Genomic DNA, 57,372 nt, shown 5'->3' with positions numbered 1-57,372 from the left:
ACTTGCCGGAAAACCGGGCGGTTTCGGTCCGGATTGTAAGGCAGGGTCGGGCAATCTATCTGGTCATGAAGCCCTGAGTCGATAACCACATTTCAAGTAAAATTGGGCCCCCGGCGTGTCAGGACACGTTCGGGGGCTTTGGTTTTCAAGCCTTAGTTTGTCCGTTTTGGGTGAGCACTATAAAAGCCATTCGATGCTTTGTGCCCGCCAAGTCGACCCGGAATTTCTGTCATTAACGATTAAGCCGCTTTTTAAACAAAAGCGAACATTCGGATGGCCTCAGAGATCCCCGGCTCTTTCTGCCTTGGTTGGGCGCTTGGTTATTTCTCAAGAACCCGGCAAACGATCAAATGGACTAACTGTTCCAGCTCTTCGATCGCCAATAATGTGGGTGTAGATTTCAGTCGTCCGAATATCGCTGTGGCCGAGGATTTCCTGGACCGTTCGGATATCACTTCCCGATCTCAGTAGCTCGGTGGCAAAAGCGTGGCGAAAAGTATGCGCCGAGGAGTCTTCGACATCTTGTAGTGCAGATTTTCGATCTCCCTTTTCAGCACATTCTTGTAAAGGAAAATTATGGCGCAGAGTGCCTGGTTTTGGGTGGCGGGGCTGACCCCTCGATTTACGGCGAGATCATTCAGGAAACGCTCAATTTCGCGATTACCCATCACCTCAGGGTGCTTCTTGTCATTGAACAGAATGAACTGGCGGACCCAGTAGAGATAGGTTTTCTCTGTTCGATAGCTGTACTGCTTCGTCCTGATTTCTGTGCGAACCGATTGCAGAAACGGGAATTTGACACAGTCGCCCCTCAGTGGCTGAGTGCTGTATATGTATACAGTTATAATGAAAAAGCCTCGGGAATGCCAAAAATTCTGCGGTTTGATTTGCATAAGGCCGCACACTTTTCACAGAGCACCCTAGTAGCCCATTGATTTAGAGACGGAAATTTTTGGCCTTTTGGATTTCACTTGCAGAAACGTGCAACAATAACTTGCTTGCAAACTTTTCACAGAAGCAAGACAGGAAAAGCGCTTGGGAGCCGGATGGTAAGGGTTTGAAAAGTCGAGATTATCCGGGCCGTGACTCAGTTTTGGGCGGGGTGGTGGCGTTGCGGTTTAATAAGAATTCAAACCAATAAGCTGTTAGCATTACGAAAAGGAGGTTGAGTGCCTACAAATTTTTTTAAAACAGTAAACACGTATGGAGCAATGCTGAATAAACTTGCGACCGCCAACTTCTTTGTTGGGATAATTGCGTTTTACTTTATTACTACTCAATCTTTCTCTTTAAATGAAATCGCATCTCGCTTCTCTCTCGATGTCTCGGTTTCAGGTTTCAAAATACCCGTAGGATTTCTGGTTCCGCCGCTGGTAATGGCAGTTTTATTTCGGATTATAAAGTTACATGACAGAATCTCTGACGTTTTTCGGCTTCGTGCGTTTTATGACTGGGAGTATGTTCTAAAACCAATAAAGGATGCTGTCGAGTCTGATCTAGACAAGAAGGTTGTAATGTCAAATCGAGGTCGTTTGATGTCCAAAGTTTTCTATAAATACGCTTCGAGTCGAGATGACAATCCCGTTGTTGATAAACACTTAATAGAAATGGTTCTAGATCAGCTGACTTGGTACTGGATGATTATTGAATCCTCATTCATCGTGTTTGGTGTGTTCTGCATTCTTTTGTATCTGGAAGCTTTTGAACACGCCTTGGTTGTTTTCTACTTTGGACTTGGGCTTGTCGTCTTTTCGAAGGTACTTCAAGGATCATGTTCAAAATACACAATTCAAGAGGTGGAAGTGATTCTAGATTCTGCTCCTAGAAAAAGAGAGATAAAGGAACAGTTTGATGCACTACAAAATTAAAGGACATAGCATAAAAAGCCATAATGCTGCGAAGCCACATACTCAAGGCTCAAGCCAAGTTATAGAAGAACTAAAAGAGATAGTAGTGACTGGGCAAATACTAGACTTTGGTTGTGGGAAATTGCGCTATAGCGACTTGCTTTTTGGATTATCTCAAAATATTGTCTTTGTTGATTCAAGAGTTCAGCTAGAGCGAATGCAGGTAATAAAAGGCATTCGCTGTTCTGTTCAAGAGTATGTGGCGAAGAATTACCCTTTAAGCAGGTGTGTAGCGATTGAAGATATTCAAGAAGTTAAAGATCAGTTTGACTTTATTTTCTGCTCCAACGTACTTTCCGCTATCCCTTGTGAAGAAACGCTAAATGCTACGATGTCAATTATTTACCGCCTGCTATCTGATTCTGGGAAAGCCTTAATTGTAAACCAGCATCGTAGTAGCTATTTTAAAAAATTCGAAACGGGTATGCCACACCTTCATGGCTACTTGTACAAAGGCAGACGAGGGTCTTCATATTACGGAATTATAGATAGGCCCACTATAGAAAACCTTTCTAGAAAGCATGGATTTTCTACCGAAGCTTTTGTAAGAGGGGATCGAACCTTCGCTTACTTAACCAAAAATGCTAACAAGGCCAGGCAAATGGACGCAGCATAGCTGCGCCTCTGCTGGCGGCGTTATGTTTCTCTCAGAGCAGGCTCAAGTCCAAGGTGATCGACAAAAGGGATAAAGTCGCGATCTAGAAACAGCAGTGGTAGCTCTTTCTCTATGCAGAAGGTCGCGATGATGACGTCGGCAGTTTTTCGGATTGTGATGCCCTTTTTGCGGAGTGCCCGATAATTGTCCGCGCAAACAAGTGCCATGTCTTTGCCAAACATTTCATACTGTTCCAGCGAGAGCAGGCTCTGTTTGGTCTGACGATAGTGTTTGTCGTTGCGGATGCCTTGCAGGATTTCCAGAAATATGAGGTCGCCGATAGCGACGGATCCTTGGACTATTGAGGCATCCAACAGGTCAGTCTGCGGGTTCTTGACTCCGTTGAAATAGTCGATCCAGACGCTGGTATCCACCAGTATCATCCGGCGCTCCGCATTTCATCCAGGTCGCCTTCCCACTTAATTTTGCCACGCAGCTTTCGAATTTCCTGCTGCTTGCTAAGCTGGACCAAAAGTTTCAGGCCTTGCTCAACGGCCTCTTTTTTGGTTTCGTAGCCGGAAGCTTTGAGGGCTTCGGCCATCAGTTGGTCGTCAATGACGATGTTCGTTCTCATATGGCACCTATGTGTATAAATATCTAGCTCTATACACAATCTAGCACTTTGGGGGAAACATAACAATCGGCTGCACAGCGACCGATTTTCCGCCGCTACACGGCTCCAAACCGGCGCGTGAGCCGGGCGTTACCCCTAGTCTGAATATTCGCTTCGCGAACGTCCACATACCCGGCAAGACTCAACAAAAGCGAACACTCCCCCCGCTGCAATATGAGCCAATTTCCCACTGCTCTGAAAAACCTACGCCCAGTCTGTCTCGATATCAATAATTTGAGCCACACCCCAGATGTCGGCCATGAAATCGCAGATGCTGCTCGATAAAGCTCGAGATAAAGAAGTAGCTGTGGTCGTAGCCCTCCCGGAAATTGAGCTCCAGCGGGTAATTGCTGGTGCTGGCTGCGGCCTCAAGCGCCTCTGGCCGAAGTTGATCAGTCAGAAAGTTGTCCGCGTCCCCCTGGTCGACCAGTGCCGGTACGAACTGTGTTGCATCCCGCATCAGCAGGCTGGCGTCGTATTCGGCCCAACGCGAGCTGTCTTTGCCCAGGTAGGCAGTAAAGGCCTTTTTGCCCCATGGGCAGTTTACCGGGTTGCTGATCGGGCTGAAGGCCGACACGGACTGGTACCGCGCCGGGTTGCGCAGAGCCAGAACCAGGGCGCCATGACCACCCATTGAATGGCCCGCAATCGAGCGTTGATTCGTTACCGGGAAAACAGATTCGATCAGTGCAGGCAGCTCATTCAGAACATAGTCGTACATGCGGTAGTGGGGATGCCATGGGCTTTCGGTCGCGTTCACATAGAAGCCCGCTCCCTGGCCAAGATCGTAGCTTTCATCGTCGACAACGTGATCGCCCCGGGGGCTGGTATCCGGTGCCACGATGGCCATGCCCAGTTCTGCAGCCGCGCGATGGGCGCCGGCTTTCTGCATGAAGTTTTCGTCTGTGCAGGTGAGGCCGGAAAGCCAGTAAAGCACCGGCACTTTCTGTCCGTTGGCAACCTGCGGTGGCAGGTAGATGGCGAAGCGCATAGCGCAGCCAAGGCTTTCAGACGGATGGCTGTACTGTTTGTGCCAGCCACCAAAACTTTTGTTACTGCTCAGGTTTTCAAGGGTCATTGGACACTCCGTTGCGGGGCGGCCCGCCGAAGTGGCGGGCCGCCCTCACCATCACTTGTCGAAATGGATAACGCTGCGAATGCTCTTGCCTTCGTGCATCAACTCAAAGGCTTCGTTGATGTCATCGAGGCCCATGGTGTGGGTGATGAAATCATTCAGCTTGAACTCCCCTTGCAGGTAGCGTTCAACAATGCCGGGTAGCTCGGAACGGCCTTTGACCCCACCGAAGGCGGATCCTCTCCAGACGCGACCGGTAACGAGCTGGAACGGGCGGGTGGAAATTTCCTGGCCTGCCCCGGCGACGCCAATAATGACCGACTCGCCCCATCCCTTGTGGCAACATTCCAGTGCGGACCGCATGACATCGACGTTGCCGATGCATTCGAAGGAATAGTCCACGCCACCGTCAGTCAGTTCAACGATCACTTCCTGAATCGGCTTGTCATAGTCTTTGGGATTGATGCAGTCGGTTGCGCCAAGCAGTCGTGCCAGGTCGAATTTGCTGTCATTGATATCGATGCCAATGATTCGGCTCGCCTTGGCCATGGTCGCGCCAATAATCGCAGACAGGCCGATCCCACCGAGCCCGAAGATGGCCACCGTAGCGCCTTCTTCCACTTTGGCGGTGTTCATGACCGCGCCCATGCCGGTGGTTACGCCGCAGCCCAGCAGGCACACCTCTTCCAGCGGGGCTTCCTTGTTGACCTTTGCCAGCGAAATCTCCGGCAGAACGGTGTACTCGGAGAAGGTCGAGCAGCCCATGTAGTGATAGATGGGCTGGCCGTCCTTGTAGAAGCGGCTGGTGCCATCGGGCATCAGCCCCTTGCCCTGGGTTTCGCGGATTTTTCCGCACAGGTTGGTTTTGCCGGACAGGCAGAATTTGCACTCGCCACATTCGGGGGTATACAGGGGAATAACGTGATCGCCGACGGCAACACTGGTAACGCCTTCACCAATCGCCTCTACAATGCCGCCGCCTTCATGGCCAAGGATGGCTGGAAAGTTGCCCTCGGGATCCTCACCCGAGAGGGTGAATGCATCGGTGTGGCATACACCGGTTGCGATCACTTTTACCCGTACTTCCCCTGCTTTCGGGGGCATCACGTCCACCTCTTCAACCGACAGTGGCTGACCCGGGCCCCAGGCAATTGCTGCTTTTGATTTGATCATCTCAGCCATAATGTTCTCCATTGGTCATTCAGGAAGGGCGGGACGCCCAAACGAAGGCCATATTGTATTTATGGCCCTCTGATTGATAATCGCTGTTTTTATCAAATCACCTTTACGTGTGTGCAATAATCGGGTGGTGCAAAGCAAAAAGGGAAAACCATGTATCGCTGGGAAGGGGTAAACGAGTTTGTGGCGGTTGCTGAAACCGAGAGTTTCACGCGTGCCGCGAAGCGACTGGACGTGTCGACGGCACAGGTCAGCCGCCAGGTCAGTGCCCTGGAGGCCCGCTTAGCCACCCGGTTGTTCTACCGCACCACACGCCGGGTGTCGGTAACCGAGGCCGGACAGATCTTTTACCAGCACTGCCGGCAGGTACTAGACGCCCTGGAGCAGGCGGAACGCTCTATTACCAACATGCAGCTGGTCCCGCGAGGAAGACTAAGGCTGACTGCCCCGGTGACCTATGGAGAGAAATCCATTGCGCCGCTGGTCAATGACTTCGTTTTGCGATACCCCGAACTCGACGTGGACATGAAGCTTACCAACCAGACACTGGATCTGGTCGCTGAGGGGTACGATCTTGCCGTGCGCATGGGAAAGCTGCAGGATTCGACCTTGATGGCCCGGCGTCTCGCATCCCGAACCCTATACGTGTGTGCCTCGCCGGATTATCTCGCCACGCACGGCACGCCTCACTCGTTGTCCGAACTGGCGAACCACAACTGCCTGCTGGGAAACCTGGATTACTGGCGCTTCCAGGAATTGGGCCAGCCGCGCAACGTGCGGGTAACGGGGAACATCCGTTGCGACAGTGGCAGGGCCCTGCTTGATGCCGCCCTCAAGGGGATTGGCATTGTTCAGCTTCCGGATTACTACGTTCAGAGCGCACTGGATTCCAGGCTGTTGATTCCGGTGCTGACCCGTTATCAGGAAGACGATGACGGTATCTGGGCGGTGTATCCCCATAACCGTCATCTGTCGCCGAAGATAAGGCTGCTGCTGGATTTTCTTTCGGAATCCCTGAAACCTGGCGGTTCTCCGCCGGACGCAGCAAACGCGGATTATTAAGCAATGAACCGATAGGATTGTGTATTCAAAGAACGGCGCTTTGCGACTGTAGCTCCCGTCTGTACCTCCTCAAGCCAGCCTGAATTCCAAAGAGTGTCAGGAGCACCGACCAAGCTGTCGGCCACACCTCAGCGCCAACGGCCGGCCAAACTGTGGGTTCAAGAACACTTTTGTTATACTCGCCGGATTCGACAATAAACCGGGTCATGGAATGGGCCGAACACGATGATGACCAAAAAGGATCTTCCCCTCCGTCAGTTGCTGAAGCTGCGCAATTCCTGGATCGCCTGGGTGGTATTCCTGGTGTCTGTGGTTGCGACGGTATTGCTTTGGCAGGTCTCCATCCGGCTGGTTGAAGATCGCACCGAGGCCCGATTCCGCACTCAGTCCCTGCAGCTTAAGACCGCGATTGAAGAACGCTTGCTCAATTACGAACAGGTTCTTGCCGGCAGTGCCGGTCTGTTTGCTGTCACCGGTAAAGTCACACGCGATCAGTGGAAAGAGTACGTCGACAACGTCGATATCAATCGTTATTACCCTGGCATTGAGGGTATCGGCTACGTGGAGCGTATTGGTGTCCGCGAAATGGCCGATCACATTGCCTCGGTTCGGGCGGAGGGGCTTTACAATTATCTGGTCAAGCCCCTGGGTACCGGGCCCTACTACTATCCCATGGTTTATCTGGAGCCGGGCACCGAGCGTAATCGCAAGGCGCTGGGTTATGACGCTTTCAGTGACCCCATCCACCGTACTGCCATGGAACAGGCCAGGGATGACGCTATCCCGACGGTCACGGGCAAGGTTGTGCTGGTGCAGGAGTCTGTCGCCGAGGATCAGGCCGGTTTTCTGATGTACTACCCGGTGTTCCAGGGCGGCGAGATTCCGGAGATCCGGGCCGAGCGCCGCATGATGCTGGCCGGGTACGTGTTCAGTGCCTTCCGGATGAACAACCTGATCGACGGTATTGTTGGCCTGATATCGCCATTTCTGGATGTGCGCATTTACGACAGCGGGGTGGTGGCACGAGATACCCTGATGTATGGCTCCAATCTCGGTTCGCTGGACAACGAATTTAGCTTTGAAATGAGCCAGACGATCAGACACGGTGGCCGGGAATGGCTGCTGCAGACCCGTTCCACACCAGCCTTTGATTATCTCGCCGCCGACCCACGCCCCCCCATTGTTCTCGGCTCTGGTCTGGCCATCAGTTTGCTGCTCTGGTTGTTCGTGCTGGCCCTGATTCGTTCCCGGCTGATTGCCCAGGTCAGCGCCGGCCGTTATCGCGCCATCACTGAGGGCGCAGCGAACGTCACCCTGGTCATGGATCGTCGTGGGCGCCCGCTCTATGCCAGCCCGTCCAGTCGTGACATCCTGGGATTCGATCCGGACAAGGTGGAAGCCCTGGAATTCGAGAAGCTGGTGCACATGGATGACTGGTCGCACCTGCAAAGAGGTTTTGAGGAGTCCATGGCCTCACCGGGCAAACAGATGCCGGTGGTGCGTGCCCGGGTGCGCGATGCCGATGGCCAGTGGCGTGATATGGAGGGCACCTTCACCGCGATGCTCTCGGTGCCTGGCGTCAACGGTGTGGTTCTGAGCCTTCGGGATCTTACCCAGCTCAAGGCAGCTCAGTCCGAACTGCACCGACTGGCGTTCTACGATCCACTGACAGGGCTCGCTAACCGGCAGCTGTTCCGGGATCGGTTGAATCACGTGGTTCGTCGCAGTCGCCGAAGTGGCGAGGCGGCAGCCCTGATGTTCCTTGATCTGGACGGTTTCAAGCGGATCAACGATACCCTGGGGCACGATGCCGGTGACGAACTTCTGCGTCAGGTCGCGCAATGGCTGGAAGGCTGTGTCCGTGAGGAAGATTCCGTGGCCCGGCTCGGTGGCGACGAATTTGTGGTGTTGTTGTCCCGGATCAGTGGCTCCGAAGCCGCCGGCAAAGTGGCGGAAAACATTTTGCGGCGCCTGTGCCAGCGCATTCGACTGAACGACCATGAGGTAGGTGTGACCGTCAGCATCGGTATCACCATGATCCCTCACGATAGCGAAGATGCCGGGGCGTTGATGAAATATGCCGACCTGGCTATGTACCGCGCCAAGGAACTGGGGCGCAACACGTATCAGTTCTTCACGCCGGCCATGAACATCCAGGCCGCTCGCCGTCTGCTACAACAGGAAGAGCTAGCCACGGCACTCGATGGCGACCGGTTCGTGCTGCATTACCAGCCAAAAGTGGATCTGGCCACTCAGCGGGTGATAGGTGTGGAGGCTTTCCTGCGCTGGCATCATCCGGAAAAAGGCCTGGTCTCGGCCCAGCAGTTCATCACTCTGGCGGAAGAAACCGGGTTGATTATCCGCCTCGGCGAGCTGGCGCTGCGGCAAGCCTGTATCCAGGTCCAGGCACTTGAGCGGGCCGGGTTCGAGTCGCTGAAGATGGCCGTGAACTTCTCGGTGCGACAGCTGACCGATTCCGGCTTTCTGGACATGATCCGGCGGGTAATTACCGAGACGGGCGTTTCTCCCGAGCGGCTGGAGCTGGAAATGCCGGCGGAGTTGCTCAATGAAGATCCGAGAATGCTGCGGGAATTGCTGGTGTCGCTGAACGATCTGGGCGTGTGCCTGATTCTGGATGATTTCGGTACCGGCTCCTGCTCACTGGTGGCGCTGCAGCAGTTGCCGCTGGATGTGATCAAGATAGATCATCGCTTCATTCGCGACATTCCCTACAACGTCAGTGCCACCGATGTGGCGTCGGCGGTGATCGCCCTGGCTCACAAACTGCACCTGACGGTGGTGGCGGAAGGGGTGGAAACGCTGCAGCAGCTGACGTTCCTGAAATCCGCCGGTTGCGCCCAGTGCCAGGGCAATCTGTTCAGCTATCCGCTGGACGAAGATGCCCTGATCGGATTCCTGATCCGGCAGTACGAGAAGCCGCTTATTTCCTGATCATGGCAATGGCGGCCTGTAACCGGTAAAATCACGCCGTTCCCGGATCCCGGTAGCGGCCCCTCCGGGCTCAATCCTACGTCTTATATGAGTAATCATTGTCTGTGACTGAACTGAGCCGAATCCGTAACTTTTCCATTATTGCCCACATCGACCACGGTAAATCCACGCTGGCGGATCGTTTTATCCAGATCTGCGGTGGCCTGACAGACCGTGAAATGGCCGAACAGGTCCTGGACTCCATGGATCTGGAGCGGGAACGCGGGATCACCATCAAGGCCCAGAGCGTCACGCTCAACTACAAGGCAAAGGATGGGGAAACCTACAAACTGAATTTCATCGATACCCCGGGCCACGTGGATTTCTCCTACGAGGTGTCCCGCTCACTGTACGCCTGTGAAGGGGCGCTGCTGGTAGTGGATGCCGGTCAGGGTGTGGAAGCTCAGTCGGTGGCCAACTGCTACACCGCTATCGAACAAGGCCTTGAAGTGGTGCCGGTCCTGAACAAGATGGATCTGCCCCAGGCCGAGCCCGAGCGGGTTGCGGCGGAAATTGAAGACATTATCGGCATTGACGCTTCCGATGCCGTGCGCTGCAGTGCCAAAAGCGGACTGGGTGTTGAGGATGTCCTCGAGGATCTGATCAAAAAGATTCCGCCCCCCAAGGGTGATCGCAGCGCGCCGTTGCAGGCACTGATTATTGATTCCTGGTTTGATAACTACTTGGGCGTGGTGTCACTGGTTCGGGTGACCGAAGGTGTACTGCGTAAAGGCGACAAGATCGTTATCAAGTCCACCAAGAAAGCCTGGAACGCCGACAAGGTTGGTGTCTTCAATCCCAAGCCGACCGACACCGATGTGCTTGAAGCCGGTGACGTCGGTTTTGTTGTTGCGGGGATCAAAGACATCCACGGTGCGCCGGTGGGTGACACCATCGTGCACCAGAAGTTTGCGGAAGAAACCCCGATGCTGCCGGGGTTCAAGAAGGTGAAACCCCAGGTTTACGCCGGTCTGTTCCCGGTCAGCGCCGACGATTATGACGATTTCCGGGATGCCCTGGAAAAGCTCACCCTCAACGACGCCTCGCTGTTCTTTGAGCCCGAGAACTCGGATGCTCTGGGCTTCGGTTTCCGCTGTGGTTTCCTGGGCATGCTGCACATGGAGATCATCCAGGAGCGGCTGGAGCGAGAGTACGACCTGGATCTGATTACCACGGCGCCGACGGTAATCTATGAAGTGGTCACCAAGCAGGGTGAGACTCTGTCGGTGGACAACCCCTCAAGGCTTCCGGATATTGGTTCCATCGAAGAAATGCGTGAGCCCATTGTCGAGGCCAACATCCTGGTACCCCAGGAGCACCTCGGTAATGTCATTGCCCTGTGTGAAGAAAAGCGCGGTGTGCAGAAGAACATGCACTTCATGTCCACACAGGTACAGCTCACCTACGAGCTGCCGATGGCGGAAGTGGTGATGGACTTCTTTGACCGGATCAAATCGGCCAGCCGTGGCTTTGCATCACTGGATTACCACTTTGTCCGTTTCCAGAGTGCCAACCTGGTTCGCCTGGATGTGCTGATCAACGGGGATCGTGTCGACGCCCTGGCGCTGATTGTGCACCGGGATCTGTCCCACCGCAAAGGGCGCCAGTTGATCGAGAAGATGAAAGAGCTGATCCCGCGTCAGATGTTTGATATTGCCATTCAGGCTGCCATTGGTACCCAGGTGGTCTCCCGGGTAACGGTCAAGGCCCTGCGCAAGAACGTAACGGCGAAGTGTTACGGTGGCGACGTCAGCCGTAAAAAGAAACTGCTTCAGAAGCAGAAGGAAGGTAAAAAACGCATGAAGCAGCTGGGTAATGTCGAGGTGCCTCAGGAAGCGTTTCTTGCTGTATTGAAAGTGGATAACTAAAAAGGCACCTGGATGGACATTGATTTTCCACTGGTACTGGTGGTTCTGACTTTCGTGACCGGAGCGGTCTGGCTGGCGGACATCGCGTTCCTGAGAAAGCGTCGGCTTGCCGGCGCAGAGCAGGGTGGCCAGGTAGACGAATCAGCCGATGAGTTCGAGGACCGGGAACCCTGGCTGGTGGATATCAGCCGCTCATTTTTCCCCGTGCTGGCGGTAGTCCTGGTGCTTCGGTCGTTCCTGATCGAGCCGTTCCAGATCCCCTCAGGCTCCATGTTGCCGACCCTCGAAGTGGGGGATTTTATCCTGGTCAACAAGTACGCCTATGGCCTGCGCCTGCCGGTGGCCGGTACCAAGATTGTTGAGATCGGCGATCCGGAGCGGGGTGATGTCATGGTGTTCCGCTATCCTGAGGATGGCACCACCAATTACATCAAGCGGGTTGTCGGCCTGCCGGGCGATCATATTCGTTACCGCAACAAGCAACTGTTCATCAATGATGAGCCGGTTCCCCGGGATTTCGTTGCGCGCTTGCCCCCCATGGAACGCTGGCGGGAACAGTTGGGTGAGGTTGAACATGATCTGTACCTGACCATGGGGCGGGTGAGCGGTTCCGGTGAGGGAGAATGGGTTGTTCCTGAAGGCCATTACTTTGTCATGGGCGATAATCGCGACAACAGTAACGACAGCCGTTTCTGGGGCACGGTGCCGGATGAGATGGTGGTGGGCAAGGCCTTTGCTATCTGGATGCACTGGAAATCACTGACAAGTCTGCCATCTTTTGATCGGGTGGGTGGCATCCAATAATTCTGATGGTTCCGGAGTATAAGACGATGAGAAGACACTATCCCGCAGGCCTGAACACGCAGCAGGGCGGCGCTTTGACGATGATGATCATGGCTCTGTTCTTTGGTGGCCTGCTGACTCTGGCGATCAAGATCGGGCCGGCCTACCTGGATGACTTTACCATCCAGGAAGCTCTGGAAAGCCTGGATGGTACCGACGGCCTGTCACAGATGGGTCCGGCGCAGGTGCGCAGCCTGATTAACAAGCGCCTGAGTGTGAATAACGTTGACGGTTTTGATCCAAAGAACATCTCCGTTGAAAAAAATGGCGAACTGGTCGTGATCAAGGTGGATTACGAGGTTCGCAATAACATCTTCCGGAACGTGGACACCGTTGTGCACTTCCAGCACGAGTATGAGTTTCAGGGCCAGTGAGTTCACAACCAGACCTAGACCAACTTCAGCGCCGCATTGGCTACCAGTTCAAGGAGCCGGAGCGGCTTCTGCTGGCGCTGACCCATCGCAGTTTTGGCAACCAGAATAACGAACGTCTTGAATTTCTGGGCGATTCTATCGTGAACATGGTGATCGCCGAGTATCTGTATCTTCATTTCGAGAAGGCCCGGGAAGGGCAGTTGAGCCGGCTTCGGGCCCGTATGGTCAAGGGGGTTACCCTCGCGGAGATCGGTCGTGAATTTCAGTTGGGCCAGTATCTGAGGCTCGGTTCGGGAGAGCTGAAAAGTGGTGGCTTCCGCCGTGAGTCCATTCTCGCCGATGCCGTGGAATCCATTATCGGGGCCATTTATCTGGACAGCGACTTTCATACCTGTCGGGCTCAGGTGTTACGCTGGTTTGAACAGCGCTTGGCAAACCTGGATATTCAGGACACACAGAAAGATCCGAAAACCCGGTTGCAGGAGTACCTGCAGTCCAGGCAATTTCCGTTGCCGCGCTATGAAGTGATTTCCGTTGACGGCGAGGCCCACAACCAGACTTTCCATGTTTCCTGCGCCTTGCCCTCGCTGGACCGTAAAACCACCGGCACTGGCAGTAGTCGACGTGTTGCTGAACAGCAGGCCGCCCGAAATGCACTCAAGCAACTGGGTGTGGAGAATTCCTGATGACTGATATTACCCGCCCGGAAAACCCGGAAAGCCGCTGTGGTTTCGTCGCCATTGTCGGCCGGCCGAATGTGGGCAAGTCTACACTGCTCAATCACATTCTTGGCCAGAAGCTGAGCATCACCTCACGGAAGCCACAGACCACCAGGCATCAGGTGCTCGGTATCAAGACAGAGGGCCCGGTACAGGCCATTTATGTCGATACACCGGGCATGCATGAGGATGAGCCCCGTGCCCTGAACCGCTATATGAACAAGGCGGCCGCGTCCGCCCTTATCGACGTGGATGTGGTGGTCTTCGTGGTGGATCAGCTGGCGTGGACCAGCGCCGATGAGATGGTGCTGGAGAAGCTCAAGCGGGTGAAGTGCCCGGTTATCCTGGCGGTCAACAAAGTCGACAAGCTGGAGAAGCGGGAGCTGTTGTTGCCCCATCTGGAGGCTCTGTCCAAAAAGCGGGACTTTGCCGAGATCATTCCTCTTTCGGCACTGAAAGAGACCAATCTGGAGCCGCTGGAATCGGCTGTTGGCCGCTTCCTGCCCGAAAGTGTCCACTTCTACCCCGATGATCAGATCACAGACCGCAGTGAACGCTTTATGGCGGCCGAAATGGTCAGGGAGAAAATCACTCGTCAACTGGGCGCTGAACTGCCGTATTCCGTGGCAGTGGAGATTGAAGAGTTCAAGCACCAGGGCAATACCCTGCATGTTTCGGCACTGATTCTGGTCGAACGGGAAGGCCAGAAGAAAATCATCATTGGCGATAAGGGTGAGCGCCTGCGTAGTATCGGTCAGGAAGCCCGGGTTGATATGGAGCGGATGTTCGGATCCAAGGTGATGCTCCGGCTCTGGGTCAAGGTCAAGCGAGGCTGGGCTGACAGCGACAGGGCTCTGAAAAGCCTGGGCATGAGCGATTTCTGAGGCCGCCATGAAGGGCGCGGTGCAGCAAGAGCCCGCTTATGTGGTCCATCGGCGACCCTGGCGCGAAACCGCCTTGCTGGTGGATCTGTTTACTCTGAATCACGGCCGCATGAGTGTGGTTGCCCGAGGCGCCAACAGCACTAAGAGCCCGCTCAAGGCCCAGCTTCAGCCATTCCAGCCGTTATTAGTGGACTGGACCGGCAAAAGTGAGCTGAAAACCCTGGTGCAGCTGGAAGTGCGCAGTGCGCCAGCGGTCAGCCAACCCCGCGCGTTGTACAGTGGTTTCTACATTAATGAACTGGTTCAGCGGGTGTTACCGGTGGCCGATCCCTCCCCCGCGTTGTTTGCCAGCTACATTGAAACGCTGCAGGCCCTGGCGGATCTGTCTTCACAGGACGATGTGGAGCCGTTGCTGAGGCGTTTTGAGCGCGCATTTGCTGCCTCGCTGGGCTACGATTTTGCCTGGGACGAAACCACGGATACAGGTATGCCTGTACAGGCAGGCGAGCTCTATGGCTACGATCCGGGCCAGGGCATCGTTTCCAATCTCGCGCCGGAGTTGCCATTGCGCCAATTGCCGGGTGAGGCATTGCTGGCACTGGCGGCCGGCGATTTCATGAGTGAAGCACCCCGTAAAACCGCCAAGCGCGTCATGCGGGTGCTGGTGGATTACCTTTTGCAGGGCCGGCCGCTGCACAGCCGTTCCCTGTTCAGTCATTCGAATCCGTCATCTGGGAGAGAATCATGAATACCCGAGTCCTGCTTGGAGTGAATATTGATCATGTGGCCACCTTGCGTCAGGCCCGGGGCACCCGTTACCCGGACCCCGTGCAGGCGGCGTTGGTGGCGGAAGAAGCCGGTGCTGATGGCATCACCATTCACCCCCGTGAGGATCGCCGGCATATCCAGGACCGGGATGTGCTGCTGTTGCGGGAAGTACTGCAGACCAAAATGAATCTGGAAATGGCGGTGACCGACGCCATGCTGGCGTTCGCCGAGCAGGTGCGCCCGGAATGTGTCTGCCTGGTGCCGGAAAAACGCGAGGAGCTCACCACCGAAGGTGGACTGGATGTGGATGGCCAGGAAGAGCGCGTGGCCAAGGCCTGTGATCGTCTGGCAAAAATCGGCGCCGAGGTTTCGTTGTTTATCGATCCGGACCCGGTACAGATCGACGCGGCGGTGCGCTGCGGTGCGCCGGTGGTTGAGTTGCATACCGGTGAATATGCCGAGGCCGGGGAACCCGAAGCGGTGGAAGCCTCATTCAAAGTGCTTGCCGATGCCGTGGCCTATGCCCGCAAGAAGGGGCTGATTGTGAATGCGGGCCATGGTCTGCATTACCACAACACCGAGCGGGTGGCCGCTATCCCGGGTATCAATGAACTGAACATCGGCCATGCGATCATCGCCCGTGCCGTCTTTACCGGCCTGAAAGATGCGGTCCGGGACATGAAGGCGATTCTTGACCGGGCCAGGGCCTGATCAACAGTCAGGTGGTTTCCGGCTGGCGCTGCTGTTCCCGGAACAGTTGCTGCCAGTCGGTCTGCTCACTCCAGATCTGCAGCCGCTCCATGGCCGAAATCAGTTGATCTTTTAACAGCTCTCGATCCGGAGCCTCGCACTTCAGGGCGGTCTCGAACCGGTTGGCGGCTGTGCGCAGTTCGGGAACGCCGCAGTAGCGGGTGGCCCCGTGAAGCTTATGCACGCACTCAAGCAGGGGCTCGTTGCCACCGGTCTGCCAAAGCGCCTGAATCCGGTCGATATCGGTGTGTAACTGCTCCAGCAACATACTGAACAGCTCCTCCGCCAGATCGGCCTTGCCCGCCGCCAGTTGAATGCTCTCCTCTACACTGACGCAGTCCTGCTGCATCCGGCGATTTGACGGCCGCAGTGTCCGGCGGGTATCCCGTACTTCGGAAATCCGGAAGCGGTCGGCGCTATTGGTGCAGTCGTAGCCGGTGTATTCGCGAATCAGTTCCACCAGTTGGCTGCTGCTGATCGGCTTGGGCATATAGCCGTCGAAGCCTTGTTGCGCCAGCCGTTCCTGTTCGTCCGCCAGAGCGTGGGCGGTCAGGGCAATAATGGGGGTGTGATGTGAGCCGCTGTCCAGATCACGGATGCGGGCCGTGGTTTCCACGCCGTCCATCCCCGGCATCTGCAGGTCCATGAACACCAGGTCAAACGCCTTCTGACGCACCTTGGTCAATGCCTCGAATCCGCTGGAGGCGCCTTCGGCTTCCAGGCGGCAGTCATTGAGCAAGGTCATTACCAGTTTCAGGTTGGCTTCGTTATCGTCCACCGCCAGAATGCGGGGCGTGCCTGAGCCGCTGTTCTGCCTCAATGGTAGCGCGGCTTCCGGCGCGCTTCGGTTGCCCGACTGAATGCCATGGATCAGCAGCAGCAGTTCATCGTAGAGGGCGTCCCGGCAGACCGGTTTGGTCAGGTGGCCGCTGGCCAGGCCCGACAGCGGCGTGTCGTGGGTTTCCAGAGTGGGCGTCAGCAACAGGGTGCGGCAGTCGCGTTCCACTTCCAGGGAACGCACCAGGTTGCAGTACTGGCTGGAGTTGAGCAGGTGGCGGGTAATGCCGATGATGGCGCCGGCGTAGCCTTCCTGCCTCCGTTGCGCCTCTTCTATCTGTTCCTGCAGTGCTCCGGGTGAGGCAACCCGTTCAACGGCCACGCCCCAGTCCCTTAACAGGTGCTCCACCGCCAGCCCGGTGGTCTTCTGGTGTTCGAGATAGATGATCTTTTCACCCCGGAGCGCCTCTTTGGGGCTGGAGCTGTCGCCGGTTGAGGACAGTTCCGGCGTCAGGGTAAACCAGAACGTGGAACCTTTGCCCAGCTCACTTTCCAGGCCGATCTTGCCGCCCATTTCTTCCACCAGCCGTTTGGAGATGGCCAGCCCCAGACCGGTACCGCCATACTGCCGGGCAGTGGAGGCATCGGCCTGGCTGAAGGCGTTAAACAGTGACTGCTGCTGGGCACGTGACAGACCAACGCCGGAATCGGTGATGCTCAGGCGCAGAGTAACCCGGTTATGCTCGGTATCTTCGTCTTCCAGACTCGCCCGTAATACCACTTCGCCGGTCTGGGTGAACTTGATGGCATTGTTCACCAGGTTGGTGATCACCTGCTTGACTCGCAGCGGATCCCCCATGATGTTGTCCGGTACATCGTTGTAGACCAGTGGCACCAGGTCCAGGTTTTTAGCGTGGGCCGCCGGTGCCAGCATGACCATCACCTCCTCAACGATATCCCGGAGCTGGAAAGGCACGCGGTCCAGTATCAGTTTGCCGGCTTCGATCTTGGAGAAATCCAGAATGTCGTTAATGATGGTCAGCAGGATTTCCGAGGATTTGCGGATGGTGTTCAGGTGGTCGCGCTGCTGGCGGGGCAGTGGGCTTTTCAGCAACAGCTCGGTGAAGCCGATGATGCCGTTCAGCGGCGTCCGGATTTCATGGGACATGTTGGCCAGGAACTCGGATTTGATCCGGCTCGCTTCCAGTGCTTCCTTGCGGGCAAAGTCCAGTTCGATATTCTGGATTTCAATGGTCTCCAGGGTCTCCCGCAGGTCTTCGGTGGCCTGGTCAATGTTCTGTTGCATTTCGGCCTGGGCCTTACTCAATTCCGAGGCCATATCATTGAGCCCCGACTCCAGCTGTTCGAACTCCGGGCCGGCACTGGTGTAAACCCGGGTGTCGAGCTTGCCTTCCTTGAGTTTGGCTACGGCTTCGTTGAGCTGGAATACCGGGTCGGTGAAGGCACGGCTCAGCCGCAGCGCGATGGCAAGACTGAGCAGGACACCACCGATCACCAGCAGCAGCGAGATCAGCAGCGCCTTGTAGGTTTCCTTTTCCGTGCGCACGTGGGACATCTCTACGGCAACCCAGCCCAGCGGGGCCTGGCGTTCCGCCGCAGACTGGCGGGCGTCCGGGTCCAGCATGGTCTCGATCATCAGATCCTGAAGGTGAACCGGCGTGACAAAACGAGTGCTGCTATCGTGGGTCAACCGGATCGGCTGGTTGGGTTCCAGCGGTGCCATCGCCACGGTTTCAGCGCTGCCTGGGCCAGTATGAAGCATGCGCTGGCCATCGCTGCCATAGAAGGTGATGGAGCGAACATCCTGTTCTTCAAGAAGGGCGTTGGAGAGGCTGCTCAGCAGGCTGCGATTGGCCGTGAACAGGCCGTATTCAGAGCCTGCGGCAAGCTGTCGGGACAGGGACTCACCGCGATCCTTCAGCAGGTTCTCAATGTTGTTCACCCAGCTGTAGGTAAAGAATAGCCCTAACAACAGCGTGGTGAGCAGGGTGGGAACCAGAGTTACCACCAGTACTTTCTTGCGAATGCCCCAACGTCGCATACCGAGTTCCTGTAAAATTACCTTGTCCGCCGGCAGGGAGCGCCTGCTGGTGGATACTTCCTTGTCAGCATAGCTGAACGGCAATGATATAACCGTGGCCGTTATCCCGGAAACAGACAGTTATAGCCGCAGGTCATGGATATAGCGACAAGCTGTATTGGGACAAGGCGGCCATAACGCGTATGATTCGAATCCGAAAGTGTATCACAGGGTATCAATATGATTTTCCCCACCATTGAAGATTATGTCGGCCATACACCCCTGGTGCGTCTGCAGCGTCTGCCGGGAGACACCAGTAACGTCATCCTGGCAAAACTGGAGGGGAACAACCCGGCAGGTTCGGTGAAAGACCGGCCGGCTTTGAGCATGATCCAGGAGGCTGAACGCCGGGGAGAGATCAAGCCCGGGGACACCCTGATTGAAGCCACCTCCGGCAATACCGGTATCGCGCTGGCCATGGCCGCGGCCATCAAGGGCTATCGAATGGTGCTGATCATGCCTGATAACCTGAGTGAGGAACGACGCGCCTCCATGCGTGCATACGGCGCCCAGGTGGTGAACGTTTCCCGTGAGCAGGGCATGGAAGGCGCCCGGGATCTGGCCATTCGAATGGAGGCCGAAGGTAAGGGCAAGGTTCTGGACCAGTTCAGCAATGCCGATAACCCTTCGGCCCACTATCACACCACGGGCCCGGAAATCTGGGAGCAGACCGCCGGGCGGGTTACGCACTTTGTCAGCTCCATGGGCACCACCGGTACCATCATGGGCGTGTCCCGTTACCTGAAAGAGCGCAATCCCGATATCCGTATTATCGGCCTGCAGCCAGAGGATGGGGCTTCGATTCCGGGTATTCGCCGCTGGCCGGAGGCTTACCTGCCGAAAATCTACGATGCCAGCCGGGTCGACCAGGTTCTGGATATTGGCCAGCAGGAAGCCGAGGACACCATGCGGGCACTGGCCGAGCGAGAGGGCATTTTCTGTGGTGTGTCCTCCGGCGGTGCCATTGCAGCGGCCCTGAAATTGTCCCGTGAGGTTGAAAACGCCGTGATCGTGGCCATTATCTGTGACCGCGGAGACCGTTACCTCTCCACCGGTGTGTTTCCCGGCGCCTGAGTGGCCCCCAATCAAGAGAATTCTATATGAGTAAGCGTCGCCGCAAGGTTCTGCCCAAGGAGCCCGTGCGTTGTGAAATCGAGACCCTGAGCCACGATGGCCGGGGCATTGCCCGCGCTGATGGCAAAACCCAGTTTGTTGACGGAGCCCTGCCGGGCGAAACCGTGATGGCCAAAATGGTCAGCACCCGCAGCCGGTTTGATGAGCTGCGCACAACCGAAGTGCTGGAAGCAGCCCCTGACCGCCAGCAGCCACCCTGTGAGTTTGCCGATCTTTGCGGTGGTTGCAGTCTTCAGCACATGAGCGCCGATGCCCAGATACGGTTCAAGGAAAATACCCTGCGCGAGCATTTTGCCCACTTTGGGGGCATTGAACCGGAGCAGTGGGTGGCTCCGATGCGTTCTCCGGATAGCCTCGGCTATCGTCGCAAGGCGCGGCTGGGCGTACGTTATGTGAAGGCCCGGGAGTCGGTGCTGGTTGGTTTCCGGGAGAAGCGCAATAGCTTTCTGACCGATATTGACCGCTGCGTGGTACTGGATCCCCGGATCGGTGAGCGAATCGAGCCTCTTCGGGAGTTGCTACATGGCATGGCGGCATTTGACCGGATTGCCCAGGTAGAAGTGGCCTGTGGCGATGATACGGCTGCCATGGTGTTCCGGAACATGGATGACCTGGTGCCGGACGACCGGGAAAAGCTGATCGCCTTTGGTCAGGCCCATGACTTGCATATCTATCTGCAGCCCAAGGGCCCGGACACCGTGCACCGGATCTGGCCGGAATCGGGCGGGCGGGACGATGAACGCCTGACCTATCGTATGGATGAGTTTGACCTCACCATGGCCTTCCATCCCATGGACTTTACCCAGGTGAACGCCGGCATCAACCGCAATATGGTACACCGTGCGGTCGAGTGGCTGGACGTCCAGCCCGGAGAGCGGGTACTGGATCTGTTCTGCGGCCTGGGCAACTTTACGCTGCCACTGGCCCGCAAGGGCGGGCAGGTTGTGGGTGTGGAAGGCGACGATGCCATGGTGGTTCGCGGCCGTGAAAACGCCCGCCTGAACGATCTCTCCAATGTGGAATTCCACGGGGCAGATCTGCACGGGGATTTCACCGGGCAATCCTGGGCAAAAGAGGGTTTTGACAAGATTCTGATCGATCCACCCCGTTCGGGCGCGGAGGAGATCTGTAAGTATCTGACTGCTTTCGGTGCCAACCGCATTGTTTACGTGTCCTGCAACCCCGCTACCCTGGCGCGGGATGCCGGGGTGATGGTGCGCAACGGTTATCGGCTGGTACAGGCCGGTGTGATGGATATGTTCCCCCATACCACCCACGTTGAGTCCATTGCGTTGTTTGAGCGTAGCGCAGACTGACCGGGTTTAGGGGGTATGCAACGGAACGGCCAGGATGGCCGTGAGAATAACCGAAAAACAAATGGGTAAAGCTCTGCCATGGTAAAAGTTCGGGAAGACTATTCGATCAGCGGTGATGGCGAGGTCGATATAGACCGCTGCGTGCAGCACATCGCTGAACAGACTCATCTCGAGGATCCGGATCAGCTTCGGCGGGCTTGTGAGAAAGCCGCCCAGATTGCCGTTCAGGCGTTCCGGGAAGACCGTTTGTGGGCGCCCGGAGCCAGCAGTTTCCGGACCGGTCTGGAAATGGCGCAGGTTTTGGCAGAGCTGCATCTTGATCAGGCCAGCCTGGTTGCCGCCGTGCTCTATCGGGCGGTGCGTGAAGAACGGGTGCCGCTTGAAGAGGTTCGCAAGGAATTCGGCGATGAAGTGGCGGGGCTGATTAACGGCGTGCAGCAGATGGCTGCGATTTCGTCCATCCATCATCCGCTCAAGGGCAATGTCCTGGGGCAGAGCGAAGGCCAGTTGGACAATGTCCGCAAGATGCTGGTCACCATGATTGATGACGTTCGGGTAGCGCTCATCAAACTGGCAGAGCGCACCTGCGCTATCCGCGCAGTGAAAGATGCGCCGGAAGAAAAACGCATGCGCGTGGCCCGGGAAGTCTTCGACATCTATGCTCCGTTGGCGCACAGGCTCGGTATCGGCCACATCAAGTGGGAGCTGGAAGATCTCTCATTCCGCTACCTGCATGGTTCTGCATACAAGAAAATCGCCAAGTTGCTGGATGAGAAACGGCTGGACCGTGAAAGCTACATCCGCCGCGTGATTGATACCCTGCAAACCGAGCTCAAGGCTTCCGGTATCAAGGCCGAGCTCAGCGGGCGGGCCAAGCACATCTACAGTATCTGGCGGAAGATGCGTCGTAAGGGAATCGATTTTTCCCAGGTTTACGATGTCCGTGCCGTGCGCATTCTGGTGCCGGAGGTTCGTGATTGCTATGGTGCGCTGGGGATTGTTCACACCCTGTGGCGCCACATTCCCAACGAGTTTGATGACTACATTGCCAACCCCAAGGAGAACGGTTACCAGTCGCTGCACACCGCTGTGATCGGCCCGGAAGGCAAGGTCATGGAGGTGCAGATTCGTACCCATGCCATGCATGAAGAAGCGGAGCTGGGTGTGTGTGCCCACTGGCTGTACAAGGGCACCGATACCAGGAACAAATCCACCGGCTACGACGCCAAGATCAACTGGTTGCGCCAGGTTCTGGAGTGGCAGGAGGAGCTGGGAGACATTTCCGGACTGGCGGATCATCTGAAATCAGACGTGGCCTCAGACCGGGTGTATGTGTTTACGCCGGAAGGCCATGTGGTAGACCTGCCCCAGGGCGCCACGCCGGTGGATTTTGCCTACCGGGTGCATACCGAAATTGGTCATGCCTGCCGGGGTGCCAGGGTGAACAGCCGCATTGTTCCGCTGACCTACCCGCTCAAGACCGGGGATCAGGTTTTTATTCTGACCTCCAACAATCCGGCTCCCAGCAGGGACTGGCTCAACCCGAGCCTGGGCTATATTCAGACGTCCAGGGCCCGGGCGAAGGTTACACACTGGTTCAAACAGCAGAACCGTGACCGCAATGTCATTGACGGCCGCGCTATTCTGGAAGATGAGTTCAAGCGCCTGTCGCTGTTTGATGTGGAGCTGGAACAACTGGCAGCCAAGGTCAACTACCACAGCATTGATGATATGTTTGCCGCCATCGGGGCGGGAGACCTGCGGCCTACTCATGTGGCCAATGTGGCTCAGCAACTGTTGGAGCCCCGGTCTGAACAGCTGGATCTTAAGCTGACCCCGAACCGGAAAAAGCCCTACGATACTGAATCCGATATCCAGATACTCGGTGTTGGCAAGTTGAAAACCCAGGTGGCCAAGTGTTGCAAGCCGCTGCCCGGCGACCCGATCGGGGGATACATCACCGTGGGCCGCGGCGTGACCGTGCACCGCCAGGACTGCCTCACGTTCCTGAACCTGCGGGAATTTGAACCGAACCGCATCATTGAAGTGAACTGGGGCGGGCAGCCCGCGGCGGTCTATCCGGTGGATATCGAAATTGAGGCCTACGATCGATCCGGTCTGCTGCGTGACATCACCCAGGTGCTGTCTTCGTCCCGCAGTGATGTGTTGTCTCTCAACACCGTGACCAACAAAGACGAGAACACGGCCACTATGCGGGTGACGGTGGAAATCTCCAGCCTGGAGCAGTTGGCGCGGCTGCTGGCCCAGATTCGGAACCTGCCGAACATCATCGACGTAAGGCGGAAACGCGGATGAGTTACAGCATCGAAGATCTGAAATACCTGATGGCCCGGCTCCGGGATCCGGACACCGGTTGCCCCTGGGACACCAAACAGACCTTTGCCAGCATCGTGCCTCACACGATTGAAGAAGCTTACGAAGTCGCTGATGCCATCGAGCAGGAGGATTTCCCACATCTGAAAGACGAACTGGGAGATCTTCTTTTCCAGGTCATCTTCTATGCCCGCATGGGAGAAGAAACCGGACACTTTGAGTTTGATGGCATTGTTGACCACTTGGTTCGCAAGCTGGTTCGGCGCCATCCCCACGTGTTTCCGGGGGGCACATTGGAGAGCCGTATCGATCCGGATAATCGACCCGATGAAGCCTGGATCAAGGAAAGCTGGGAGCGCATCAAGGCCGAGGAGCGCGCTGAGAAGCCGGTGGCTGAGACTCCGGCCAGCCGTCTGGACGGTATTGCCCGCACTCTGCCGGCCATGGCCCGGGCGGAAAAACTGCAACGGCGTGCGGCCCGGCATGGCTTCGACTGGCCGGATATCGGCCCGGTGTTCGACAAACTTCACGAAGAGATCGACGAGCTCAAGGAAGCCTGGCAAATGGCCGAGGCCGGTACCGGAGATCTGGATGCGGTTGAGGACGAGCTGGGTGACCTGCTGTTTGTTTGCGTAAATCTGGCACGTTTCCTGAAGGTAAATCCCGAGCAGGCCCTGAAACGAACCAATCGCAAGTTTGATGCCCGGTTCCGTGCCATTGAGCGGGTGCTGGAAAAAGAAGGTCGTAATCTGGATGAAGAAACCCTGGAAGCGCTGGATGCCGTGTGGCAGAGCGTGAAAGGAGTGGAAAAGGAGTAGGGAAGCGGAACTGGAAACCGTCACCGATAGGTACAATCCGTTACCAATTTTCCGTCACCGGCCTGTCATTCTTCGTCTACACTTCCGGGAACAGTCGCACTGAAAAAGTGCGTTGTGCCATCAAACAAGATGCAGGAGTGAAGGCACCATGAAGATCAAAGATCTGGTCAAGCACTGGGATAAACACGGCCGTGGAAGACTGACCCGGGACGCCGCCTATCTGTCTTTGGCTGACCAGCATCATGACCGCTTGCAGAAGCTTGCGGCACTGTATCCGATGAAGTCTACTCAGGATCTGATGCGGGATCTGATCTCCGCCGCTCTCGACGAGCTGGAAACCAGTTTCCCCTACGTTCAGGGTGAGAAGGTTGTGGCTTACGACGAGGATGGCTTTGAAATCTATGAGGACAAAGGCCTGACACCGCAATTCGTTGCCCTGAGCCAGAAACACATCAAGCGCCTCAAGGCCCGCCAGTTGGAGTCGGTTGCCTGACGGTTGCCAACACCCATTGCCATATTCTGTAACAACAACGCCGGGCTCAGCCCGGCGTTGTTGTTTGTATTACGACTTCTTCTGTTCTGCCAATCGGTCTTTCAGCGGACCCTGGCTGATCAGGTCGTCCAGAGCGGCGGCAATCATGTCGTTCAGGATCTCACTTTCGCTTCGGTCCGGGTAGAGTTCCGCCAGGGCCGCAATCCGTGCGGCATCTTCCAGAGGCAGGCGCAAGTTGTATTCATGGCTGCGCTCCTGGGCCTGTTTTTCCTTTTCCCAATGCTGGGGCAGTTCGGTCACTTTCATGTCAGCTCCTGAGCGAAGTGGTTGAATCGTCAATAGACTTTCTGCGTTGCTCCCTAGTATCGTAAGTTTAGATTGTTTCCGTCAATTCAGAAGGAACCTGCCGTGACCGAACTGCACCCGGATCTTCGAGAAAACGTACGTTTGCTGGGCGATCTGCTTGGCCAGAGCATACTCCGATTCCCCGGACAGGACTGCTACGACCGCATTGAAGAAATCCGCGCCGCCGCCAAGGCTGACCGGCGCCAGGAAAGCGGTTCCGGACAACGCCTGGTGAAGCTCCTGGGCCAGCTCAGCGATGATGAGCTGTTACCGGTGACCCGAGCCTTTAACCAGTTTCTCAACCTTGCCAACCTGGCTGAGCAGTACCATGGAATTCGTCGCAAGCAGGGGCATCCGTCAGATCTGATGGTGGAATCCCTGGGGGACGTGTTTGATCGGCTGAAGTCCGGGGGGATAGACCCGCAAGAGTTGCATCGGAAGGTTGCAGATTTACGCATAGAGTTTGTGCTCACCGCGCACCCCACCGAAGTGGCCCGGCGTACATTGATCCTCAAGTACGATGAAATGTCCGATTGCCTGTCGAGGCTGGATCATGACGACCTGATGCCCGGTGAACGGGAGGAAATTGTTGACCGGTTGTCGCTGTTGATTGCCGAGGCCTGGCATACCGACGAGATTCGGCATGAAAGGCCGACCGCCGTGGACGAGGCCAAGTGGGGCTTCGCCGTTATCGAGAACAGTCTCTGGCAGGCGCTGCCGAAATTTCTCCGTAGCCTGGACACCTCGCTGTCGGAGGCGACCGGTCAGGGGCTTCCGTTGCAGGTGTCGCCGATCCGAATTGCCTCGTGGATGGGGGGAGACCGTGATGGCAACCCCAATGTCACCCACGAAGTGACCCGGGAAGTGTTTCTGCTTGGTCGCTGGATGGCCGCAGATCTCTATCTGCGCGATATCCAGGCGCTGAGAGCGGAGCTCTCCATGTGGCAGGCAAGCGATGAATTGCGGGCCGAGGTGGGAGATTCCCGGGAGCCGTATCGCCAGGTGCTGGCCCAGTTGAGGGAACGCCTGATCAAGACCCGGGACTGGGCCGAGGCCAGCGTCAAGGGCGAGCCGGCGGACGATTCGGGCATTCTGTTTGAGAACGAGGATCTGACCGGGCCTTTGGAATTGTGCTATCGCTCCCTGATGGAGTGCGGGCTGGAGACCATTGCCAATGGTCCGCTGCTGGATACCATTCGCCGGGCTCACACCTTCGGCCTGCCACTGATCCGACTGGATATCCGCCAGGAGGCCTCACGCCACGCCGAGGCGGTGGCAGAGATGGTGAACTACCTGGGGTTGGGTGACTATCTGTCCTGGTCGGAACAGGAGCGCCAGGCGTTTCTGGTCAAGGAACTGAAAGGGCGGCGCCCCCTGGTGCCCCGGAATTGGCAACCCTCCGAGCCGGTGCGGGAGGTGCTGGCAACCTGCGAGGTGGTCGCAGGCCAGACACCGGAAGCCCTGGGTTCCTACGTCATTTCCATGGCCAGCAAGCCCTCGGACGTTTTAAACGTGATTTTGCTGCTGCGGGAAGCGGGGATGGCTTTCCCCATGCGCGTTGTGCCGCTGTTCGAAACGTTGGATGATCTCAAGGGGGCACCCGACAGTATGGCGGCCCTGTACGAGGTGGACTGGTATCGGGAATACTGCAGCGGACGCCAGGAAGTCATGATCGGCTATTCAGACTCCTCCAAAGATGCCGGCCAGTTGATGGCGGCCTGGGCCCAGTACCAGGCCCAGGAGAAGCTGACCGAAGTGGCCAATCGATATGGAGTGCATCTGACTCTGTTTCATGGCCGCGGCGGCACCGTGGGCCGGGGCGGTGGTCCGGCGAATCGGGCGATTCTGTCCCAGCCGCCGGGCTCGGTGAACGGCAGCTTCCGGATTACCGAGCAGGGCGAGATGATCCGCTTTAAATTTGGTCTGCCGAGGCTGGCGGTGCAGAGTCTGACCCTCTACACCACCGCGGTGATTGAGGCGACCCTGGCGCCACCACCTGTGCCAAAGGATGAGTGGCGCGAGGTGATGGACTGGCTGACCGAGCGTTCGCTGCGGTCCTACCGTGAGGTGGTCCGTGAGAATCCCGATTTTGTGCCTTACTTCCGCCAGGTCACACCGGAAACGGCTCTGGGTAAACTCGCCCTTGGCAGCCGGCCGGCCCGGCGCAAGGCCACAGGGGGCGTTGAAAGCCTGAGAGCCATTCCGTGGATTTTTGCCTGGACCCAGATGCGGTTGATGCTGCCCAGCTGGCTGGGCAGTGATGTTGCCCTCGAAGAGGCGGCCCAGGCGGACCGCCTGCCCGAGCTGCGGGAGATGATGCAGGGCTGGCCGTTCTTCCGCACCTACGTGGATATGCTGGAAATGGTCCTCGCCAAGGCAGATTTGCGTATTGCCAGCTATTACGAGCAGACCCTGGTTGAGGACGAGCACTTGCTGGCGCTTGGCCAGAGCCTGAGGCAGCGTTTGCAGGGCTGCATTGAGCGTCTGCTGGAGCTTAAACAGCAACAGACTCTGCTGGAGCAGGAGCCGGTGTTTGCCCATTCAATGAAAGTCCGGAATCCCTACACTGATCCGCTGCACTATCTGCAGGCAGAATTACTCAGGCGTGACCGGGAAAGCGAGGGGGCTGGAAAGGTGCCTGAATTGGTCGAGAGGGCGCTGAAGGTGACCATGGCCGGAATTTCTGCCGGTATGCGAAATACCGGTTAAGGTGCATAATAAGGCCGGGGCCGGACAGCCCCGGCCCATTTGCTTTAAGGAGTTACCCCCGTTGGCATTGTCGGAGAGGCTTTCGCGTTTTCTAGCCCGCAAGGGCATTACCTACCAGCCACTGGAAACGGAGCCCGTTGCCAATCTGGACGCGGCGGTGCTTGCTTCGGGTAAACCCCAGCATGACTTTATCAAGGCGACCCTGCTGATCGATATCAATGGGGTGGTTATGGTGGTACACCGTTTTGACAGCACGCTTGATATGGATGCCGTGCACCAGTTCACCGGTCGGCGCCTGCAGCCGCTGACGGCGCGCCAGACTTCCCGGTTGTTCGGGGACTGTGACGCCGGATTCGTACCTCCGATCGGAGCCGCCTGGGAGCTGCCGGTTCTGGTGGATGAAGATGTAGTGACAGCCGAAAGTGTGATCTTCTCCGGTGGCACGGACCACAGCCTGGTTGAAATGGACGGCCGGGCCTTCCGTCTGGCCCAGGCTGGCGCCCGGCAGGGACATCTGGTTATTCGTGGTCAGGGCGTGGAAGATCGCGAAGCCCTGACTCTGGAAGACGTGGCAGACAAACTGCAAAAGCTTTATCGGCTGCCGCCAATGCCGGCCCTGGCATTGCGAATCCTGCGGCTGACCGCCAATACTGAAGCGACGGCCAAAGAGCTGGCCGAGTTGATCGAATTCGACCCCAGTATGACCGCGCAGATCATGCGCTATGCCCGATCAGCGCTGTTCAACTACCCCGGCCAGATAAACTCTGTACAGGAAGCGGTCACCCGGGTCCTCGGTTTTGACCGGGTTGCCCACATTGCCCTGGGTATTGCCTCGGTGCGGGCGTTTGATGTGCCCCGCGGAGGCATGCTCGGCATGGATAATTTCTGGCGCCACTCGCTTTATTGCGCGTTCCTGTGCCAGAACCTCGCCGCCTATTCCGGCCGCGACAAGGGGCTCGCCTATCTGTGCGGATTGCTGCACAACTTCGGCCTGCTGCTGGTGGGCCATCTGTTTCCATCGGAGTTTGAAGAGCTCAATGCTCTGCGGGAAATCAACCCGGAGGCAAGCATGCACTCGCTCGAGCAGGAAGTGTTTGGCCACAGTGAGCGCCAGGATATTCTGGCTGTTGGTCATGGTGCCATTGGCGGTATTCTGCACCGGCTGTGGCAGTTGCCGGAAGCCGTGATCAAAGCCGCCGGCATGCACCAGCACATCGGATACCATGGCGAGCACGAGGAATATGTCCAGATGGTGCAGCTGGCCAATGCCATACTCAAAGAGCGTGGTATCGGTGACGAACTCAATCCTGACGACCTGCCGGCACTGGTTGAGAGCCTTGGGCTCCGGGCGGATGTGCTGGAGCGGGTTCAGAGCGACATGGACCAGGTGGCTTCCGATCTGGACGTGCTGGCGTCTTCCCTCGCTTCCTGATTATTCCCAGCCCTGCACTGGCCGTTGAGGCAGCTTACAGCCCGGCATTCGGACAATGATACGGAGGTCGACTTTCTCTGCCGGGTGTGAGTTCGTATAATGCTGCCTCGTTTTTGTGCGTGCGCGCCGGATACACGGTCCGGAGCCGTCGAGAGGTTGTCGCAAAGGCAGAGGTCTTTGCCATAACTTTTCAAACGATAATATAAAGCAATGGGAGCACAACGTTATGCGAATCATTATGTTAGGCGCGCCAGGCGCAGGTAAGGGCACCCAGGCCCAGTTTATTACCGAGCGTTTCGAGATCCCCCAGATCTCCACGGGTGATATGCTCCGCGCTGCGGTCAAAGCCGAATCCGAGCTGGGCCTGCAGGTTAAAGAGGTTATGGCGTCTGGTGGCCTGGTGTCTGATGACATCATCATTGCCCTGATTGAAGAGCGTATCCAGCAGCCAGATTGCAAGAACGGCTTCCTGCTGGATGGCTTCCCGCGCACCATTCCCCAGGCTGAGGCCCTGAAAGACCAGGGTATCGCCATCGACTACGTGGTCGAAATCTCGGTTGAAGACGAAGAAATCGTCAGCCGCCTGTCTGGCCGTCGTGTACACGAGGGCAGTGGCCGTATCTACCACGTTAAATACGATCCGCCCAAGGTAGAAGGCAAAGACGATGAGACCGGCGAAGCGCTGATCCAGCGTGAAGACGACAAGGAAGAGACCGTTCGCAAGCGCCTCAAAATCTATCATGAGCAGACAGCGCCGCTGGTGGGCTTCTACCAGAGCTGGGCAGAGAAAGCCCCGGCCGATGCGCCCAGGTATGTGCGCGTTGAAGGTGTTGGCAGCCTCGACAGTATTCGCGATCAGATTCTGTCCCAACTGAAGTGATCGAAACCGGCTCAGCCCAGGAGGCGTGATTCTGTGAAACTTCTGGCACTGGATACCTCATCCGAGGGCTGTTCCGCGGCACTCTGGCTGGATGGCCGGGTGACCGAGCGATTCGAGGTGGCTCCGCGGGGCCACACTCGCCTGTTAATGCCCATGGTTCGCGAATTGTGCGCGGAGCAGGGCCTGTCCCCAACCGATCTCGATGCGCTGGCGTTCGCCCGGGGCCCAGGCTCTTTCACCGGGCTGCGGATTGCAACCGGTGTAGTCCAGGGATTGGCCTGGGGGCTGGATATCCCCGTGGTTCCAGTGTCGTCCCTGGCGGCGGTGGCGCTCGCGGCGATCGAAACGCACGCCCTGCAGGAGGGTGATTGCATTGCGGTGGCCTTTGACGCCCGCATGGGGGAGGTTTACTGGGGCGTGTTCCGCTGTGAGGCGGGGCTTCCAGTGTTGCTGAGCGAGGAGCGGGTCTGCCCGCCTGATGCGGTGACTCTGCCACCGGATGCCGGTGGCAACTGGTACGGCGCCGGTCAGGGCTGGACCCTGAAAGAGCAGATGCCCGGTGAGCTCGTTGAACGCCTCTCAGCCATTGACGATACGTTGTTGCCGGCAGCGGCCCAGGTGGCGAAACTGGCCGAACAGGGAATGTCGAACGGGCAGGCGGTGCCAGCAGAGCAGGCACAACCGGTGTATATCCGGGACGAAGTGGCCTGGAAGAAGTTGCCCGGTCGGGAGTGAACCCCGCTCCAACCGCCGTCTTTGCATTCTGCACCAGATCCTCCATAATGCGATGACGACTCTGAATCCTCACCCCGGTGGTGCGTTATGATTGGCGGCATCAATCCCTCAAATCCTTCATTGTACCAGGCGGGTAATAACTCCCCGGCCCGGGAACGCACGGATGTATCCCGCACCCCGGCGGCGGACCCCCAGGCGCTTGCCACGGGTGATGTTCGCAACCAACTCAATACCGTCCGGCAGGATCAGGACACGGCCCCAGGCAATCCGGCACAACCCGGTGGTACCGGGCCGGAACTGGACAGCCGGCGTGTCGAAGCCCGACGCGCGGCAGAAGATGCCCGGCTTGAACGCTTCCGCGCAGACGAAGTACCGCTTCCCGCCGCCCGCGCGCTGTCGGCTTTTGCCGGCGTTGCCGCTGCCGGGCAGGAGTTTGAGAGCGGCAGCGTGCTGAGCGGAATTGATATTCTGGTCTGATGCCGTCGCCTTCCTCTCACACCGAGCTTCCGGATTCCTCGTCTCTCCGTCACATCTTGGCCGTTGCTCATAGCCCCTTGGCTGAACCGGGCGTAGCCCGTACGCTGGCCACCGAGCTGGGGCTTGACTGGCTGGGCGTGGTCGCCCCCAAACAGGTTCGGGACTACGGTCTTCTATTGTTCATGGACGAGCATGGGCTGGCGTTACAACAAACCGGTAAAGGTGCACCTGGGCCAGTCAGGGCGGAATTTGTCAGTGGCAAGATGGGCTACCGGCGCGAGCACGGTGGTGGCGCTGGCCAGTTGGTGGCGCGCGCTGTGGGTATGCAGAAAACCCGCGCTCCGTTGCAGGTGCTTGATGCCACCGCCGGCCTCGGCCAGGACGCCTTTGTACTGGCCTCCCTGGGGTGCCAGATGACACTGTTCGAGCGTAACCCGATCATTCATGCCCTGTTGGCCGATGGCCTGTACCGGGCTAGCTTGAATGAGGCTTGTGCACCGATTGTGGCGCGAATGACGCTGCACTCTGGCAACTCACTGGTCTGGATGAACCAGGCAGGACCCGAGGCGGTCGATGTGGTCTATCTGGACCCGATGTTTCCGCATCGGGACAAGTCTGCGCTGGTCAAGAAGGAAATGCAGGTGTTCCGGCAGGTGGTGGGTGATGACGACGATGCCAGCCAGTTGCTGGAAGCCGCGCTCGCCTGTGCCCGCTATCGGGTGGTGGTCAAACGCCCCCGCAAGGCACCAGCGATCGCCGGACCGGAGCCGGCTGCGCGGGTTGAGGGTAAAAGCAGTCGCTACGACATTTACCCGATCCGGGCGTTGCCGGCCTGACCGTGCCGCAGCGATCTGTCAGGCGTCGAGCATGGTGATCTGCTGGATAGCCTGTCGTTTCTCCACGCTCAGAACCAGACGGGCGTCTTCAGCCACTTCATCCAGACCCTCGCCATAGCACAGCCGGCCGTCTTCATCGGTTGTGAGAACGCCGTTTTTCTGCATATTGGCGATGAAGTTCCGGAACAGGGTCTTGTCGAAGAACTCCGGTGCGTTCAGGCCGAACAGGATTGACATCCGTTCCGCCAGCAAGGTGCTCTGTTCTTCCAGTTCCGCCGCTGTCAGGTTGCCGGAGCCATATTTTCTGAGTATGCCCAGGGTGATGTGATAGCGTTCCAGGGTCTGGATGATGAAGCGGGACAGAATCCGCGACCGCAGCATCGCTTCGGTGCCTTCCTCAGGCCGTCCCAGACGCTCATCCTCAAGCCTGATCAGCAAGCCCTGGTCCACCAGCACGTCAATCCACTGGTTGATCACCGCGTCTACCTTTTCCTGGTCATACTGCAGGAACAGCTCTGACTGCAGGTAGGGATAGGCGACGCTGGTGAGGAAAACGATCTTTTCCCGGCTCAGGCTGGCCTTGTTCTCGAACAGGCTGGCAATGAGGGCTGGCAGAGCAAACAGATGCTGGATGTTGTTACGGTAGTAAGTCATCAGGATGGCGTTCGAGCCCTCCAGGGCAATAATGTCGCCCAGTTTCTGGGGCTGACGGGTAATCAGCCCCATGTTCTCGCAATAGGCAATCCAGTCCCGGCCGCTGCCTTCGGGCAGGGTAATGGTTTCGGCATAGGGATAGGCGCGCAGCAGGTCAGCATACTTGTCCAGCAGGCGGATCAGCTGGCCCTCATCCATCGCCAGCCGCTCAGTGCCCAGCAGAACGGTGGCGGTCATGCCAATCGGGTTCACGGCCACCGAGGCGTTGATGTTGCTGGCCACACGCTGGGACAGATTATCAACGGCCTGGTTCAGCCAGGGGGGACGATACTCGGCGTCATAGGCTTCGTGGCGCCAGCTTTCGTGAACGTCGTCCAGTACCTTGTCCAGGTGGATCGGATCACCGAAGTTGACGGCAACGCGGCCAAACGAGTTGGTCAGTTTGCGAGCGGTCTTGGCGAGACCGAAAATGCTTTCTTTCTGTTTCTTTTTCCCGCGCAGCTCGCCGAGGTAGGAGCGCCCTTCCATGACTTTCTCGTAGCCGATGTACACCGGTACAAAAACGATGGGCTTGCGGTGATCCCGCAGGAAGCTTCGCACGGTCATTGACAGCATGCCCGGGCGCGGAGGCAGCATTCGGCCGGTCCGGGAGCGGCCACCCTCGACAAAATACTCCACCGAGTAGCCCCGGGTGAACATCACATGCATGTACTCGTTGAACACGGTGGCATAGAGCGGGTTGTCCTTGAAGCTGCGGCGCATGAAAAACGCGCCGCCACGGCGCAGGATTGGCCCCACGATGGGCATGTTCAGGTTGATGCCTGCCGCAATGTGGGGCGGCATCAGGCCGTTTTTGTAGAGCACATAGGACAACAGCAGGTAATCGATGTGGGAGCGGTGGCAGGGTACGTAGACCACGGCGTTGTCCTGTGCCGCTTCCTTGGCTACCCCAATGTTGTGAATGGCAATGCCGTTGTAGATCCGGTTCCAGAGCCAGGCCAATACCAGCTCCAGGAAGCGAATAGTCACAATCGACATGCTGGCGGCGATCTCGTCTGCGTATTTGTATGCCTTGGCGCGGACCTTCTCCGGGGGGATGTCGTCCTTCGCTGCAGTCTCACGGATGGCTTCCTTGACCGCCTGGGTGCGTACCAGCCCCTCCACCAGGGTGCGTCGATGCGACAAATCCGGCCCCAGCACCGCCTGGCGTACACGACGGAAGTGGGTTCGCAGAATTCGCGCCAGCTTGCGGTTGGCCTTCTGTTCGTTGTCGCGATACTCGTCCACCACCTGCCTGAGTGACAGCGGCTGGTTGAACTGCACGTAGGTGTTGCGGCCATGCACAAGAATAATCAGAAATTTCTGCAGGCGGCCCGCGACCGACCAGGTGTCCGAGAGCAGCAGCTTGACCAGGGACTTTTCCTTGTCGGGTGAGCGACCCCAGAACAGCGAGACGGGCACAATCTGGACGTCCTGATCCGGATGTTCCAGCCCGAAGTGGACCAGATCAGTAAATTCCCGGGTAGGCACCGGCTTGTGCCGGCCGCCCCGAAACAGGCCGCCAATGCGTTTGTAAAGGAAGAAAAACGAATGCGAGGGCCCGTTCTTGACCGGCAAGGTATCTGTGGCGCCCGGTAACCGGGCCCGGATGACTTCCTGCTCCAGCACCAGCCGGCTCGAAAGTGAGCTGTACTGGAGCACGTAACAGACGGGTTTGTCCGGGTCCAGCCCGAGGGCTTCCAGGGTATTGCCACTGACATCAGTCCTGACCCATAAAAACAGGATCTTTCGGAAAAGAGACAGGATCAGGCTGCGAATGCCCTGATAAAGTCGCATAAACGGTTACTCCGGTCCTGGAAACAGGCGCCAAGTTTAACGGGTTGGGGCGGTAGCGGAAAGTCGTGCACCAATTCTTGGTGATGAATGTGATGTGGTACATTTCGGGACTGGTATACAGGCAGCAGGAAAGACAGGGCATGGCAGACGACAAGGCACAGTGGGTACCCGGGTGGAATGAGGCCTCGCCGGAGCAGGGTGATCTGCTGCTGGCCTTCACGGGCAACAGTATTCTGAAGCCGGCGGATGGCTGGTTCCTTCGCTGGGGTGGCCCGGAAATGGGTGGAAGCCGGCCGGAGGCGCTGTCACTGGGCGCCTGGGAGGGGCGCCCTCTGTATGTCACCATGCTGCCGGACACCGGTGTGCCGGGCATGCAAACCCTGTCCCTGCGTGAGGCTATGCTGGTTACGCCGGGGGCGCCGGCGGATCTGCTCAGTACCGGTTATCAGGTCTGGCAGTGGTGGCAGGACCATCGTTACTGCGGCCGCTGTGGAGAGAAAACCGGAGCTCATCCCCGCGAACGGGCGCGCTGGTGCAACCGGTGTGGCATCCCCTGGTACCCGCGTATTGCCCCTTGCATCATTACCGTTATTCGCCGGGGCGACCGCTTCCTGCTGGCAAAATCCGCGCGGGTCACCCGCAACTTCTACAGTCTGATCGCTGGTTTTGTGGAGCCGGGCGAGAATCTGGAGCAGGCGGTGGCCCGGGAGGTGATGGAGGAAACCGGTTTGGCGGTGACCAACATTCGCTATCAGGGGTCGCAGCCCTGGCCATTTCCTCACCAGTTGATGCTGGGCTTCTTTGCCGACTACGAGAGTGGTGAATTGCGGTTGCAGGAAGACGAACTGGCGGATGCTGGCTGGTTTACGCTGGATGAACATCCTCCGGTTCCGCCAGAAACCACCATAGCAGGGCGATTGATCAATGCCCTGAAAGCAGAGATTGCTGCCGGCAATGGCGGTAGCCACCATGACTGACCGTCGCCCGAGGGTGCTGGTGTTTGATTCCGGGGTCGGTGGCCTGAGTGTCGCCGCCTGTATTCACCAGACGTTGCCCGGTGTGGAGCTGGTTTACCTGGCAGATAATGCCGGCTTTCCCTATGGCGACAAGCCCGAACAGGTGGTGATCGAGCGCTGTTGCACGCTTATACGGCAATGTCTGGCTGAGTTTCCGTGCGATGTGGTGGTGGTGGCCTGTAATACCGCCAGTACCGTTGTCTTGCCCGAGCTCAGGGCCACTATTGCTGTGCCGGTGGTCGGGGTGGTGCCGGCGGTCAAACCGGCGGCAGCCTGTTCCGTCAATCGCCGCATTGGCCTGTTGGCGACACCGGCGACGGTCAAACGCGCCTATCTGGATGATCTGATTGAGAAGTATGCCCGGAATTGTGAGGTAGTCCGCCTTGGTCATCCGGCCCTGGTGCGCTGGGCTGAGGAGCTGGTTGGCGGCTCTGCGCCGGATCAGGTGGAGGTGGATGACGCCATGGTGCCGCTGCGCGAAGCCGGTGTCGACACCGTGGTTCTGGGCTGCACTCATTACCCGCTATTGATGCCCTGGTTACGCAAGGCGTTGCCGGAGGTGATGCACTGGGTGGAGTCCGGCGAGGCGATAGCCCGCCGCGTGGCCTGGTGGTTTGAACAGGCCGGTGACCTGGCCTGTGCGCAGACACCGCCGAACCAGTCCGGGGCTGTGGTGACCAGTGCCTGCTTTTCTGGTGATGCGCCGGAAGACCTGGGCCCGTTCATGTCGGAAATGGGCATCCCGGTGGGGATGGTGGCCGGTCACTGGCCCGGCGTTACAGCAACCGGGTCAGTTTGAACATGGCGAGGAATTCCAGCGCCGGGATCGCCCGCTTGTGGCAGCAGTAGGTTTTGAAGCCATCGCCGCGGAAGCGTGATTTCGTGAACTCCAGCCCCTTGAAGTTATACAGGAAGTTTCCTTTCTCATAGATTCCGTGGAGCATCTTCTTGAGCAGCCGGCTTTCCTGGTGTTCCGTGGCCTTGTCGAGGGACAGAGGTATCAGGCCCAGGTCCAGAAATGGCACACCCTCGGCCTTGAACACATCCATGGCGTGGGCCATCAGGGTATAGAAGATACCCTGACGGAAATCCGCGTTGGCGCGGGAGATGTTGGGCACATAACTGATAATTTCGTTGTTGCGATAGATCGGGTCGAAGTAGATAAAGCCGACGGCCTTGCCATCCTGATAGGCGTAGAAATGGCGTTCGTTTTCCCGATAATCCATTTCCATCGGGCGAATCAGGAAACGGATTTCGTTGCTCTTGCATTTTCGGGTGCGAATCCAGGCTTCCGAGATTTCCCGCGTGTGGTCATCACTGAAACGCTCTTTCACCGTGATCCCGTTCTTTTCGGCCTGGTTCAGGGCGGTTCTCAGAATCTGCTTTTTCTTGCCGCTGAGGGACCATTTGCGCAGGTCGATGCGGGATTCGCTGCCAAACTGGGTGCCGTAGAGCCCGAAGCGTAGATGCAGGAAATCCACCACCGGTTTGGAGACCTGGATGTAGCAGGCATTCGGGAACTTCTGGTGGAAGCGCTCAAGAATCACCGGGAAGTTCTCGGGTGCGCAAACCGGGTCTGACAGCACAAAGGTGCCGCCCCATTTACGCATGTAGGCCACGTAGCCCATCCCTTCAACATCGAAGTACTGCATCCCCGGCTGCAGAGTCGAGAAGGACTGTGAGTGCACGCCGAACTGCTTGAGGTAGTTCACCCGCTCTGAAAACGTAAACTGTCCGTCGGTGAGTCCCTGGGTACGGTCCAGTGCAAGAATCTGGTCTGACATGATGACGCTCCCGATAACCTGTTGTTGTTTTTGGTGTCAGGGGTTCAGGCCTGTTTTCGGCCGAGGATGGACCAGTAGCAGTCCATGTTCAGAAGCTTGAAGTGCTTCTTCTCGGTTACCTGCAGGCCCAGGCGCTGCATGTGCTCGGGGTAGTTGTAGATCTTGTGGAAGGCGTTGTTGGCAAACAGCCAGAAAATGAACACCGCCATGTACCAGTAGAGTTTCTTGAACATGCGGGACAGGATGTTGCCCGTCGGGTAGCAGAAGTCGCCGACAACCACTCTGGCATCGGCCTTGCCCAGGCGAATCAGGTGCTCGAGCACTTTGACCATCATGTCTTCGTCAAACACGTTCAGGAAAAAGTTGGCGACTACCATGTCGTATTGCTCGAACTCATCCACCTTCATAATGTCGCTGTGGATGCGGCGTATGGTCAGATGAGGCGCTTCTTTATGCTGGGCATCGGCGAATTTGCGCAGCATGGTCTCGGACAGATCGACCACCGTTACCTCCGCTCCCAGCTCTGCGGCTCGGATAGCGTCCCGGCCGTGGCCGACGCCGGCAAAGAGAATGCGGTCTCCGGGTTTTACCGTTTCCACATCCAGCATGGCGGTCTTGCAGCGATGGATGTTCTTGCCGCTGTAGAGATTGCTGAGAAAATCGTAGACGGGGCCAATATACTTGTACTTGTCGCGCATGATGACTGCTGCCTTCTTCTTGTTCCCTGGTTGTCCGCCACCGTTATTGTGATTGTTGCTCCGACAGCCTGTCGGACATTCCGGTGATCGGTTACTGATAAACCGAGCTTAGAGAAGGGGTAGGTTGAAAGATGTGCAGTACTGCGCATTTCCGGATACACAAAGTAACGTAAGGATACACTTTGCAAACCGGGTCAATGTTTTGGTTCAGAGTGTCAGACAATCGATAATCGTTTTAGCCGGTATGTGCGAAGGCCGGCCCATCTTTGGCCAGCAACCGTGTAATGTCGGCGGCGGGTCGGGCGGGGCCGTAGAAGAAGCCCTGAACCTGGTGACAGCCGAGGCTTTTCAGGTACGCAAGTTGGTCGTCGGTTTCCACACCTTCGGCCACAATCTCGAGTTTCAGGCCGTGAGCCATGGCGATAATGGCGTTGACGATGCAGGCTCCGTCTTCGCCACTGCGTATGGCTTTAACAAAGGACTGGTCCACCTTCAGAGTGTGAATCGGTAGACGGTGCAGGTAATTGAGCGAGGAATAGCCGGTACCGAAATCGTCGATGGCGATGCGCACGCCGGTGGCGGCCAGCTCCTTGAGCTTGCGGCTGATCTGTTCAAGATCATTCATGATCACATTTTCTGTGATTTCGATTTCCAGGTTATCGGCCGGGAAGTTGTGGGCGGCCACCCGGTTCATCAGGGTTTCGACGAATCTGGGGTGCTCCACCTGGCTGGGGGAGAGGTTCACCGCCAGGCGCAGGTCGGAATGCCCGCTACTGATCCAGCGGCCCACGTCGCGGCAGGCCTGATCGATAACCTGTTCACTGAGTTTGCCAACCAGCCGGGTTTCTTCTGCCAGGGGCAGGAAATCCCCGGGGTAGAGCAGTCCCCGTTCAGGGTGCTGCCAGCGCACCAGGGCCTCCAGACCCACCACCCGGTTGGAACGGGAGCATACCTGAGGCTGGTAAAACACCCGGAGCTCGTTGCGTTCCAGTGCCAGGCGAAGATCCCGTTCCAGGCTCAGCCGGTTGGCGGTGTTGATGCTCATGCTGTCGGAATAGAAGCGATAGCCATCTTTACCCCGCGCTTTCACGTGGTACATGGCGATATCGGCGTTCTGTATCAGCAGATCCATGGTCTCGCCGGCTTCGGGGAATACTGAAATCCCGATACTGGCCCCCACAAAGACCTCGTGGTCTCCCAGCTGGAACGGCGCTTTCAGAGCGTTGATCAGTTTACGGGCAATGTTCCTTGCGTCGTCGTTGCCGTGAATGCTCGGCAATAACAGGGTGAATTCATCGCCCCCGAAGCGGGACAGGGTGTCTCCCCGGCGCAGGCACTTTTCCAGTCGATGCGTGACCGCCTGCAACAGGCGATCTCCCATGGCGTGTCCGAGCGTGTCGTTAACCACCTTGAAGCGGTCCAGGTCCAGAAACATCACGGCAAGTTTCTGCTGGCTGCGTCGTGCATGGGTGATGGCCAGTTCCAGCCGGTCTTTGAACAGAGCCCGATTCGGCAGCCGGGTCAGCAGGTCGTGGTAAGCCTGGAAATTGATGAAGGCCTCGGCCTCCTTGCGCTCGGTGACATCGCGGGCGATGCCATAATAACGCGCTGGCTGGCCGGTGCAGCCGCCCTGGGTCTTGCCGGTCTGGGGCCAGGTTTGTGGGTCTACCGGGAAGGCGGTGATCTCGAAATGACGGGTGGCCTTGCGGCTACCCCGGGTTTTCAGGCGGACCTCCAGCACCCGGGGATTGTCGGCAGAGATGTTGGGGCCCTGCAGAGCATAGGTGCCACGGGCCACGTCCCGGTCATCCAGTATGTGGCGGAAATGCTGCCCGCAGAGCTCTGAGGGCTGATAGCCGAGCAGGCTTTCGACCTTGTTGTTGATGAAGCAGATATGCCCGGTTTCATCGAGCATGAACACGATGTCCGGCGAGCTGTTGACGATATAGCGGTGCAGAGCCTCGGATTTCTCCAGCCGGGACTGAACCATCTCATGGGCGCGAATAAGCGACTGCTTGCCCAGAACCCCTTCTACAGTTGCCAGCAATTCTTCCGGGTCAAAGGGTTTACGGATGTAATCCAGTGCGCCCCGGCGCAGGGCCCGACTGACGGTGCTGAAAGACGACTCTCCGCTGACCACAATGACACCGCAATCCGGCTGCAGCCGGCCGGTTTCCGCCATTACCTGGAAACCGTCCAGCTCTGGCATGTTCAGATCCAGCAGGGCCAGATCATAGGCTTGCCGGTGAAGCTGTTCACAGGCCTGTCGCCCACCGTGGGCTTCTGACACCTCAAAACCCCGGCTCCGGAGGAGGTCGGCCAGGGTTTTGAGCAGGCGTGGCTCGTCGTCTGCCACCAGGATACTGGGGCGTCGTGAAAGGCTGGAGGACTCTGTGGTCTGTTCGCTTGCCATGGCTGTGTGTCCGTGGTTTCGTCGTCAGTCGGTGTCGTTATCGTTATGACTTGCCGCCGGCAGCAGTATCCGGAAGGCCGTGCCCTCCTGTCCGGTGTGGCAAGCAATGATGCCCTCCATGTCATCAATCAGTTGTTTAACAATGCTCAGCCCCAGGCCGCTATGGCCATCTCCCTTGGTGCTGTTGACCGGTTCAAACAGTCGGCGTTGCAATGGCTCCGGAATGCCGGGACCGTTATCGGTGACCTGTAACTCAACCCAGCGTCGCCGGTTCTGAAACAGGGGTGCCGTGGTTTTCAGCGTGACGGTTCCGGGCCGCTCTCCAAAGCCCTCAACTGCGTTTCTGACCAGATTAAGGACGATCTGGCGGACCGCAGAGGGGGCTGCCTGTACTTGAGTGTCCGCTTTGCAGAGGTGCAGGTGAAGCTCCCGGTGATCGTCATGGAGCAGGCTATCCCGAAGGATTCTGCCCAGACCGGTCAGTTCTTCGTTCAGATCGGTGTCGGAGCCTGTTGCTTCGGCTGCGTGCTGGCTGATCTGCAACAACAGGTTGCCGGCACGCTCGAGTTCTTCCTGAATGATGTTCAGCTCATCCTGAACATCTGGATCCTGGAGCCGGCTGCGCAGCTGGAACAGGTACTGGCGGATAATGGTGAGCGGGTTACTGACCTCGTGTACCTGTCGGCGCAGACGATCGTTCACCATTTGCTGGTCCGAGCCAAGGCGATCGGCAGATGACAGCTCGAGAACCGCTGAGAGTTCCCGGGTGAACAACTCTCCGAGGTTGCGCGCACCCGCCACTGTCTGGTCGTCGATGCCAATCACGAACACACTGTCCCCGGTTGCAACCGGGAGCGCCAGTAGTGAGGGTGCGGCCAGCAAGGAGCACAGCTGTTGATCAAGCACGGTGGGTTCGGTCTGATCCATGGTTGTGGTGGTGCCGGTTCTCAGAGCAGTGGTTAGCGCGCTGTCGCCGTAGGCTGGATTAACGGACATCTCCGGCAGTTGCCGGCAGGTGCCTGAACGTAGCGTAAGATCCTCACCCTCCCGGCTAAAGCAGAGCACGGGCAGACCGGTGATCAGTGCCAGGCTGCTGGCGGCTTCCGACACCAGTGTGGAGAGGTTTTCCGGGCCAGAGGCTGGCAACGCCAGCGCGGTTCGCACCATGGTGTGTTCCAGCAGCCGCTGGTTCAGCTGACGTCTGGCCTCGCGGGCATCGTAATCAGTATCCAGAGGGATACCGAGGGAGGCAGCCACGCTGGCAACCTCTTCGCCGATCTTCTTGTTGATCTCACGGGTAAGATCTTCCTGCAACCCGAAGATGGTGGCCGCTGCCCCTACGCCTACGGCATCAGACAGAGCTAGCCGGGTAGAGAGACTGACCACCTTGACCAGGTGCCCGGCATCCCTCAGTTGTCCGGGCAAGGCCTGTTGATAGCGCATGGCATCGACAGCCATTGTGCCCAGCCCCCAGGAGGACACCAGCCCGGCGGCGATGTCGTTCTGCTGGTTCAGTATCTGTTGCTTGCGTTCGGGGCAGGGTGTTTTGATCGCAATGAGCTCGCCAATGTTATGCATCATCCCCAGAAGAAAGGCCTCTTCCGGTTCCGGGTAGCGGGTCAGCGTAGCCAGCGTCTTGGCCGTCAGTGCGGTGGTCAGGGAGTGCCGCCAGAAGTCCCTCAGTTGTTGCCACTCATCGCCTCCAAGTTCACACATCAGCTGTCGCAGGGCGGACGTCAGTAGCAGCGTCTGGAATTTTCGGGTCCCCAGTCTCAACAAGGCCTGTTCAACAGAATGGCTGGGAGCTCCCCGATGGTATAGCGCGGAACTGGTGAGGGCGAGTAACCGGGTAACGAGGGCGGTGTCGGCAGAAACGATACGACTGATTTCGCGATAGCTTTGACCGGAATGGCAGGCGTCCAGAGCGCGCAGGATAACCTCTGGAAGGCTCGGCAGCTGTAGATCTGACGCAATATCCGTCGCTGTAGTCATGGCACGCCCCTTTGGTCCTGCGCGGTCCGCTAATGGCCGTGCGCAAGCTTCCCTGTTCTGTATTGAAATAATATGACAGGGTGTTCATTCTTCTTGTTGGTCCCTGAGCTTAGACAATAATCCGTCTCTATTAAATACTTATTGGTGCTTTTTTAAGCAATCTATCATCCGGTCTGTGATATGTGTACCCTTTTTACAGGTTAAAATGTCGCTTATAGTGACAAGTTTAAGCGTCCAGGCTGTTTTTAATGGAAGTCCCCAAGCAGACACAAAGCCAGAACCCAGCGCAAAAATCGCGCCAGACCCGAACCATCGCCATTACGGGCGGAAAGGGCGGTGTTGGCAAGACCACGGTGGCGCTGAACCTGGCCATTGCCCTGTCCGAGCAGGGTCAGAAGGTGCTTCTGCTGGATGGCGATACCGACCTTGCCAACGTCAGCATTATGGTAGGTGCCTACCCTCAGCGCACGCTTGCCGATGTGGTGGCGGGGCGATGCGCCATGCAGGATATTATCATGACCACATACGGCGGGCTGGATCTGATCCCCGGTGCATCCGGTGTGCAGAGCTGTATGGAGATGTCGGAGCAGGGCGGTCTGGCCGTTCTGCGGGCCCTGCATGAGCTTGAGAACCGCTACGACACCGTTATTATTGATACGGCGTCGGGTTTACAGTCGGTGGGCTTGCATATGATTGCTGCTGCCGAACTGGCCTGTCTGGTTGTCACGCCTGATCCGGCCTCACTAACCGACGCTTTTTCTCTGATGAAGGTACTCAAACGCCGCGGCTACCGCCGGACTCCGGCAGTGATCGTTAATATGGCGCAGGGGGCCAGTCAGGCGCGCTCTGTGTTTCAGCGTTTTAATGGTGCCTGTCAGCGCCATCTGCAATGGTCGCTGCATTATCTGGGCGGGCTCTGGCGTGATGAAACTCTGCGTCAGTCAGTGCTGGACCAGATGCCGGTGACGGTGCTGCCGGCTTCGGACCCCTCCTGTCGTCAGTTTCACTCCCTGGCCGAGATGCTGAACGTTCATGTTGGCCGACTGCCCCCAAGAAAGGCGGGGATCGCCGCTTATTGGTACCGGGCCGCCAAACGCGCCACTGAGGCGGACGCAGGTAATGGTCGGAACAGTGGGGCGGATAAAAGCAGCCGGCAGCATTGTCTGGATCTGATCGCACAATTAGAAAAGGCCATGATATCGGTACCCGACGATGTCATGCTCAGATATGAAGCATTTACCCGGCTGTTTGCACTGTTGGGGCGCAGTCCCGATGCCGACACGGTGGAGATCATTCAGACCAGTCTCGCCGCCATGAACTGGGATAAGCTGCCGACTCGCGATCGCGCCAGTCTTGCTCGTCATTTGCGGCATTTGTCAGATGAGTTGTCGCCACCGCCGAGTGACCAGCCCCCCTCTCAGGCGGTTCATCACAGCCTTGAGGGGCCTCTGTATGACCGGGTCAGTTTTGGCGAGCAGGAGCAACTGGTACGCGCCCTGCGGGAAAAACCGGCCAATGTCTCACTGGACGACCTGTTGCGGGCGCTGGCGGGCAAAGACCGAACAGGCTCCTGAGGCAGCCGTTTCCGGGGCGATCCATGTGCCTTTTTAATTGTCATTTTATTAGCGTTTTTTGTGTCGTAATTTTGCAGTCTGTCACCGTGCTGTCACGTTCGTTGTGTGAGAATTGACCGATATCGTGGCTCGTGGCCCGCAATATGCAGGCACTCTGACAGGCGGTTGCAACAGGGAATCAGTGACGACGGGGAAAGGGATGTGCCCCGCCCGCACAGTACTGGCCGGCGTCAGATCGGCTTTAGTGATCTCAGAGAAGGAGTTCTATCATGGCAATACAGCAGGTACATCACGCTGACACTTCATCATCAAAGGTGCTCGGACAGCTACGCGGCAAGCGGGTTCTGATCACCGGTACCACCGGCTTTCTGGGCAAGGTGGTCCTCGAAAAGCTGATTCGGGCGGTGCCTGATATCGGCGCTATTTACCTGCTGATCCGGGGCAATAAACGGCACCCGGATGCTCGTTCCCGTTTCCTGGAAGAAATTGCCACGTCCTCGGTGTTTGACCGTCTTCGCGAGGCCGATTCAGAGGCATTTGACGCCTTTCTGGAAGAGCGCATTCACTGCGTGACCGGTGAGGTGACCGAAGCGGGTTTCGGGATAGGGCAGGAAGACTATCGCAAACTCGCCACCGAACTGGATGCGGTGATCAACTCCGCCGCGAGCGTGAATTTCCGTGAAGAGCTCGACAAGGCTCTGGCCATCAACACCCTGTGCCTTCGGAATATTGCCGGCCTGGTGGATTTGAACCCGAAGCTTGCGGTCTTGCAGGTCTCCACCTGCTATGTCAATGGCATGAACTCGGGGCAGGTCACCGAATCGGTGATCAAGCCGGCAGGCGAGGCCGTGCCGCGTTCCCCGGACGGCTTCTACGAGATAGAAGAGCTCGTTCGCCTGCTGCAGGATAAAATTGAAGACGTTCAGGCCCGTTATTCCGGCAAGGTGCTGGAGAAGAAGTTGGTGGACCTGGGGATTCGGGAAGCCAACCGCTATGGCTGGAGCGATACCTACACCTTTACCAAGTGGCTGGGCGAACAGTTGCTGATGAAGGCGTTAAACGGGCGCACCCTGACCATTCTGCGTCCTTCGATTATCGAAAGTGCCCTGGAGGAGCCGGCGCCCGGCTGGATTGAGGGGGTGAAGGTGGCAGATGCCATCATTCTGGCTTACGCACGGGAAAAAGTGACCCTGTTCCCGGGCAAACGCTCCGGCATCATCGATGTGATTCCAGTGGACCTGGTGGCCAACTCCATCATTCTTTCCCTGGCGGAAGCTCTTGGAGAACCCGGTCGGCGCCGCATTTATCAGTGTTGCAGCGGGGGCGGCAATCCAATCTCTCTGGGTGAGTTCATCGACCATCTCATGGCGGAATCAAAAGCCAATTACGCTGCCTACGATCACCTGTTCTACCGGCAGCCCAGCAAGCCGTTTCTGGCGGTTAACCGGGCGCTGTTTGATTTGGTGATCAGTGGTGTTCGCTTACCGCTCTCCCTGACGGACCGTGTGCTCAAATTACTGGGAAATTCCCGGGACCTGAAAATGCTCAGGAACCTGGATACCACCCAGTCGCTGGCAACCATTTTTGGTTTCTACACCGCGCCGGATTATATCTTCCGCAACGATGAGCTGATGGCTCTGGCGAACCGGATGGGTGATGTCGATAAAGGGCTGTTCCCGGTGGATGCCCGCCTCATTGACTGGGAACTCTACCTGCGCAAGATTCACCTGGCCGGGCTCAATCGCTATGCCCTGAAAGAACGAAAGGTGTACAGCCTGAAAACCGCGCGCCAGCGTAAAAAAGCAGCCTGAAAAACGTCGCCGGGGCAGGAAAGCGCTTCTGCCCCGGTTTCTTCCTTCTGTTTTGGCCATTTCCTGCGGGCAAACTATCCTTGAGAGTATTACCTGGTAGTGGCCCGTCCCTGCCGTTATCGCTGCATTTCTGAGCAGGTTGCCCCTAATTGCCGGGCATCTTAGGACGTTAGTCTAATTCATTGTGCGGTGGCACACATGTTGAACTACAGGCATCTGTCTTGCGGGCGAAAAACGCCCGACCACCCTGAATTTAAAAACCGACAATGACAACAGACTCAGATCAAGGGGGAGCACAATGACTGACAAGCAGGTATATCCGGTAAGTCCGGAGGTCGCCGAGCGCGCACTGGTCAGCAAATCGCAATATGAGGAAATGTATCGCCAGTCCGTGGAGGACCCGAATACCTTCTGGGGCGAGCATGGCAAGCGTATCGACTGGATCAAGCCGTTCACCAAGGTCAAGAACAGTACCTACGATTACAACAACCTGTCTATCAAATGGTTCGAGGACGGTGTCCTGAACGCCTCGGCCAACTGCCTGGATCGCCACCTGGAACAACGTGGCGATCAGACCGCGATCATCTTTGAGGGGGACGATCCCTCGGTATCCCGGAATGTCACCTACCGGGAGCTCTACGAAGAGACCTGTAAGTTTGCCAACGTGCTCAAGGATCAGGGCGTCAAGAAGGGTGATGTGGTTACCATCTACATGCCCATGATTGTTGAAACTGCCGTTGCCATGCTGGCCTGCGCACGTATTGGTGCGATCCACTCTGTGGTGTTTGGTGGCTTCTCTCCGGAAGCTCTGGCCGCACGGATTGTGAACGGCAAATCCCGTTTCGTGATTACCGCAGATGAAGGTCTGCGTGGTGGCCGTGCCATCCCGCTGAAGAAGAACGTGGATTCCGCCCTCAAGCATGAGGACGACGCCAAGGTCGACAAGGTGATCGTGGTGTCTCGCACCGGTAACGATCAGGTGCCCTGGACCGAAGGCCGCGATCTGCGTTACGAAGACCTGATGAAGAATGCCTCGGCTGAATGCCAGCCAGAGCCGATGAATGCGGAAGACCCGCTGTTCATGCTGTACACCTCTGGCTCTACCGGTGCGCCGAAAGGCGTTCTGCACACTACCGGTGGTTACATGGTCTATGCCTCCATGACCCATCAGTACGTGTTCGACTATCACGATGGTGATGTTTACTGGTGTACCGCTGACTTCGGTTGGGTAACCGGCCACAGCTACATTCTCTATGGTCCGCTGGCAAACGGTGCCATCACTCTGCTGTTCGAGGGGGTGCCCAACTATCCGGACAGTTCCCGCATGGGGCAGGTGGTCGACAAGCACAAGGTCAACATCCTGTATACTGCACCGACCGCTATCCGCGCATTGATGGCGCAGGGTGAGTCCTGCATGGACGGCACCACCCGTAGCAGCCTGAAACTGCTGGGCTCTGTGGGTGAGCCAATCAACCCGGAAGCCTGGGAGTGGTATCACCGCGTAATCGGTAACAGCAAGTGCCCGATCGTAGATACCTGGTGGCAGACTGAAACCGGCGGCATCCTGATTTCTCCGCTGCCTGGCGCGGTGGACCTGAAGCCGGGTTCCGCGACGCTGCCGTTCTTCGGCGTTCAGCCGGCATTGGTTGATAACGAAGGCAACATCCTGGAAGGCAAGACCGAAGGCAACCTGGTGATTCTCGACAGCTGGCCGGGCCAGATGCGCACCATCTACGGTGATCACGAGCGTTTCATTCAGACCTACTTCAGCACCTATAAGGGCATGTACTTTACCGGTGACGGTGCCCGTCGGGATGAGGACGGTTACTACTGGATTACCGGCCGGGTGGATGACGTTCTGAACGTCTCCGGTCACCGTCTGGGTACTGCGGAAGTTGAGAGTGCACTGGTTGCCCACGACAAGGTGGCCGAAGCTGCCGTGGTAGGTTACCCGCACGACATCAAGGGGCAGGGCATCTACGTTTACGTAACCCTGGTGCAGGGCGAGGAGCCCAGCGACGAGCTCAAGAAAGAGCTGGTACAGTGGGTGCGTAAAGAAATTGGCCCGATTGCCTCGCCGGATGTGATTCAGTGGGCACCTGGACTGCCCAAGACCCGGTCTGGCAAGATTATGCGCAGGATTTTGCGTAAAATTGCCGCTAACGAGCACGATCAGCTTGGAGATACGTCCACTCTGGCTGATCCGGGCGTAGTGGATGAGCTGATCAGCAGCCGGGCGTTCAAGTAACGCCCCGCTGCTGGCACTAACCTGTGAGGAATCTGTTGAATGACACAAACAATTATCGTCGCTGATGATCACCCGCTGTTTCGGGCAGCATTGAAACAGGCGGTCAATCAGGCGGTGCCGGATGCCGAGACGGTGGAGGTCGACAGCATCAAGGCGCTGCAGGCGGCGGTAGAGTCGCACCCGGATGCGGACCTGATCCTGCTGGATCTGAACATGCCGGGTGCCCATGGCTTTTCCGGTCTGGTGTTCATGCGAGGCCAGTATCCGGGTTTGCCTGTGGTGGTTGTGTCCGGTTCAGAGGATCTGCAGGTGATGCGCCGTTCGATTGATTACGGTGCTTCCGGCTTTATTCCCAAATCGGCACCTTTGCCGACCATTACCGAGGCGATACAGGCGGTGCTGGAGGGGGATGTCTGGCTGCCGGAGGGTGTCGCCGACAAGATTGAGCGGATGCAGGCTGAGACCACGGATTTCTCTGAGCGTCTGGCGTCGCTGACACCGCAGCAGTTCCGGGTGTTGGGGATGCTGGCCGAGGGGCTTCTGAACAAGCAGATCGCTTACGATCTGGATGTTTCGGAGGCGACGATCAAAGCTCACATCACGGCGGTGTTCCGCAAGCTTGGGGTTCGTAACCGGACTCAGGCGGTGATTGCCATTCAGCAGATGGAGCTGGATCCTTCGGAGCAGTCGCTTTCGGGGAGTTGAGGCTTTAGCTTTTCAGTTTGTTTCAAAACGGGAGCCTTTGGGCTCCCGTTTTTGTTTTCGGCTTGCTTGTGTTCTGTAGCTCTCGGGGCTGGTGCTGTGCCGCAGGTGGGGAGGCTTTCCCTGGGACCGCTACAAGCACTTCCCTGTGCGCTTCTCTTTGGCCATCCATGGCCAAAGACATCCCAGGGAAAGCCTCCCCACCTGCGTCATCATGCTTTGGTGATTGCTTATCGGGATACGCTTGTTACCCATTTTATGGGCGGGTTCCCTTTCTCGTTCTTTGGCCATTGTTTTATTGGGTTTTCTGTTGTAGTTTTCGGCTAACAAGTGTGCGCTGAAAGTTTCGTGCATGGTAAGTGTGTTCAACAGCAAATGGTGACAGGTAAAAGATGAACGCAGCAGTGAAACCCGAAACAAGTGTGAGTGCTGTCTTCGGAAAGCCGGACGAACGGGAACTCCGGGATCGCATGAAAAAGGAACTTCCCGCTGACACGTTCAAGCCGCAGACCTGGCGGGTGACCTGGTTTCTGCCTCTGCAGGCCATTATCTGGGGTGGGCTGGCCGTTATCCTGATGGCGGGTTTGCCGTGGTACGCCAACCTGGGGCTGGCATTGCTGGTGGGGCATACCATAGGTTGCCAGGCACTGCTAGCCCATGAGGTGCTGCATGGTGCTCTGGGCATGAGCCGGCGCTGGCAGAATGTGTTTGGTTGGCTGGGGTTTGGGCCGTTGTTGGTGCCGCCGGAGTTCTGGCGCAAGTGGCACAATGTCGTGCATCACGGTAACACCAATACCGGCGATACGGACCCGGACAGCTTCGGCACGCTGCGTCGTTACAAGACCAATCCAGGCCAGAAGAAGTTTCACAAGTTGGCTCCGGGTTCGGGTACCTGGTACAGCTATCTGTTCCTGACCTATTCCTTCACCTTCCACGCCCAGCTGGTGCTGTGGATTCAGGCGAAACGCCGCAAGCAGTTCAAGGGGTTTGATCGCCGGAAGGCCATCGCCCAGGTGTTTCTGTGCCTGGGGGGCTGGCTGGCGCTGGCTGTGGTTTCTGGCTCTCTCGCGCTGTTTACGGTGCTGATTCCGTTCATGGTGGCCAATGCGCTGGGGCAGGGCTATATCCTCACCAATCACTTCCTGCGCCCGCAGACGGCCACCAATAACCCGCTGGATAACTCCATGAGCCTGCGTAGCCATCCGGTGCTGGACCGACTGCATTTCCGCTTTAGTCACCACGTCGAACACCACTTCTTTCCGAAAATGGCCCACAACATGGCGCCGAGGGTTCGCAAGTGGCTGGAGGAAAACGAGCCGGAGCGTTATATGGCCATGCCTCATGGCACGGCGCTCAGGATGCTCTACACCACTCCGCGGGTGTACAAATCCCCGACGGAGTTGGTGGATCCTAATGATGAAAGCCGGGTGTTTGATTTGCTGCCGTTACAATCAGAGTACTCAGCAGCTAATCTGAATTAACTCCCGGCGTAGCCAAGTTCTTTGTTCACCAGGTTAAACAGCTCACCCCGCTTGTGCCACCGATCAAAGTTCTCCAGGAACTGATCGGTGAGCGCCCGCTTCCAGCCGATAAAATCACCGGCCATATGGGCGGTCATGATCACGTTTTCCCGCTGCCAGAGCGGGTGATCCGAGGGCAGGGGCTCCTCCTCGAAAACATCCAGCCCGGCGCCGGCAATCTCGCCGTCGTCCAGTGCCTTGAGCAGGGCTTCGGTATTGACGATCGGGCCGCGGCCGATGTTGATCAGGCGTGCGGTCTTTTTCATGGCGGCAAAGGCTTTGGCATCAAACAGGCCTTCGGTTTGTGGCGTCAACGGTGCCGCAATCACTACGAAATCTGCATGTGAGAGCTGCTCGTAGAGTTCGTCGTTGCCATGCACCGCCACGAAATCCGGGTCATCACGCCTCGGGGTGCGGGCGATACCGTGGGCGTGCAGGCCGATGGCATTCACCAGCCGGCCAATCTGCCGGCCGATGGAGCCAGCGCCGACCACCAGTACCTGTTTGCCCTCGGCCCGCTCGGTATCCCGGTGTTTCCACTCCTGGTTCATCTGCAGCCGGATGGAGCGGGGGAAATCCTTGGCGAACATCAGGATGGTACACAGCACGTATTCGGCGATGGTGCGGTCGAAAATGCCTCGGGCGTTGGTGACCACCACATCGCTCTTGATCAGGGCCGGGAACATCAGCGCATCCACCCCCGCGCTGGTGGCGTGAATCCACTGCAGCTTGTCAGCACAGGGCCATGCCGCTTCAAGGGCTTCGGTACGGAAGTCCGTGACCATCATGACATCGGTACCGGGCAGGCTTTCACGCAGGGTGGGTTCGTCGCAGGCGAAGCGCACTTCAGCCCGGGCCTTGACCGCCTCTATGCCCGGCGGTGCCGGTTCTCCCGGTGCTGTCAGAACGGTAACGACCGGTTTGCGTGAATCTGTCATGTAACCTCCGGTGATGGTGCACTCAAATAACGACTGTCTTACTAGTCTGGTTGGCGGTTGTGGGCTGGTCAACCTGAGGCAGCCGGAACCGGTTTTTGAGGGGTTCGGTTATCCTTTAGTCCCGCTTGCTTGTACCCCCCCTCTTTCCTGACTAACCTGCAAAGGTACTCTTTTGTTTACCCTGTCCCCCAGGAGGTGCTTATGGCGGAATCCGCGAACAAGGACACCGGCCAGACCAAGCCGCGTAAAGTGAAGTACCGGAAGACCAAGGCCAGTTGGAACCCTGCCATGCAGGCCATTCCTGTTTCGGGGATTCGTCGCCTGGTGAATATGGCATCTACCATGAAGGATGTGATTCATCTGTCGATCGGCCAGCCAGATCTGCCCACGCCCAAACATGTTATCGACGCCTACATTGATGCGCTCAATGCCGGCCAGACCGGTTACACCATGGATGCCGGCCTGCCGGAGTTGCTGGTTGCACTGCGGGATTACTATGGCAAGCGCTACAACCGCAAGCTCACCCGTGACAACATCCTGGTAACGAGCGGCGCGACTGAAGCCATGTATCTGGCCATTTCGGCCACCTCGGCGCCCGGGCGGCAGTTCATCGTGACCGACCCATCGTTTCTGTTGTATGCACCTTTGATCCGGATGACCGGGGGTGAGGTGAAGTTTGTTCCCACGCGGGCCGAGAACAACCACCAGCTGGATCCGGACGATGTGATTCGGGCCATGGGCTCCCGCACCTTTGCGCTGATCCTGAACAACCCGAACAACCCCACCGGGGCGGTGTATCCCCGCAGTACCGTGGAGACCATTCTGGAAGAGTGCGCCTATCGTGGTATCCAGGTATACGCCGATGAAGTGTATGACCACCTGATTTTTGATGACGATGATTTTGCCAGTGTCCTCAATTGCTCCATGGACCTGGACAACATCATGTGCATCAGCAGTTTCTCCAAAACCTACAGTATGGCCGGCCTGCGCGTAGGCTGGGTCATTTCCAGCCAGGCGGCGATCAAGTCCCTGCGCCGGTACCATATGTTCACCACCTCAGTGGCCAATACCCCATCCCAGTTTGCCGGAGTGGCGGCGCTGACGGCCGACCAGCAATGCGTTCAGGACATGGTGGATATCTACCGGGAGCGTCGGGACAAGGTTGTCGAGTTGATTGATCAAACCCCTTACCTGACCGGCTACAAGCCCGGCGGTGCCTTTTTCGCTTTCCCGGACTTGCCGCCCCACGTGGATGGTTCGGATCTGGCCTTGCGCATGCTGAAGGAAACCGGTGTCTGCGTGGTGCCGGGGGACGCCTTTGGTGAACACTGCACCAACGCCTTGCGGTTCAGCTTCTCCACTACCTGCGAGCGCATGGAAGAGGCCTTTGACCGGATCATCCCCTGGATGGCCAAGCAGCAGTTCTGAGGCCTGACATGTCGGCTCTGGAATCCGTCCTGATTCAATGTCCTTACTGTTGGGAGACGCTGGATATCAGCGTCGACCCGACCGTGCCTGAGCAGGAATATGTCGAGGACTGCCAGGTGTGCTGTCAGCCCATTGTTCTGACTGTCCAGTTGGAAGAGGGGCGAGTCGTCAGCGTGGATGCCCGCCCAGAAAATGAGTAAGCGCATGACCAATCGTTAATGCCAGTCAGTTGCGGTGCAGGGCGCTCTGGCGCAGGATAAAAGCCGACCAATTTGCAGGGAATCCAATCATGTTGAATCACGCCAAAGCCTGGCTGCTGTCTCTGTTCGTTGTGCTGACGGCTAGCGGCTGCGCAAGCCTTTCGCCCTACGCCATCTCCGAGGGTGAGATTGAGGGTCACCTGAAGGATGTGGTGGCGGAGTTTGATCGAAAACAGCTGCAGAGTGGGTCGCCTCTCAGTCTCAGCCTGGATGACGCGGATATTACCCTTGGACCTGATGGTCGGGACGTAGCGGTGATCGACCTGCGTGGACAGGTAGCCCTGAATGCGTTGATGGCCAAGTTACCCGTGGACCTCGCTTTGAAAGTGGAGGGCGCGCCGGTATACGACAGCCAGGAGAAAGCGGTGTATATCCGCCGCTTGCAGTTGCTGGAGAGCTCCATTGATTCGCCCTTCTTCAAAGGGGATCTGGCACCCATCACCGACAATGTCATGCGAGCGGTGGCTCAGATGCTGGAAACCATGCCGGTGTATCGTCTGGATGAAACCGATTTCGCCCAGCGCATGTTCGGGATGGTACCGATGGATGTGCGGGTAGCCCCGGGACGACTGGAGTTTGTGATGGCGGATCAGTAAGGCAGTATCCTGCCTTGCGGTGAGTGGAAGCAAAAAAGGCCGGGTGGATGACGTTCCTCCCGGCCTTTCTGCTTGCTGGTACCGGCCTATGGCTCAGGCCGTGGCTTTCAGTGCCTCTTCGAAGATGCCGGTGGCTTCGTCAATCTGGTGCTGGTTGACGATCAGCGGCGGCAGCCAGCGTACTATCTCCTGGTATGGGCCACACCGCAGCATCAGCAGCCCCCGCTTTTCACATTCTTTCAGGATCTTGCCGGCGCGTTCTCCGTCCGGGCAGTCTCCGCGGCGCATCTCCACGCCAACCATCAGTCCTTTGCCCCGGACATCTGCCATTTCCGGGTAGTCCTTTTTCAAACTGTGCAGGTTGTCCCACAGGCGTTTGCCCATAGTATCGGCGTTCTGCACCAGGCCCTCTTCCTGAATCACGTCGATGGTTGCTATGGCGGCAGCCGCCGCTACAGCGTTGCCGCCATAGGTGCCGCCCTGAGAACCCGGCCAGCCCTTGGCCATGGTTTCTTCTGAAGCCGCCAGAGCAGAAATGGGGAAGCCGCTGGCGAGGCCTTTGGCGATCATGATGGCGTCGGGTGTTACCCCGAAGTGTTCGTGGGCCCAGAACTTGCCGCTGCGGCCGAACCCGGCCTGTACTTCGTCAAACACCAGCATGATGCCGTGCTTGTCGCAGCGCTCCCGCAACCCCTGCATAAAACGAGCGTTGGCCGGCACATAGCCACCCTCGCCCTGAACCGGCTCAATTAGCATGGCCGCGGTTTCCTTGGGGGCGGAATAGGTCACGAAGATGCGATCCAACTCTCTCAGGCAGAAGTCCGTGGCCTCATCCAGGCTCCAGCCGTAATGGAAGGCGTGGGGGAATGGCGCGACGACCACGCCCCCCATCATCGGGCTGACACCGGCTCGCAGGCCCACGCTGGAGGTGGTCATGGACAGTGAGCCCATGGTGCGACCATGAAAGCCGCCATGGAATACGATCACATTGGGGCGACCGGTGGCCTGGCGCACCAGGCGGATGGCACCTTCGGCAACTTCGGTGCCGGCATTGGAAAAGAAAAAGGCATTCAGCGGATCCGGGGTCACTGCGCCGAGTTTTTCTGCCAGTTCAGGTAGTCTCGGGTTCATGACTGTGGTGGCCTGGGCATGGATCATGGTGGCTACCTGTTTCTGGGCGGCTTCCACCACTTTCGGGTGACAGTGTCCGGTACTGGTGACACCAATGCCGGATGTAAAGTCCAGGTAACGGCGACCTTCAGGGTCAATGATATAGGCACCTTCGCCTTTGGCCGCGGTGATGCCGGTAGCCTGCTTGAGCAGGGGGGACAGTTTGCCTTTGTGGTCGGTCATGGACACCTCCCGAAGTGAATGGAATACCTCTTTTGCAGCCTAGTCAGGCCCCAAGGCGTTTACAAATAGCATCCCCGATTTCCCGGGTGCTGCGTTGTTCAGAGCCTTTCTCTGCGAGATCCGCGGCCACCGCATCAAACAGTTCCTGCCCGGCCTGGGCCAGCAACGGGTCTTTTCGGCCTAGCCAGTCCAGCATGCGGGCGGTGGTAAACAGCATGGCGGTCGGATCAGCGATGCCCTGGCCGGCGATATCCGGCGCGCTACCGTGGGTGGGTTCAAACATGGAGGGCATGTCCGGGTCGGTCGGGTTCAGGTTGCAGGACGGAGCTACCCCCATGCCCCCCGAGATCACGGCGGCCAGATCGGTCAGAATATCGCCCTGGAGGTTGCTGGCTACGACTACGTCAAAGGCCCAGGGGCTGGAGACAAATTTCATGCAGGCGGCATCCACCAGTTCGTGATGGGTGGCTACATCCGGGAATTCCCGGCTGATTTCCTCAAACACTTCGGTATACATGTCACCCCAGTAGCGCAGGGCATTGCGCTTGGTGATCAGGCATACCTGGCTTTCGCAGGTCTTGCCATCCAGTGTCCGGAAGCTGCGGGTGCGGCCTTGCTGAATACGTTCTCCGGCCCGTTTACGAGCCTGTTCAAAGCCGTACCGTATAATGCGCTCAGTGGCCCGGCGGGTGAACACCTCCATCTGGGTGGCCACTTCGTCGGGCGATCCCGGGCGCAGACGGCCACCCTGACTGACGTACTCACCCTCGCTGTTCTCGCGAATCACCAGCATATCGATGTCCTTGGCGCGGTCATCTTTCAGGTACTGGCGAGCGCCGGGGAGCAGTCGTGCCGGGCGTTCACACACCCACTGGTCAAAGCCTTTTCGCATGTCCAGCAGGGGCGCGAGCGAAATGCTGTCCGGTAACAGATAGCGCTCCGGGTCATGCATGGGGCCCGGATCTCCCAGCGCGCCCAGCAGTATGGCGTCGTAGGCCTTGAGCTGCTCAAGGGCATCTGCGGGCCAGGATTCGCCGTGTTCTTCATGCCAGGCGTGAGAGGGCCATGGAAAACGGGTCCATTCCAGTGGCAGGCTGTGCCTGGATCGCAGTGTCTCCAGGCATCGCACGGCTTCTGCGACCACTTCCGGGCCGATACCATCTCCGGGTGTTACTGCAATGCGGGTGGTCTGGGCCATCCATGAACCTCCTTTTAAGAGCGGCTTGACTGATTAAATACACCAAAACCAGTGTAGACCCGCAGCCGGCAGATGCCACCCGACTATGGGTGGTATAGCGAGTTTTCGTTTTACCCGATTGCGGATGGTGTCTATAGTTGAATGTGATTGATTCTTTTACAGTTCCACCCGAATTCATTTCGAGCGAGCCGCTCTGGAGCTTCTGTGGATAGACCCTCTGTTCTTTTTGATGAATCCCATTGCGACGAGTGCGCCTGTGGTAATGGCCTGGATTTTTCGTTCAGCTTTGCTTTCCAGCCTATTGTTGATGCCACCAATAAAACGGTGTTTGCATACGAGGTGCTGGTGCGCGGAACCGAAGGGCAAGGGGCCATGACTGTGCTGGATAAGGTGAATAACCAGAACCAGTACGCGTTCGACCAGATATGCCGGGTCAAGGCGGTGAAGCTGGCGTCGCGGCTTGATATGAAGGCCATGTTGAGCATCAACTTCATGCCCAACGCGGTCTATCAGGCAGAATATTGCATTCGTACCGCGCTGGCGGCCGCCAAGACCTATGATTTCGACACCCGGAAGATCATCTTCGAGGTGGTAGAGGGTGAGGAGATGACCTCGGTTGATCACCTCACCTCCATCATCGAGGCCTACAAGAGCATGGGGTTCAGCACCGCCATTGATGATTTCGGTGCCGGTTACTCCCGCTACAACCTGATGATCTCGAGCCCGCCGGATTTGCTGAAGCTGGATATGGGGCTGGTTCGCAACATTCATGCGGAACCCAACAAGCAGGCAGTGGTCTCAGGTATCATCACCATGATGCGCCAGCTTGGCGGCCGAATTGTGGCGGAGGGCGTGGAAACGCCGGAAGAATACTTCTGGTTTCGTTCTCAAGGGATTGCCCTTTACCAGGGCTACCTGTTCGCCAAACCGGGATTCGAATGTCTGCCGGAGCCGGTGTTTCCCGACTGATTGACTCTTAACAGGATGTTTCTGTGCTCTATCGCCTGATTACCCTGATTGGCGGCCTGGTCTTTGTGGCTGCCCTGTTTGCCCTGGTCTGGTTCTTCTGCAAGAAGTTTCTGCAACATCATGGCGTGACCGACCAGACCTCGGACCGCGCGACTGTACTGGCTACCTGGACCTTTGCCGGAATCGCCATCGGCCTGGTGTTTGCCGTGGTGGGCGCGTTCGTGCTTGGTCCATGGGCGTTCTATCGCACCCTGCGCGGTCATGGTGTCGACATTGCCGATGGTGCGGCTATCTGGTGGGGCTTCGG

51 protein-coding genes (2 of these 51 running past the window's edge) are annotated in these 57,372 nt (G+C 57.6%); 35 read left to right on the top strand and 16 right to left on the bottom strand.

What is annotated here, in order from left to right; genetic code table 11:
- Positions 1 to 77, top strand: the final stretch of a protein-coding gene (locus tag ACAM27_RS15555; RefSeq protein WP_222198101.1) for a DegQ family serine endoprotease. 1,372 nt of this gene lie to the left of the window's left edge; 77 of the gene's 1,449 nt are visible here — the last part of the coding sequence; the start codon falls outside the window, past its left edge; it ends in the stop codon at positions 75 to 77.
- Positions 78 to 327: 250 nt separating this feature from the next.
- Here ACAM27_RS15555 and ACAM27_RS15550 read toward each other — a convergent pair whose 3' ends face one another.
- Both ACAM27_RS15550 and ACAM27_RS15545 read right to left on the bottom strand, forming a co-directional pair.
- The gene (locus ACAM27_RS15550) at positions 328 to 468 is read right to left on the bottom strand and encodes a tyrosine-type recombinase/integrase (RefSeq protein WP_227499572.1); all 141 of its coding nucleotides are present in this window, start codon (positions 466 to 468) and stop codon (positions 328 to 330) included.
- A complete protein-coding gene (locus ACAM27_RS15545; RefSeq protein WP_236042948.1) occupies positions 465 to 893 on the bottom strand; it encodes a site-specific integrase in 429 nt (142 codons plus the stop codon). The genes ACAM27_RS15550 and ACAM27_RS15545 overlap by 4 nt, the downstream gene beginning before the upstream one ends.
- A 276-nt stretch (positions 894 to 1,169) precedes the next feature.
- Here ACAM27_RS15545 and ACAM27_RS15540 point away from each other — a divergent pair, with 276 nt between their 5' ends.
- On the top strand, positions 1,170 to 1,868 hold the full coding sequence (locus ACAM27_RS15540; protein WP_222534724.1) for a hypothetical protein: 699 nt from the start codon (positions 1,170 to 1,172) through the stop codon (positions 1,866 to 1,868).
- Entirely contained in the window at positions 1,852 to 2,523 is a 672-nt protein-coding gene (locus ACAM27_RS15535) for a methyltransferase domain-containing protein (protein WP_222534723.1), read from the top strand. Before ACAM27_RS15540 ends, ACAM27_RS15535 begins: the two co-directional genes overlap by 17 nt.
- A 20-nt stretch (positions 2,524 to 2,543) precedes the next feature.
- On the opposite strand, the gene ACAM27_RS15530 is transcribed toward ACAM27_RS15535, so the two are convergent.
- The 4 genes from ACAM27_RS15530 to ACAM27_RS15515 all read right to left on the bottom strand — a co-directional run bounded on the left by ACAM27_RS15530 (position 2,544) and on the right by ACAM27_RS15515 (position 5,423).
- Positions 2,544 to 2,945, bottom strand: a complete 402-nt coding sequence (locus ACAM27_RS15530; RefSeq protein ID WP_011785721.1) for a PIN domain nuclease — start codon at positions 2,943 to 2,945, stop codon at positions 2,544 to 2,546.
- Positions 2,942 to 3,136, bottom strand: coding sequence for a type II toxin-antitoxin system VapB family antitoxin (locus ACAM27_RS15525; protein WP_011785720.1), 195 nt, complete (start codon positions 3,134 to 3,136; stop codon positions 2,942 to 2,944). The genes ACAM27_RS15530 and ACAM27_RS15525 overlap by 4 nt, the downstream gene beginning before the upstream one ends.
- Before the next feature lie 265 nt (positions 3,137 to 3,401).
- Positions 3,402 to 4,253: an S-formylglutathione hydrolase gene (gene fghA, locus ACAM27_RS15520; RefSeq protein WP_222197976.1), complete on the bottom strand. Its 852-nt coding sequence runs from the start codon at positions 4,251 to 4,253 to the stop codon at positions 3,402 to 3,404.
- 51 nt (positions 4,254 to 4,304) lie between these two features.
- Positions 4,305 to 5,423 (bottom strand): S-(hydroxymethyl)glutathione dehydrogenase/class III alcohol dehydrogenase, encoded by a 1,119-nt coding sequence (locus tag ACAM27_RS15515; RefSeq protein WP_369612884.1) that lies wholly within the window; start codon positions 5,421 to 5,423, stop codon positions 4,305 to 4,307.
- A 159-nt stretch (positions 5,424 to 5,582) separates the two neighbouring features.
- Between ACAM27_RS15515 and ACAM27_RS15510 the strand changes: the two genes are divergently transcribed.
- The 9 genes from ACAM27_RS15510 (at position 5,583) to pdxJ (ending at position 15,649) form a co-directional block, all read left to right on the top strand.
- Entirely contained in the window at positions 5,583 to 6,491 is a 909-nt protein-coding gene (locus ACAM27_RS15510) for a LysR substrate-binding domain-containing protein (protein WP_222197975.1), read from the top strand.
- Positions 6,492 to 6,716: 225 nt separating this feature from the next.
- Entirely contained in the window at positions 6,717 to 9,443 is a 2,727-nt protein-coding gene (locus ACAM27_RS15505; protein WP_011785716.1) for an EAL domain-containing protein, read from the top strand.
- Between the two features lie 104 nt (positions 9,444 to 9,547).
- Positions 9,548 to 11,350, top strand: a complete 1,803-nt coding sequence (lepA, locus tag ACAM27_RS15500; protein WP_011785715.1) for a translation elongation factor 4 — start codon at positions 9,548 to 9,550, stop codon at positions 11,348 to 11,350.
- A gap of 12 nt (positions 11,351 to 11,362) precedes the next feature.
- Entirely contained in the window at positions 11,363 to 12,154 is a 792-nt protein-coding gene (gene lepB, locus ACAM27_RS15495) for a signal peptidase I (RefSeq protein WP_023007924.1), read from the top strand.
- 26 nt (positions 12,155 to 12,180) lie between these two features.
- Positions 12,181 to 12,567, top strand: a complete 387-nt coding sequence (locus ACAM27_RS15490; RefSeq protein ID WP_023007925.1) for a DUF4845 domain-containing protein — start codon at positions 12,181 to 12,183, stop codon at positions 12,565 to 12,567.
- Positions 12,564 to 13,253: a ribonuclease III gene (gene rnc, locus ACAM27_RS15485; RefSeq protein ID WP_011785712.1), complete on the top strand. Its 690-nt coding sequence runs from the start codon at positions 12,564 to 12,566 to the stop codon at positions 13,251 to 13,253. Before ACAM27_RS15490 ends, rnc begins: the two co-directional genes overlap by 4 nt.
- Complete coding sequence (gene era / locus ACAM27_RS15480) at positions 13,253 to 14,170, top strand: GTPase Era (RefSeq protein WP_011785711.1); 918 nt, start codon at positions 13,253 to 13,255, stop codon at positions 14,168 to 14,170. The genes rnc and era overlap by 1 nt, the downstream gene beginning before the upstream one ends.
- 7 nt (positions 14,171 to 14,177) lie before the next feature.
- Positions 14,178 to 14,918 carry a DNA repair protein RecO gene (recO, locus tag ACAM27_RS15475; RefSeq protein ID WP_222534722.1) on the top strand — a complete coding sequence of 247 codons (741 nt, stop codon included), beginning with the start codon at positions 14,178 to 14,180 and terminating at the stop codon, positions 14,916 to 14,918.
- Positions 14,915 to 15,649: a pyridoxine 5'-phosphate synthase gene (gene pdxJ / locus ACAM27_RS15470; RefSeq protein ID WP_014420775.1), complete on the top strand. Its 735-nt coding sequence runs from the start codon at positions 14,915 to 14,917 to the stop codon at positions 15,647 to 15,649. Before recO ends, pdxJ begins: the two co-directional genes overlap by 4 nt.
- Positions 15,650 to 15,656: 7 nt before the next feature.
- Here the strand turns inward: pdxJ and ACAM27_RS15465 are convergent, their stop codons facing one another.
- Complete coding sequence (locus ACAM27_RS15465; protein WP_031209676.1) at positions 15,657 to 18,527, bottom strand: ATP-binding protein; 2,871 nt, start codon at positions 18,525 to 18,527, stop codon at positions 15,657 to 15,659.
- Between the two features lie 219 nt (positions 18,528 to 18,746).
- On the opposite strand from ACAM27_RS15465, the gene cysM reads away from it, so the two are divergent.
- The 5 genes from cysM (at position 18,747) to ACAM27_RS15440 (ending at position 24,661) form a co-directional block, all read left to right on the top strand.
- Entirely contained in the window at positions 18,747 to 19,640 is an 894-nt protein-coding gene (gene cysM, locus ACAM27_RS15460) for a cysteine synthase CysM (protein WP_011785707.1), read from the top strand.
- 26 nt (positions 19,641 to 19,666) lie between these two features.
- Positions 19,667 to 21,016 (top strand): 23S rRNA (uracil(1939)-C(5))-methyltransferase RlmD, encoded by a 1,350-nt coding sequence (gene rlmD, locus ACAM27_RS15455; RefSeq protein WP_014420778.1) that lies wholly within the window; start codon positions 19,667 to 19,669, stop codon positions 21,014 to 21,016.
- A 78-nt stretch (positions 21,017 to 21,094) separates the two neighbouring features.
- Positions 21,095 to 23,332, top strand: coding sequence for a GTP diphosphokinase (relA, locus tag ACAM27_RS15450; protein WP_114433638.1), 2,238 nt, complete (start codon positions 21,095 to 21,097; stop codon positions 23,330 to 23,332).
- On the top strand, positions 23,329 to 24,168 hold the full coding sequence (mazG, locus tag ACAM27_RS15445; protein WP_369612274.1) for a nucleoside triphosphate pyrophosphohydrolase: 840 nt from the start codon (positions 23,329 to 23,331) through the stop codon (positions 24,166 to 24,168). The genes relA and mazG overlap by 4 nt, the downstream gene beginning before the upstream one ends.
- Before the next feature lie 148 nt (positions 24,169 to 24,316).
- The gene (locus ACAM27_RS15440) at positions 24,317 to 24,661 is read left to right on the top strand and encodes a hypothetical protein (protein WP_011785703.1); all 345 of its coding nucleotides are present in this window, start codon (positions 24,317 to 24,319) and stop codon (positions 24,659 to 24,661) included.
- 69 nt (positions 24,662 to 24,730) lie between these two features.
- Here the strand turns inward: ACAM27_RS15440 and ACAM27_RS15435 are convergent, their stop codons facing one another.
- The gene (locus ACAM27_RS15435) at positions 24,731 to 24,967 is read right to left on the bottom strand and encodes a hypothetical protein (protein WP_011785702.1); all 237 of its coding nucleotides are present in this window, start codon (positions 24,965 to 24,967) and stop codon (positions 24,731 to 24,733) included.
- A 102-nt stretch (positions 24,968 to 25,069) separates the two neighbouring features.
- Here ACAM27_RS15435 and ppc point away from each other — a divergent pair, with 102 nt between their 5' ends.
- The 6 genes from ppc (at position 25,070) to ACAM27_RS15405 (ending at position 32,075) form a co-directional block, all read left to right on the top strand.
- Positions 25,070 to 27,715: a phosphoenolpyruvate carboxylase gene (gene ppc / locus ACAM27_RS15430; RefSeq protein ID WP_369612273.1), complete on the top strand. Its 2,646-nt coding sequence runs from the start codon at positions 25,070 to 25,072 to the stop codon at positions 27,713 to 27,715.
- 61 nt (positions 27,716 to 27,776) lie between these two features.
- Positions 27,777 to 29,147, top strand: a complete 1,371-nt coding sequence (locus ACAM27_RS15425) for an HDOD domain-containing protein (RefSeq protein ID WP_113879887.1) — start codon at positions 27,777 to 27,779, stop codon at positions 29,145 to 29,147.
- A 226-nt stretch (positions 29,148 to 29,373) separates the two neighbouring features.
- Complete coding sequence (adk, locus tag ACAM27_RS15420; RefSeq protein ID WP_011785699.1) at positions 29,374 to 30,027, top strand: adenylate kinase; 654 nt, start codon at positions 29,374 to 29,376, stop codon at positions 30,025 to 30,027.
- 33 nt (positions 30,028 to 30,060) lie between these two features.
- Positions 30,061 to 30,762, top strand: coding sequence for a tRNA (adenosine(37)-N6)-threonylcarbamoyltransferase complex dimerization subunit type 1 TsaB (gene tsaB, locus ACAM27_RS15415; RefSeq protein ID WP_222197972.1), 702 nt, complete (start codon positions 30,061 to 30,063; stop codon positions 30,760 to 30,762).
- An 87-nt stretch (positions 30,763 to 30,849) separates the two neighbouring features.
- Positions 30,850 to 31,239, top strand: a complete 390-nt coding sequence (locus tag ACAM27_RS15410; RefSeq protein ID WP_222197971.1) for a UDP pyrophosphate phosphatase — start codon at positions 30,850 to 30,852, stop codon at positions 31,237 to 31,239.
- The gene (locus tag ACAM27_RS15405; RefSeq protein WP_369612272.1) at positions 31,239 to 32,075 is read left to right on the top strand and encodes a class I SAM-dependent methyltransferase; all 837 of its coding nucleotides are present in this window, start codon (positions 31,239 to 31,241) and stop codon (positions 32,073 to 32,075) included. The genes ACAM27_RS15410 and ACAM27_RS15405 overlap by 1 nt, the downstream gene beginning before the upstream one ends.
- An 18-nt stretch (positions 32,076 to 32,093) precedes the next feature.
- Here the strand turns inward: ACAM27_RS15405 and plsB are convergent, their stop codons facing one another.
- Positions 32,094 to 34,565 carry a glycerol-3-phosphate 1-O-acyltransferase PlsB gene (plsB, locus tag ACAM27_RS15400; RefSeq protein WP_369612271.1) on the bottom strand — a complete coding sequence of 824 codons (2,472 nt, stop codon included), beginning with the start codon at positions 34,563 to 34,565 and terminating at the stop codon, positions 32,094 to 32,096.
- A 140-nt stretch (positions 34,566 to 34,705) separates the two neighbouring features.
- Between plsB and nudC the strand changes: the two genes are divergently transcribed.
- Both nudC and murI read left to right on the top strand, forming a co-directional pair.
- On the top strand, positions 34,706 to 35,542 hold the full coding sequence (gene nudC / locus ACAM27_RS15395) for an NAD(+) diphosphatase (RefSeq protein ID WP_278800307.1): 837 nt from the start codon (positions 34,706 to 34,708) through the stop codon (positions 35,540 to 35,542).
- Positions 35,535 to 36,380, top strand: coding sequence for a glutamate racemase (gene murI / locus ACAM27_RS15390; RefSeq protein ID WP_369612270.1), 846 nt, complete (start codon positions 35,535 to 35,537; stop codon positions 36,378 to 36,380). The genes nudC and murI overlap by 8 nt, the downstream gene beginning before the upstream one ends.
- Here murI and ACAM27_RS15385 read toward each other — a convergent pair.
- The 4 genes from ACAM27_RS15385 to ACAM27_RS15370 form a co-directional block, all read right to left on the bottom strand.
- Positions 36,358 to 37,365 carry a DUF2156 domain-containing protein gene (locus tag ACAM27_RS15385; RefSeq protein ID WP_014420787.1) on the bottom strand — a complete coding sequence of 336 codons (1,008 nt, stop codon included), beginning with the start codon at positions 37,363 to 37,365 and terminating at the stop codon, positions 36,358 to 36,360. The genes murI and ACAM27_RS15385 overlap by 23 nt on opposite strands.
- A 44-nt stretch (positions 37,366 to 37,409) precedes the next feature.
- Positions 37,410 to 38,063: a class I SAM-dependent methyltransferase gene (locus ACAM27_RS15380; RefSeq protein WP_011785691.1), complete on the bottom strand. Its 654-nt coding sequence runs from the start codon at positions 38,061 to 38,063 to the stop codon at positions 37,410 to 37,412.
- A gap of 235 nt (positions 38,064 to 38,298) precedes the next feature.
- On the bottom strand, positions 38,299 to 40,476 hold the full coding sequence (locus ACAM27_RS15375) for a putative bifunctional diguanylate cyclase/phosphodiesterase (RefSeq protein ID WP_369612269.1): 2,178 nt from the start codon (positions 40,474 to 40,476) through the stop codon (positions 38,299 to 38,301).
- A gap of 24 nt (positions 40,477 to 40,500) precedes the next feature.
- On the bottom strand, positions 40,501 to 42,468 hold the full coding sequence (locus ACAM27_RS15370) for an HDOD domain-containing protein (protein WP_369612268.1): 1,968 nt from the start codon (positions 42,466 to 42,468) through the stop codon (positions 40,501 to 40,503).
- A gap of 248 nt (positions 42,469 to 42,716) precedes the next feature.
- Between ACAM27_RS15370 and ACAM27_RS15365 the strand changes: the two genes are divergently transcribed.
- The 5 genes from ACAM27_RS15365 to ACAM27_RS15345 all read left to right on the top strand — a co-directional run bounded on the left by ACAM27_RS15365 (position 42,717) and on the right by ACAM27_RS15345 (position 50,284).
- Complete coding sequence (locus ACAM27_RS15365; protein ID WP_023010874.1) at positions 42,717 to 44,042, top strand: AAA family ATPase; 1,326 nt, start codon at positions 42,717 to 42,719, stop codon at positions 44,040 to 44,042.
- Between the two features lie 269 nt (positions 44,043 to 44,311).
- Positions 44,312 to 45,853, top strand: coding sequence for a fatty acyl-CoA reductase (locus ACAM27_RS15360; RefSeq protein WP_023010873.1), 1,542 nt, complete (start codon positions 44,312 to 44,314; stop codon positions 45,851 to 45,853).
- A gap of 298 nt (positions 45,854 to 46,151) precedes the next feature.
- Complete coding sequence (gene acs / locus ACAM27_RS15355) at positions 46,152 to 48,101, top strand: acetate--CoA ligase (protein ID WP_023010872.1); 1,950 nt, start codon at positions 46,152 to 46,154, stop codon at positions 48,099 to 48,101.
- A gap of 39 nt (positions 48,102 to 48,140) precedes the next feature.
- Entirely contained in the window at positions 48,141 to 48,806 is a 666-nt protein-coding gene (locus ACAM27_RS15350) for a response regulator transcription factor (RefSeq protein ID WP_011785685.1), read from the top strand.
- 419 nt (positions 48,807 to 49,225) lie between these two features.
- On the top strand, positions 49,226 to 50,284 hold the full coding sequence (locus tag ACAM27_RS15345) for a fatty acid desaturase (protein WP_369612267.1): 1,059 nt from the start codon (positions 49,226 to 49,228) through the stop codon (positions 50,282 to 50,284).
- Here the strand turns inward: ACAM27_RS15345 and ACAM27_RS15340 are convergent.
- The gene (locus tag ACAM27_RS15340) at positions 50,281 to 51,261 is read right to left on the bottom strand and encodes a D-2-hydroxyacid dehydrogenase (protein ID WP_153741234.1); all 981 of its coding nucleotides are present in this window, start codon (positions 51,259 to 51,261) and stop codon (positions 50,281 to 50,283) included. The genes ACAM27_RS15345 and ACAM27_RS15340 overlap by 4 nt on opposite strands.
- Before the next feature lie 201 nt (positions 51,262 to 51,462).
- On the opposite strand from ACAM27_RS15340, the gene ACAM27_RS15335 reads away from it, so the two are divergent.
- From ACAM27_RS15335 to ACAM27_RS15325, 3 genes are all read left to right on the top strand, one after another.
- Positions 51,463 to 52,689: a pyridoxal phosphate-dependent aminotransferase gene (locus ACAM27_RS15335; protein WP_011785682.1), complete on the top strand. Its 1,227-nt coding sequence runs from the start codon at positions 51,463 to 51,465 to the stop codon at positions 52,687 to 52,689.
- Between the two features lie 8 nt (positions 52,690 to 52,697).
- Positions 52,698 to 52,889: a CPXCG motif-containing cysteine-rich protein gene (locus ACAM27_RS15330; RefSeq protein WP_022990918.1), complete on the top strand. Its 192-nt coding sequence runs from the start codon at positions 52,698 to 52,700 to the stop codon at positions 52,887 to 52,889.
- Positions 52,890 to 52,978: 89 nt separating this feature from the next.
- Complete coding sequence (locus ACAM27_RS15325; RefSeq protein WP_011785680.1) at positions 52,979 to 53,545, top strand: DUF1439 domain-containing protein; 567 nt, start codon at positions 52,979 to 52,981, stop codon at positions 53,543 to 53,545.
- A 93-nt stretch (positions 53,546 to 53,638) separates the two neighbouring features.
- On the opposite strand, the gene ACAM27_RS15320 is transcribed toward ACAM27_RS15325, so the two are convergent.
- Together ACAM27_RS15320 and ACAM27_RS15315 are read right to left on the bottom strand one after the other, a co-directional pair.
- A complete protein-coding gene (locus ACAM27_RS15320) occupies positions 53,639 to 54,898 on the bottom strand; it encodes an aspartate aminotransferase family protein (RefSeq protein WP_023010869.1) in 1,260 nt (419 codons plus the stop codon).
- Positions 54,899 to 54,941: 43 nt separating this feature from the next.
- The gene (locus tag ACAM27_RS15315) at positions 54,942 to 56,096 is read right to left on the bottom strand and encodes an isocitrate/isopropylmalate dehydrogenase family protein (protein WP_014420795.1); all 1,155 of its coding nucleotides are present in this window, start codon (positions 56,094 to 56,096) and stop codon (positions 54,942 to 54,944) included.
- 204 nt (positions 56,097 to 56,300) lie between these two features.
- Here ACAM27_RS15315 and ACAM27_RS15310 point away from each other — a divergent pair, with 204 nt between their 5' ends.
- Both ACAM27_RS15310 and ACAM27_RS15305 read left to right on the top strand, forming a co-directional pair.
- Entirely contained in the window at positions 56,301 to 57,065 is a 765-nt protein-coding gene (locus tag ACAM27_RS15310; protein WP_369612266.1) for an EAL domain-containing protein, read from the top strand.
- Positions 57,066 to 57,088: 23 nt separating this feature from the next.
- Positions 57,089 to 57,372 carry the 5' portion of a hypothetical protein gene (locus ACAM27_RS15305; protein ID WP_011785676.1) on the top strand. The gene runs 73 nt beyond the window's last position, so 284 of the gene's 357 nt are visible here — the first part of the coding sequence; the start codon lies at positions 57,089 to 57,091; its stop codon lies off the right edge, out of view.

The sequence above is a fragment of the Marinobacter sp. RI1 genome (genome assembly GCF_041155085.1).
In the GTDB taxonomy this organism is placed as follows: Bacteria; Pseudomonadota; Gammaproteobacteria; order Pseudomonadales; family Oleiphilaceae; genus Marinobacter; species Marinobacter nauticus.
The sequence above is the reverse complement of the archived record's forward strand: the minus strand, read 5'-3'. Positions and strand labels throughout refer to the sequence as shown.

Excerpts from the sequence above, each read along its gene's own strand:
- ACAM27_RS15545 (WP_236042948.1), bottom strand. The coding sequence starts at position 893 with ATGCAAATCAAACCGCAGAATTTTTGGCATTCCCGAGGCTTTTTCATT.
- ACAM27_RS15535 (WP_222534723.1), top strand. The coding sequence starts at position 1,852 with ATGCACTACAAAATTAAAGGACATAGCATAAAAAGCCATAATGCTGCG.
- ACAM27_RS15530 (WP_011785721.1), bottom strand. The coding sequence starts at position 2,945 with ATGATACTGGTGGATACCAGCGTCTGGATCGACTATTTCAACGGAGTC.
- ACAM27_RS15525 (WP_011785720.1), bottom strand. The coding sequence starts at position 3,136 with ATGAGAACGAACATCGTCATTGACGACCAACTGATGGCCGAAGCCCTC.
- fghA (WP_222197976.1), bottom strand. The coding sequence starts at position 4,253 with ATGACCCTTGAAAACCTGAGCAGTAACAAAAGTTTTGGTGGCTGGCAC.
- ACAM27_RS15515 (WP_369612884.1), bottom strand. The coding sequence starts at position 5,423 with ATGATCAAATCAAAAGCAGCAATTGCCTGGGGCCCGGGTCAGCCACTG.
- ACAM27_RS15510 (WP_222197975.1), top strand. The coding sequence starts at position 5,583 with ATGTATCGCTGGGAAGGGGTAAACGAGTTTGTGGCGGTTGCTGAAACC.
- ACAM27_RS15505 (WP_011785716.1), top strand. The coding sequence starts at position 6,717 with ATGATGACCAAAAAGGATCTTCCCCTCCGTCAGTTGCTGAAGCTGCGC.
- lepB (WP_023007924.1), top strand. The coding sequence starts at position 11,363 with ATGGACATTGATTTTCCACTGGTACTGGTGGTTCTGACTTTCGTGACC.
- ACAM27_RS15490 (WP_023007925.1), top strand. The coding sequence starts at position 12,181 with ATGAGAAGACACTATCCCGCAGGCCTGAACACGCAGCAGGGCGGCGCT.
- era (WP_011785711.1), top strand. The coding sequence starts at position 13,253 with ATGACTGATATTACCCGCCCGGAAAACCCGGAAAGCCGCTGTGGTTTC.
- recO (WP_222534722.1), top strand. The coding sequence starts at position 14,178 with ATGAAGGGCGCGGTGCAGCAAGAGCCCGCTTATGTGGTCCATCGGCGA.
- pdxJ (WP_014420775.1), top strand. The coding sequence starts at position 14,915 with ATGAATACCCGAGTCCTGCTTGGAGTGAATATTGATCATGTGGCCACC.
- ACAM27_RS15465 (WP_031209676.1), bottom strand. The coding sequence starts at position 18,527 with ATGCGACGTTGGGGCATTCGCAAGAAAGTACTGGTGGTAACTCTGGTT.
- cysM (WP_011785707.1), top strand. The coding sequence starts at position 18,747 with ATGATTTTCCCCACCATTGAAGATTATGTCGGCCATACACCCCTGGTG.
- rlmD (WP_014420778.1), top strand. The coding sequence starts at position 19,667 with ATGAGTAAGCGTCGCCGCAAGGTTCTGCCCAAGGAGCCCGTGCGTTGT.
- relA (WP_114433638.1), top strand. The coding sequence starts at position 21,095 with ATGGTAAAAGTTCGGGAAGACTATTCGATCAGCGGTGATGGCGAGGTC.
- mazG (WP_369612274.1), top strand. The coding sequence starts at position 23,329 with ATGAGTTACAGCATCGAAGATCTGAAATACCTGATGGCCCGGCTCCGG.
- ACAM27_RS15440 (WP_011785703.1), top strand. The coding sequence starts at position 24,317 with ATGAAGATCAAAGATCTGGTCAAGCACTGGGATAAACACGGCCGTGGA.
- ACAM27_RS15435 (WP_011785702.1), bottom strand. The coding sequence starts at position 24,967 with ATGAAAGTGACCGAACTGCCCCAGCATTGGGAAAAGGAAAAACAGGCC.
- adk (WP_011785699.1), top strand. The coding sequence starts at position 29,374 with ATGCGAATCATTATGTTAGGCGCGCCAGGCGCAGGTAAGGGCACCCAG.
- ACAM27_RS15410 (WP_222197971.1), top strand. The coding sequence starts at position 30,850 with ATGATTGGCGGCATCAATCCCTCAAATCCTTCATTGTACCAGGCGGGT.
- ACAM27_RS15405 (WP_369612272.1), top strand. The coding sequence starts at position 31,239 with ATGCCGTCGCCTTCCTCTCACACCGAGCTTCCGGATTCCTCGTCTCTC.
- plsB (WP_369612271.1), bottom strand. The coding sequence starts at position 34,565 with ATGCGACTTTATCAGGGCATTCGCAGCCTGATCCTGTCTCTTTTCCGA.
- nudC (WP_278800307.1), top strand. The coding sequence starts at position 34,706 with ATGGCAGACGACAAGGCACAGTGGGTACCCGGGTGGAATGAGGCCTCG.
- murI (WP_369612270.1), top strand. The coding sequence starts at position 35,535 with ATGACTGACCGTCGCCCGAGGGTGCTGGTGTTTGATTCCGGGGTCGGT.
- ACAM27_RS15385 (WP_014420787.1), bottom strand. The coding sequence starts at position 37,365 with ATGTCAGACCAGATTCTTGCACTGGACCGTACCCAGGGACTCACCGAC.
- ACAM27_RS15380 (WP_011785691.1), bottom strand. The coding sequence starts at position 38,063 with ATGCGCGACAAGTACAAGTATATTGGCCCCGTCTACGATTTTCTCAGC.
- ACAM27_RS15375 (WP_369612269.1), bottom strand. The coding sequence starts at position 40,476 with ATGGCAAGCGAACAGACCACAGAGTCCTCCAGCCTTTCACGACGCCCC.
- ACAM27_RS15370 (WP_369612268.1), bottom strand. The coding sequence starts at position 42,468 with ATGACTACAGCGACGGATATTGCGTCAGATCTACAGCTGCCGAGCCTT.
- ACAM27_RS15365 (WP_023010874.1), top strand. The coding sequence starts at position 42,717 with ATGGAAGTCCCCAAGCAGACACAAAGCCAGAACCCAGCGCAAAAATCG.
- ACAM27_RS15360 (WP_023010873.1), top strand. The coding sequence starts at position 44,312 with ATGGCAATACAGCAGGTACATCACGCTGACACTTCATCATCAAAGGTG.
- acs (WP_023010872.1), top strand. The coding sequence starts at position 46,152 with ATGACTGACAAGCAGGTATATCCGGTAAGTCCGGAGGTCGCCGAGCGC.
- ACAM27_RS15350 (WP_011785685.1), top strand. The coding sequence starts at position 48,141 with ATGACACAAACAATTATCGTCGCTGATGATCACCCGCTGTTTCGGGCA.
- ACAM27_RS15340 (WP_153741234.1), bottom strand. The coding sequence starts at position 51,261 with ATGACAGATTCACGCAAACCGGTCGTTACCGTTCTGACAGCACCGGGA.
- ACAM27_RS15335 (WP_011785682.1), top strand. The coding sequence starts at position 51,463 with ATGGCGGAATCCGCGAACAAGGACACCGGCCAGACCAAGCCGCGTAAA.
- ACAM27_RS15330 (WP_022990918.1), top strand. The coding sequence starts at position 52,698 with ATGTCGGCTCTGGAATCCGTCCTGATTCAATGTCCTTACTGTTGGGAG.
- ACAM27_RS15325 (WP_011785680.1), top strand. The coding sequence starts at position 52,979 with ATGTTGAATCACGCCAAAGCCTGGCTGCTGTCTCTGTTCGTTGTGCTG.
- ACAM27_RS15320 (WP_023010869.1), bottom strand. The coding sequence starts at position 54,898 with ATGACCGACCACAAAGGCAAACTGTCCCCCCTGCTCAAGCAGGCTACC.
- ACAM27_RS15315 (WP_014420795.1), bottom strand. The coding sequence starts at position 56,096 with ATGGCCCAGACCACCCGCATTGCAGTAACACCCGGAGATGGTATCGGC.